The sequence below is a fragment of the Pedobacter jejuensis genome, assembly GCF_003725795.1.
Classification (GTDB): Bacteria; Bacteroidota; Bacteroidia; order Sphingobacteriales; family Sphingobacteriaceae; genus Pedobacter; species Pedobacter jejuensis.
Genome location: NZ_RBEE01000044.1, coordinates 173015 through 230685 on the forward strand (window position 1 = coordinate 173015; position 57671 = coordinate 230685).

A 57671-nucleotide genomic window follows, 5' to 3' on the forward strand; every position below is an offset into this window, starting at 1 on the left:
AATTTTAGTAAGAGAAATTAACGAAGAAGACCCACAAAGGAAGAAAGAGCAACCTTTTTTTGAAAAAATCATTAAAATTGGCGAGATAAAAAATCCATATGCCAGAGAAAAAGGCACTGCTGTATTTCTTCTACAAGGTGCTAACATAGATATTAATAGCAGATTACAGGCAGAAATTAAAGAAAGAAAACATGACCATTAGCGAAGCACAGCAAACTGTAGATAACTGGATTAAAACCACCGGAATTAGATACTTCAACGAACTTACCAATACCGCAATCTTGATGGAGGAAGTTGGCGAAGTCGCCAGAATTATGGCTAGAAAGTATGGAGAACAATCATTTAAAAAAAGTGATGAGGAGGTGAATTTGGCGGATGAAATGGCAGACGTACTATTTGTATTAATTTGCCTTGCTAACCAAACCGGAATTGATTTGACAGATGCCTTAAAGAAAAACCTGCAAAAGAAAAACATCCGTGATGCTGACAGACACAAAAACAATGAAAAAATAAATCCTTCTAAACCGTAACAATTGAAGTAGAAGGTAACCTTCTATAATTTTAGAGGTTATACAAATTCCATTAATGTTCTGTAGGCAACAAATCGATTTTTAAACTTTTCGTTTAAATCGGCTTGTAAAGTAGGCGCAAAATTATCTACATAATTATTGTAGTTTTCTAAGCTCTCTGCAACATATTGTGCGCAATAAGTTACGCCTTCGTTGGGCGAATCTAAAACCTTTAACAATCGATTAGAAACAAACATACCTGTTGCCATTACTTCGGGTATATGAATATCTTGCATCCATTGTAACCACTCGTTTGCGGCAGCATCATCTAAAATTAAAGTAACATTGTATAATAACATGGTGTAAAGATAAAAAATAAGCTATCCGAAATTATAATTACAAGTCATTTTGTTGTAGATGTTCATTTAAAATATCTTTTATTGTTTAGATAATCATAAATTTTTCGAACTTAGAGGACTAAGTAAAAAATATCTTTTCATCCCTCAATGGAAAACTTTCGTCTCTACAGATTTTTTAAAGCTTTTGTTATAATTGGCTTTTTAACAATGGTTTGTTTTTTTGCTTTTGCATCAGAAGACAGGCATGTTTTTGCTAGTAATTTATTTTTACGTACGCTAGCCGATTTATACTCATTTTTCCAGTTCCCAACCCATACTTTCTTATTTAATTTTTTGGGTTCACACCTAGGATTGTACTTCTTCGGTTTGGTAATAAATTCGGCTTTTTATGCCTTTATCATAGAAAGTGGAATTGCAATTGAGACCTCTTATCGAGATAAAAAGAAAAAACAACAAGTTTAAACACCATCGCCTCGTAAATTTCTAAACCTTTTTCGTGCTTCGGCACTAAACATACTGCCTGGATAATCGGTTATCAATTTTTGGAAATAGATTTTCGCCTCGGCAATATTATTTAATTTCTTTTCATACAAATCGGCAAGTGTAAATAAAGCATCATCTGTCCAAATGCCATCTTTAAAATCATCCGTTACCTTTTTTAATATTACTGCTGCTTCTGCATAATCATCGGCTTTAATTAAAATTTTAGCTTTGCTCATTAAAATTGCATCGCCTAAACCATTTTGAGGATATTTTACTGAAATACTATCCAGCTTTTTTATTGCCTGCAGAGGTAAATTTCTAAAAATGAGCATCTCTGCATCGGCGTACATTTTAAGTGCATTGCTATCGGTAGGTGTTTGAATATTATCCGAAATCAGCAAGCTTAAGTTTAATGCATCATTAGCAATGAGTTGTGAGGTGGCTGCCTTTAAAACCAAACATTGGCCGTTGCTATATTCAAAATTACCTTGATAAAAAGATAGCTTAGCACTTCTATATCTAGCCTCATTGCCTATCGCCTGCCCTTCAAATTGTTTGCTTACTTGTTCATAAACTAAAAAGGCTTCCCAAGGTTGGTTTGTTAAAATGTAAATATCGCCTAAATCTAATTTTAGCTGCCCAATATCAACAGCACTTATGCCGGGAAGTTTAATGGCATCTTCAAGGGCTAATTCGGCTTTTTCGGGTTGTTTTAAATAATATGCCTGTAATGTTGCCAGCTTTTTTATTGCAAACAATGTGTTTTTATTTTTGCCACTTTCATCTAACAAAATTTGATAATCTTTAGCCAGCAAATCTAAATTAGCTATGTCGTACTTCCCTTTAGTTTGAATGCTGTATTTTGTATTAAGCATTTCAATTTTGGCGGGCAAATAATATTGATTTTCCTTCCCCTTGGTTAGTAAATATTCGTACGCCTTTATTGCAGTTTCGTATGCACCATTATCTACAAAAGTGTAAATCGCATTAAACAGTGTCCCTCCATCTGCTTTAGTTCTCTTATCAAAAGCAATTAATTGGCGTAGCGCCATGTCGTATTCCTGCTGTTGAATGTAATTCCATGTTAATAGCTGGATATAAATTTCGGCATCAGGTTCTTTCTGGACTTTCTTTAAAATACCAGCCTGAAAGGCTTGATAATCAGATTTATCCTCAAAAAGCATAGCCAATACTGCTTCTGCTTGTGGCAAAAGTTGCGGATTTGTAGGCAGAATATCCAGATATTCTTGCATCAACATTGGTTTATCTTTTTTAAACCTGTAAATATTTAACAGCTCATAGGCAAAAGCTTTTTCATCGTTTATTAATTTTCTACCTTGTTTAAAGGTTTGAATCGCGTAATCATAATTTTCAAAACGATAAAAACTATTGGCCAGCATCCTAATCTTAAATTCATCTTTAGGCATTTTGGTAATTACATCGGTAAAAATTTTATTTGCAGCAGAAGCATCGCCTTTTTCTTGATATAACTTGCCCAAAGCGATAGAATACATTTCTGATTGAGGCGATTGTTTAATTTGCCTTTTTACAATTTTTTCGGCAACATCATACTTCTTGAGCTTTAGCAAAGTGTTAAAATAAATATCGAAGTAACCCTCATTGTTAGGGTTTTGAAAAAGTTTTTCAAAAATTACAGCAGCCTTTTCGTAATCGCCTTCCTGGTAATATTGTATGGCTAAAGAACTTTCATCAGGAATTATTTGCCTGTTCTGACGAAGATTTTGTGCATTCGCCGAGATACAGAAAAATAGAATAATGATGAAGATGTTGCGTTTCATATCCACAAGTTAAAAGATTAAATGTAACATTTTAATACCTATTTACTTAAAGCATTGGCAGGTATAAAACGTATTTTAAATGTTACCTGTATTTTATTTTGTGTGTTTATTTTAAATACTAAATTGTAACCAATCGTTGTTTAAGGCAATGAACAATAAGTAACATTGTTACTGTATTTTATGGTTAAGCTGTAAGGTTGTTATATTTTTGGTATCCCGAAGGAATTGTTTATGTGGAATAGAATTTTATTATTGGTATTAATTGCTTTTAGTTGGGCTTGTAAAGGCACCAATGAGGAGAATACTATACCTGTAGATAATTTTTTTAGAACACAAGATAAAGCTTACTACCACGTTTCGCCTGACGGTAAAAGCTTATCATACCTAAAGTTACAAGACAAAAAACTCGATTTATTTGTCGAAAATATTGAAACCGGAGCGATAAATCAGCTTACACATTTAAATGAAAAAAGCATAAGCTTTTACTTTTGGACCAGCAACGACGAACTAATTTATTATACAGAAGACGAATCTAAAGAGCGCAAATCAGATTTATTTGTGGTAAGCAGAGATGGAAAAACGCAAAAGCAACTAAGCGCTAACGAAAAAACACGGGTAAGAGTTATTGAAGATCAGCTTATTGATGACAAATACATAATCGTAGCCTCAAACAAACGAGATTCTACTGTTTTTGATGTTTACCGTTTAAATGTCCGCACTGGCAAAATGGATATTGCTGCAAAAAACCCTGGCAATGTTACCGAATGGGTTACCGACAATAAAGGCATTTTGAAAATTGCCGTGGCCAGCGATGGTGTTAATGAAACTTTGTTATATCGCGAAAATGAAAGTTTGCCATTTAAGCCAGTTATAAGCAATAATTTTGAAACTACATTACAACCTGTTGCGTTTTCGGAAAACGAAAAGGATGTGCTTTTTGCCATTTCGAACGTTAATCGAGATAAAAATGCTTTGGTTGCTTTAGATTTAAAATCTGGCAAGGAGAAAAAAGTGCTTTTTGCGAATGATTCTTTGAACGTTGTTGACGCAAAATACTCCAAAGCAAAAAAGAAAATGATTTTTGTGACTTGCGAAAGCTGGAAGAAGGAAAAATATTATCTTGACGATAGTACACAGGTAAAATATGCTGCGATAGATAAACTTTTGCCAGGCACTGAATGGCGGATAATGGATAAGGATAAAAACGATAATGTTTTTGTGATAAGAACTTATACCGATAAAAATCCTGGGTCGTATTATCTTTACGCTGCTACACAAAATAAATTAAAAAAACTTGCCGATATTAATCCCTCTATCAACGAAAAAGATATGAGTGCAATGAAACCCATTAGCTACAAAAGTAGTGATGGGTTAACAATTAACGGATATTTAACTTTGCCTAATGGCAAAAAACCCACCAATTTGCCTGTAGTGGTACTGCCACACAGTGGGCCGGGCGGAAGAAATACCTGGGGCTATAATGCCGATGTTCAGTTTTTAGCCAACAGAGGTTATGCCGTTTTGCAGGTAAACTATCGGGGTTCAACTGGTTATGGCAAATCTTTTTATGCTGCTGGTTTTAAACAATGGAGCGATAAAATACAAGAAGATGTTAATGATGGCGTTAAATGGTTAATTCAGCAGAAAATTGCTAACCCTAAAAAAGTTGCCATTTATGGTAATGGTTTAGGAGGGTTTATAGCATTAAATTGTTTGTATAAAAATCCGGATATTTACAGCTGTGGCGGCTCAAACTCAGGCGTTATCAGTTTATTTAGTTATTTAACTACGATACCTCCATTTTTAAAATCGAACCTGCAAATGTACTATGAGATTTTTGGTAACCCAGAAACCGATACCGATTACACCCGTTTTGCATCGCCGGTTTTTCATGCTGATAGATTTAAAGCGCCAGTTTTTATTGCCCAAAACCCGAAAGACCCGCGTGTAAATGTTGCGCAAGGTGTGCAATTTGTTAAGGAGCTTAAAAAACGAAATGTACCGGTAACCTACATCGAAAAAGAAGAAGGTCCAAACCCTGTACTTCGGCAACAAGGTAGAACTGCATTATACAAAGCCCTTGAAGGTTTTTTACAGGAAAACCTGAATAAGAAGTAAGTTATGTCTTTGGAAAAAAAGAATGGGTATCGTAAAAATTTTTCGCTGAGTGTAACCTTTATTGTACTCATCTCCATCCTGTTTATATTATCATTATTCCTAGCTTTTAATTACAGTAAAAAATCTATAGAGAATGAATTTGTATCAGAAAAAGTTAATGTTTTAGAAGAAAGCATAAAATCGTATAGTGAGTTTTTTCAAAATAAAATGCCTGAGGTTTCTTATTACAATGGTTTTTTAGATTCTGCTACGGCATCGAAATTTGTAGATACCGTAATGGTAAAATTTCCCTTTGTAGATAAAGTGATGTTTTACGATTCGGAGGTTAAAAATGTGCCCGTAAGAGATGGTGTAAATGTTGGTCAGCTTTCTATTGGTCCGAAATCTATATTTCAATTTGGCAAAAACGTAAATCCCGATTCCGTAAAATTATTCTCTGAGCAAGAGCGGCGTTCTTTTAGGGTTGATGACGATTTTAACAGCATGGCTCTGAAGTTGGTCCGGTTTATCGACCAATTGGATACCGCTTCGGTGCCCACTCAAGAAGAATTATTCACCAACTTCTCCGTAGTTCTATCCAACAAAATTACATACCTGAATATCCCCAGACGAGAAGATCTAAAAGTGTATAAGCAGATGTTGCAAAGCAAATTGAACCCTGCTCCTGTATATCAGCAGGATATGCTTGTTTTTCATCTCAATCCAAAAAAAATCAAAATCATAAATACGCGTCCGTTGCTTTATCAAATTATTAGAGTAGAGCCTTTAACCTATGATCCTATTGATACCTCTGATGAAAATATAAATACCGAAATTGCTTTACCTGGTGCGTTTTCTGATTTCAAACTATATTTCACTTCATCAAAATCATACATTAAAAAGGAGATTTTTATCTATTTTATGCCTATCGCTTTAGTTTTATTGCTGGTTTACGGTGTGCTGTTGCTGGTGGCATTTTTAATCTACAGAAATTTAAATGTGAATAGTAAAATGTTTAAACTTCAATACGATTTCGTTAATAATCTTACCCACGAATTTAAAACGCCTGTTAGCGTTATAAAAATTGCAGGAAACAATATTAAAAGTGCTGCTGTTTTAAGTTTAAAAGAGCAGCAGTTGTATAGTAAAATACTAGATGAAGAAGCCGATAAACTAAACGGCTTGATGAATAAATTGCTAGCCTTTACACAAATAGAAAATAAGGCAATTATTTTAAATCAAGAGGAAGTTAATATCGAAGATTTTATTGAAAGCACAATTGAGTCGCACACGTTAAAACATCCTGATTTTGTTATGACTTATGAGGTGGTGGGCTTTAAAACATTTATTACAGACCCAGTTTTATTAGGCAGTTTGTTTGATAACCTTGCAGAAAATGCATACAAATACTCAAACCCGGGCAATAAGCGACTTAATATTAGCGCAAAGCTGATTAAAGGGGTTTTGGTGTTTCGTTTTGCTGATAAAGGAATCGGTATTCCTTCTTCAGAATTAAATAATATCTTTAAGAAGTTTTTCAGAATACAAAACGAATATAACCAAATGGGCAGCGTTGGATTAGGTTTGGCATTCTGCAAAGAACTGGTTAATTTTATGCAAGGCGAAATTACGGTTAAAAGTAAAGTTGGCCTTGGCACCGAATTTAAAATAGTACTGCCATTTAATAATTAAAAAATAAAAATATTGAAATGTTGTAACGTTAAATGTTAAACGATGAATTTTGTAATTAACATTAAAACCTTTTAGCTTTCCAACTTTCTAACCCTATAATAAAACACAAATGTCTAAAGAAGTAAAAATATTAATCGTAGAGGATGATGAGAATCTTCGTTTTTTGGTAGCACACCGTTTAAAAACTGAAGGCTATAATGTGCTGGAAGCGAATGATGGCGAAGCAGGCGAAAGAATGATTATGGCAGATCAGCCCGATATTGTTTTATTGGATTGGATGATGCCCGAAAAACAAGGCGCTGAAGTTTGCGAAAGCGTTCGTAAACAGGGTTTTGAGAATTTAATTATCATGATGACAGCCAAAGCTCAGGATGTAGATAAAATCGATGCCTACAATTTCGGTGCATCTGATTATATCACTAAACCATTTAACATGGATGTTTTAGTTGCGATGCTAGAAAGCAAAGTAAAATTCATTGTAAATAAAGATATGGCCGAAATTCATCGTTTTGGCAATATGGAACACCATCCTAATATTCATACTTTATTTAGAGAAGGCAAAAAAATAGAACTTACAATTTTAGAAAACCGTATTCTGCTTTATTTCTTACGTAACCCAGGCAAAGTAATTAATCGCGATGAATTAATGTTGGTGGTTTGGGGTTATAACTCTGATGTAAACACACGTACATTGGATATGCACATTGTACGTTTGCGTAAAAAAATAGAAATGAACCCTGATAATCCACAATTGTTGCAAACAGTAAGAGGTGTTGGCTATCGCTTTAATGCGGGGTAGAAATTGATTGAATGAGAGAATTATTGGATGAGTGAATTTTGACTGAGTGAGTTTTGAATGAGTGAATTGTTCTAAGTAGATTGCAATATTCGCTTATTTATAATAATTTAACACATCAATTTTATTAAATTTGATTATGTCAATAAATTCAGAGTTATCTAGCCGTTTAAACGATCAACAAGTTATGATGTTAAGGTTGTTAAAAAATCCGTTGCCAAACGATGATTTTTTGCAGATGCGAAAACTTGCGGTAAAACTTTTATCGAAACAATTAGATTCCATTGTAGAAAACTTTGAGATAGAAAATGATATTCAACCTGATTATTATAATAATTTGAGAGATAGTCATTTCCGTTCTAAATCTAAATGAAAGTCGTTCTTGATTCTAACGTATTAATATCTTCACTTGGTTTAAGAAGTAGTTTACGCCCAATTTGGAATTCTTTTATCAATGGTAATTATCAAATTTGTGTTTCTGAAGACATCCTCAAAGAATACGAGGAAATAATGTATTTACATTCGGCAGTAGGCGTAGCAGAAGTTGTTATGGAAATTTTTATTGAATCTACTGATGTTCATTTACAAAAAGTATTCTATAATTGGAATGCTATTTCAATTGATGTAGATGATAATAAATTTTTTGATGTTGCGGTTGCAGCAGATGTTGATTTTCTAGTAACAGATGATAGACATTTTGATGCAGTAAAAAACATAGATTTTCCAAGAGTTGAAGTAATAAGCTCAGAAGAATTTTTAAGAATTCTATCAAAATTATAACCGAAGTATTTCTGCTTTCTCTAACATAAAAGCCCATTTACCAGATTTTAAATTCCCCCATACAATTTCTATTTGGTTAAACCTAGGAACGAATTAATGTAAAAAATTAAAGTGTTAGAGTTTAATGTCCAAATGTGAATCTATCCGCAGTTAAATTGGGAAATGTTTAAAATTTATGTTTACCATTCTATTTTATTTTAAAAATAAGCTAAACATTCTCTAATTCAAAATTCTTTTATTTCTGCTTAAGCCCTTTTCAACGTAAAAACTGTTATCTCAGGCAATACGCCAACTCTGCCGGGATATCCTAAAAATCCGTAACCAACATTAACATAAAGCTGTTGTTTTTGTTCTTGATACAAGCCTGCCCATTCTTTATAAATATACTGCACCGGGCTCCATTGGTATTCTTTTAAACGAACACCGAATTGCATTCCATGTGTGTGACCGCTAAACATAGCATCTATTTGCGGGTATTTCTTTAAAACTTCTCCACGCCAGTGAGATGGATCATGACTTAGCAAAAGTTTAACTGGCAAATCATCTGTATTTTTAACAGCCAATTCCATTTTTCCATATTTTGGAAAGCGACCCATTCCCCAATTTTCTATACCTAAAATTCCGATTTCCTCACCATCAACTTTTAACCTGCGGTTTTCATTCATTAATAAATCGTAGCCCATTACCTTATGTACATCGATAATATCTTTAAGGTTTTTAACTTTAGCAGGCGATGATTCTTTACCGAAATAATAATCGCCATAATCGTGGTTACCCAGCGTAGAATAAACACCGAGTGGTGCTTTTACTTTCGAAAAAATATCCTGGTATTCCCTTACCTCATTGGTTAAGTTATTAACTAAATCGCCAGTGAAAAACACAAAATCCGGCTTCTCAGACATTAGCAAATCTACCCCACCTTTAACAGCTGTTTTATTGTAGAAACTACCAGAATGTATATCAGAAATTTGCGCCATTCTAATACCATCAAATGCCTTTGGTAAATTCGGAAGAATAAGGTTAACACGTCTTACCTGGTAATCATAGGCGCCAGAAATAATGCCCCAGCTTAGTGAAGTAAGCGGAACAGCTGCGGCAACCAAACCTGCTTTAACTAAAAATTCAGATCTCGAAATTGGTTCTGTTTCGCTAACAGGCTGGTCTTCGATAACTTGTTTCTTTTTAAAAATCCTGACAAATAATCTTCGCAAATCATCCAAAACTAAAAAAGGCAACATTGCCATTTTACAGGCAACCGTTAGGAAAAATGCCACTAAAATTATTGCTCTTAATGTTAAGAATAGATTTAAATATATCCCCGCAAAAACTCCAATAATTAATAAAATGCTAAGGCTCCAATATACTATCGAGAAGATTTTTTTTGTTGATGGTTTCCACTTTTTAAATACAGCGATAATTGCCTTGAAGCAGTAAATATCAAAAGCGATGATGAATATGCATGCAGCGATGATGAAAGGTAATCTTCCCATTTGAAAGGATAGTTTATGAATAAAAAAAGCTTTGACAAATTTATTTCCTCTTAGAAAGAAAATTTGTCAAAGCTAAAATAATTTATATAATTATTTGAAACTGCGATAATTAATAAATGAACTATCTAAAATCGTCTTCATCTTCTTCCTCATCAAATTCAGCATTAAATAAGCTGCCAAACATATCCGAGAATCCGAAGCCTCCGTTTAAAAAGTTTTTACTCAATTGAGAATATTCTGCCAATCCATGAAGCACAAATTCCATTAATAGTAAAGTTTGGTTTTCGCTCAATTTTGGGTGGAATTTCTTAACCAAATCGTAAAGACTCGGAACCGACATTAAAGCCTTTTTATACTGGGCATTTGTTAAAGTATCAGTTACATCTAAATTATTTCCCTCAGTAAACCATTCAGTAATTTCGGTATATGGATTTGCCGTTTTTGATTTTTTTGCCTTTTCTGGGTCTGGAAAATAACGGGCAAAAAGTGTTTTAACTGCTTTGCCGATTAAAGTTGTAGCAACGTGGGCTGGCCCTTCTAATTCACCTTCATAAACCAATTCAATCTTTCCAGTAATCGCAGGCACAATTCCAGCCAAATCAGCCAAACGAACTACAGTATTTTTCTCACCAGAAATTAACATTCTACGTTCAGCTGTACTAATCAAATTTTCATAAGCTGATATAGTTAATCTGGCAGACACTCCTGATTTTTGGTCGATATACTCACTCTTACGAGCTTCAAAAGCAATTTGCTCTATTAAATCTTTCACTAAGCCATCCGCTTCAATATTTTCTCTTTGCTCTTTAGTAAGTTTAGCTTCCTGAAAAGTTATTTTACGAGAAACTTCGATGCTTTTTGGATAGTGCGTTAAAATCTGACTTTCAATTCTATCTTTCAACGGCGTTACAATGCTTCCACGATTGGTGTAATCTTCCGGATTGGCGGTAAATACAAACTGAATATCAAGCGGTAAACGCAATTTGAAACCTCTGATTTGAATATCCTTTTCTTGTAACATATTAAATAATGCCACTTGAATACGAGCTTGCAAATCGGGTAATTCGTTAATCACGAAAATGCTTCGATGTGCCCGAGGAATTAAACCAAAATGAATAACACGTTCATCGTTATAGGTTAACTTTAAAGTAGCAGCCTTTATTGGGTCAACATCACCAATTAAATCGGCAACTGTAACATCAGGCGTTGCTAACTTTTCGGTATAACGCTCGCTACGGTGTAACCATGCAATTTCCGTAGCATCACCTTTTGTAGCAATTTCATTTTTTGCATACCATGAAATTGGATTCAATGGATCATCGAAAATCTCACTTCCTGCAACATAAGGTACATACTCATCCAACAAGTTCACCATCAAACGGGCAATACGGGTTTTCGCCTGGCCGCGTAAACCCAAAAGTAAAATATTATGTCGTGATAATATTGCCGTTTGCAATTCCGGAATTACGGTCTCATCATAACCAATAATGCCTTCAAACTCTGCTTTATTTCCTTTTAGTTGTTTAATTAAATTCTCTCTTAGCTCTTCCTTAACCGACCTTGATTTATATCCTGTGGTTTTTAATTCGCCTAATGTAGTATTTTGCATATTGAAGTTTATGGTGTAAAGTTTAGGATTAGGGTTTTGCAATGCGCCCAACCATAAGCTAAATCTATCTTTTGTTTTTAATTTATTTATCTAGATATCAATTTTGAGTTTTGTCTGCTATGGGTTCTATCTTAAACCTTTCGCCTTTATACCTTAAATTTTTTACCTGCTTTTCAACTTTTTCATAAACGCACCAATTGCTGGTTGAAGTTCTTTAAAAAGTTCATTTTCTCTGTTTTTAAGTAGCACTTCCGTAAACATTTTTAAACCTATGGCAAACTCTGTGCTTTGGTTTTCATCCTCGAAAATACCTTTGCTTTTAACTGCATTTATAATATTGAAAAGATTATCGTGATTATCGAATTCCAATGTTAAAGGACCATTCGTCAAATCGTTCTCATTTGCTAAAGCTAATTCTTCTAGTGTTAACTTATATTTATTTGTACGCTTCGCCATTATCTTTGTTCGTATTCTCCTAACTAAACTTCCGACTATTTCACTGTTTTTCTTCTGTTCTTAATGTAATCTTCAAAAATGTATTCGCCTAATCCATTTAAAGAGCTGTAGAAAGCCCTGCCCCCATTTATTTCAGTAAACTGACGAACAAATTGTTGCAGATATGGGTCTTTAGCAATCATAAATGTAGTAATCGGAATCTTCAATCGCTTGCATTGAGCAGCCATGTTTAAAGTTTTGTTTATCACTTTTCTATCCAAACCCATACTATTTTTGTAGTACTTTCCATTCTCTTTTAAACAGGTTGGTTTTCCATCTGTAATCATGAAAATTTGTTTGTTATGGGTTTTCCTTCGGCGAAGTAAATCGGCTGCCAATTCCAAACCTGCGTAAGTATTGGTATGATACGGACCAACCTGCAAATAAGGCAAATCCTTTACCGAAATTGGCCAGGCATCATTCCCAAACACAACAATATCTAATGTATCTTTAGGGTATTTGGTTTTAATTAATTCGGCTAAAGCCATGGCAACTTTTTTGGCTGGTGTAATTCTGTCTTCACCATACAAAATCATCGAGTGCGAAATATCAATCATCAACACCGTAGAAGTTAGGGTTTTAAAATCCTTTTCTTCCACTTCTAAATCTCTATCTGTTAAAGTGAAATCGCCAATACCATGGTTAATTTGCGCATTTTGAATCGAGGCAGTCATGTCAATTTGGTCTAAACTATCACCAAAACTATACTCCCTTCTATCGGCATTTTTTTCTTCGCCAACACCCGATTGATTGCTATTGTGATTACCACGACCAGATTTTTTTAGTTTCCCAAAAATTTCATCCAAAGCCGATTTACGAATGGTTTGTTCAGTTTTGGCTGTAATTTTAAATTCACCAGATTTGTTATCTTCTGTTAAGTAACCTTTATCCTTTAAATCATCTATAAAATTTCCAATACCATAATCATTATTGGTTAATTTATATTGTTTGTCGAGTTCATTTAGCCAGCTTAAAGCCTCTGCTGCATCACCTGCTGTATAATTTAGCAATTCGCTAAATAATTTAAGCAACTCATCGAACCCACCTTTTGGCGTATCGCCAGGCTTATAATCAGAAAAACGGAAACCTCTCATGTGTTTTTAATAACGAATTACTAAAGATAAAAGTTTCGATTTGGATTAATTTAAGCGGGATGTCATTTTTGGAAGATGAGCATTGATGGATAATGGAAGATGGACGATGGATGATGTAAGAAGGATGATGGATTAATGATGAAAGACTGGGATCAGGAACGAGAGACGAGAAACCAAAAACGAAAATCAAACTACCCCGCTGTTTGCATCCCCACAAAACGAAATAAGATAATCTAGTTATCTGCGAACCCCACATAGGTAAGCAAATTTAAAAGATGTCACAAAATCCAAAAATTTTTTTTGAAGAGCAATAACTGTAGCAACTATTAATGTTCGTCCCGCTATCGCTTTAAGTCCTCATCCTCGTTCCTCGTCTTCCGGGCTTTGCGCTCTATCGGGTCTAGTTAAATTCAGTTTCTGCAAAAATTTGAGGTTGCAGGCAAATAAGCTATCGTCATTTCGAGCGAAGCCGAGAAATCTTTGTACATAGAATTCTTACTCCTCGGTCTGTGTTCCCACAGACCGAAAACAAATAGTTTAATGGTCGCTTTGACAACTTTTAAAAAGTTGTCAAAGCTAATACCTATACTCCCCTTATGTCCTACATATGCAAATAGACATTCCTCGGTCTATGTCCGTAAAGACCGAAATAAAATTATTTAATGGTCTGTGAAGACACAGACCTTGGAAGAAAACCCACCGTCATTTCGAGCGAAGCCTAGAAATCTTTGAACATAGGTTTCACTCCACAGTCTGTGTTCCCACACCTAAAAGAAAAGCTAATGTCATAGCCCATTGGTTAGGATATTAAACAAAGACCACAAAAATTAATAACTTTTTGAATAGCAATAACTGTAGCGTCTATTAATGCTCGTCCCGCTATCGCTTCAAGTCCTCATCCTCGTTGCTCGTCTTCCGGGCTTTGCGCTCTATCGGGTCTAGTTAAATTTGCTTCTGCAAGTATTCAAGGTTGCATCAAACCCACCATTATTTCCCGCGAAGACCTTGGATCTTGACAGTTCGTCCAAATCAGTTTCCGGTTCAAAAAATACCTTCATTAAATCTATTTAAACGTTTTAGTAAAATATTTTTAAATAAATTTTAATATTGTTTGCAATTAAGAAAAATAATCTGCTTCTTTACGGTGTAGATAATACACCAAGACAAATGAATTTTAACACTTCGATTATTACAACGATTATTATTACCACCGGGATAAACCAGCGGGGCTAATTTGTTGTAAATTGATTTGAAAACATAAAAACACAAAAAGCGTCCCGACACAAATCGGGGCGCTTTTTTTTTAAACCCAAAAAAAATGAAAGTATTAAAATTCGGTGGCACATCCGTAGGTTCGGCCGAGAACATTAAAACGCTGCTAAACATAGTGGCCAAAGAAAAATTACAAAGCAATCCGGTAGTTGTATTATCGGCAATGAGTGGCGTAACCAATTTGCTAACCGATATGGCCGAAAGCGCCGAACGGGGCGAAGATTACGATACTTCTTTAAAAGAAATTGAAGCAAAACATTTCGCAGTTATCCGTTCGCTTTTACCAGCAGCGGCACAAAACCCAGTATTTACGCGTTTAAAAATCTTCTTTAACGAACTGGAAGATTTATTGCAAGCCGTAACCAATCTTCGCGAGTTGAGTTTGCAAACCAAAGACCAGATTTTAAGTTATGGCGAACGCTGCTCATCTTTCATGATTGCACACATCGCATCGCAACAATTCGAAGAAGCACTTTATGTTAACGGTTCAGAACTCATTAAAACCGATAGCAATTTCGGACAAGCAAGGGTTGATACCGAACTGACTGAAATCTTAATCAATGATTTCTACCAGGCCAATAAAAGCAAAGTTTTATTTGTTACAGGTTTTATTGCCAGTAACGCAGCAGGTAGGGTAACAACTTTAGGTCGCGGTGGTTCTGATTATACTGCAGCAGTTTGGGGTGCGGCTTTAAATGCCGAAGAAATTGAAATATGGACGGATGTTAACGGAATGATGACGGCCGACCCACGCATCGTAAAAAAGGCCTTTTCTTTACCAGAATTGAGTTACACAGAAGCGATGGAATTGAGTTATTTCGGTGCGAAGGTAATTTATCCGCCAACCATGATTCCGGCATTTATGAAGAAAATCCCAATTGTAATTAAAAACACTTTTGAGCCTGATTTTGCCGGAACTTATATAAAAAGTGATGTAAAAGCATCGAGTTTGCCAATAAAAGGCATTTCTTCTATCGACCACATCAGCATTATTAACTTAACCGGAAGTGGCATGGTTGGTAAAGCTGGTTTTAGTGGGCGGTTATTCTCTTTACTTTCACGAGAACAAATTAATGTAGTTTTAATCACCCAGTCTTCATCAGAACATAGCATTACTTTTGCCGTTAAACCAACTGATGCCGGACGAGCAATTGCCCTAATTAAAAAGGAATTTGAACTGGAATTGGATGCCAACAAACTGGCTTTACCAGAAGTTGAAAATAACCTGGCGGTTTTGGCAATCGTTGGTGAGAATATGAAGCGCACACCGGGTATGAGTGGCAGATTATTTAATGCCTTGGGACGCAACGGTATCAATGTTCGGGCAATTGCGCAAGGTTCTTCGGAGTACAACATTTCGGTAATTATTAGCGCAGCAGATTTATCGAAAGCCGTAAATGCCGTTCACGATGCATTCTTTACCAATTTGAAACGTACACTAAATATTTTCTGTTTAGGCACCGGAAATATTGGCAAAACCTTGTTTAAACAACTAAAAGAACAAATGCCTTTCCTATCTGCCAACAACGATTTACAAGTTAAAGTTGCGGGCATCAGCAATACCAGGAAAATGATTTTTAGTGCAGAGGGTTTATCGCTTGAAGATTGGGAAAGCAATTTAAATACCAATGGCGAACAAGCTGATTTAGCTGGTTTTGTGGAACGAATGAAAGCGCTAAACCTACCAAACTGTGTTTTTGTAGATAATACCGCAGCAGAAACACCTATTGAATTTTATCAGGGCATTTTCGAAAGTAGTATTTCGGTAGTTACCTGTAATAAAAAAGGAAATTCTGCAGATTTTGCTCAATACAAATCGTTTAAAGATACTGCCCGTAAATTTGGTGTTGATTTTTACTACGAAACCAACGTTGGTGCAGGTTTGCCAATTATTCGTACGTTAAGAGAGTTGATGATGAGTGGCGATAAAGTGGCCCGCATTGAAGCCATTTTATCGGGTACAATTTCTTACATTTTTAACAACTTTAAGGGCGATGCCGGTTTTTACGAAACCGTTAAGGAAGCACAGGAATTGGGCTACACCGAACCAGACCCTCGCGATGATTTAAATGGAAAAGATTTTATGCGTAAAATGCTAATTTTGGCTCGCGATGCAGGTTATCCCTTAGAAGCTGCTGATGTAAAAATTGACAATATTCTGCCTGAGGCTTGTTTAAATGCAACTTCTGTTGAAGATTTCTACTCAGAATTACAGAAAAACGCAGCGTATTTTGAAGATTTAAAAACCAGAGCGGCTAATGATAAAAAAGTTCTGCGCTATATTGGTAAGCTGGAAAATGGCAATGTAGAAATCAGCTTGCAAATGGTTGATGACAGTCACCCGTTCTACATGCTTTCGGGAAGTGATAACATCATCTCGTTTACAACGGATAGGTATCATGCTCGTCCGTTAGTAGTAAAAGGACCTGGTGCTGGTGCAGAGGTTACAGCCGCTGGGGTTTTTGCAGATATTATTAATGTGGGTCAAACCCCCTAGCCACCTAAAGCGGAACCAAACACTAGCATAAAAGCTAAGTTTTTAAAACAAATTAGTAGCATAGCCCAGGATTTCAATCCTGGGAAAAAATGAAAAGATATACAATGCCAAATAACAATTTAAGCTCCGCCGAAACATTAGATATAACCGACGGAAAGGCAAAAGCCCCTTTTGAAGGTTTGGGGATGATTCGCGTTTTTGCCCCTGCAACCGTTGCTAACGTAGTTTGCGGTTTTGATGTGCTTGGTTTCGCTGTAAACGAACCTGGAGATGAGGTTGAAATGCGTTTAACCGATACACCTGGCGTAATTATAAAAAGAATTACTGGTGATGATGGAAAATTGCCATTAGATGCAGCAAAAAATACAGTTAGTGCAAGTGTTCAGCATTATTTGCAACACATTAATCGGTTAGATGTTGGTGTTGAAATTGAACTGCATAAAAAAATGCCAATCGGAAGCGGATTAGGCTCGAGTTCGGCCAGTACTGTTGCGGGCTTATTTGCCATCAACAAATTGATGGGCGATTTATTAACCGCAAAAGAATTGGTTCCTTTCGCCATGAAAGGTGAAGAACTGGCTTGCGGTTATGGGCATGCCGATAATGTTGCCCCTGCCATTATGGGTGGCTTTGTTTTGGTTAGAAGTTACGAACCACTAGATGTAATTTCTCTACCAACTCCTGCTGGTATGTTTGCTGCGATTGTGTATCCTCAGGTTGATGTACCTACAAAAGATGCCCGCCAAATGATTCGTAGTAAAGTTTTTTTAAAAGACGCTGTAACCCAATGGGGAAATGTTGCCGGCTTGGTAAGTGGTTTATTCATGAATGATTTCGATTTAATCGGCAGAAGTATGAAAGATGTTCTGGTAGAACCAACCCGCTCCATTTTAATTCCGGGTTTTGAAGAAATGAGAAACCTGGCCATGGAAAACGGTGCTATCGGTTTCGGAATTTCTGGCTCTGGTCCATCTGTTTTTGCCTTAACCAAAGATGAAGAAACAGCTAAAAAAATAACTAAAGCACAACAACAACATTTACATAAACTTAATATTAATAGCAAAGCTTTTGTTTCTTCGGTTAACGCTGAAGGACCGAGAGTAATGTAAATATGTAAAATGGGAGAAGGGAAAATGGATGATGGGAAAGTAAATATTCGATTATCCATTTTCCATCATCCATCACCCATCTTACCTCTTCCATACAAATAATGAAACTATATTCAACCAACAATAAAGATTTACGCGTTTCTTTTAAAGAAGCTGTTTTTAATAGCATGCCGCAGGATAAAGGCTTGTACATGCCTGTAGAAATTCCACAGCTGGATGCTGATTTTATTGAAAACATAGCACAATATTCCTTACCAGAAATCGCTTATAAAGTAGCCTCAGCATTATTAAAAGATGAAATTCCAGCTGAAGATTTAAAAGCTTTAATTGAAGATGCCATAAACTTCGAAGCACCTGCTGTACAGCTTGATGAGGATACCTACGTGCTGGAACTCTTCCACGGACCATCATTAGCTTTTAAAGATTTTGGGGCTCGCTTCATGAGCCGTGTGATGGCTTATTTCTTAAAAGATGGCGAACAGTTATTAGATGTTTTAGTAGCCACCTCAGGCGATACCGGTGGTGCAGTTGCACTGGGTTTTTTAGGTGTTCCGAATACAAGGGTTACCATTTTGTATCCAAAGGGAAAGGTTAGTCCGATACAGGAATTACAGTTAACCACCAACGGACAAAACATAAGAGCTATTGAAGTTAAAGGTACTTTTGATGATTGCCAGGCTTTGGTTAAACAAGCTTTTGCAGATGAAGAATTAAACTCAAAATTTAGGTTAACTTCTGCTAATTCCATTAATATTTCGAGATTAATTCCACAAACATTTTATTATTTCAACACTTATGCACAGTTGAAAAAACAGGGGTTTAATGACGTGATTTTTTCTGTTCCAAGTGGAAACTTTGGTAATATTGGTGCGGGTTTATTGGCTTATAAATTAGGCTTGCCAGTTAAACAATTTATTGCTGCTACAAACATCAACGATACCGTTCCACGTTTTCTTGAAAGTGGCATTTATGAAACGAAACCATCAACCCAAACCTACTCCAATGCAATGGATGTGGGTGCTCCAAGCAACTGGATACGAATTATGGATTTGTTTAATCAGGATATAGAAGCTTTGAAAAAAGTGGTAACTTCTTACCGTTTCAATGATGAAGAAACACTGGATGGTATTATAGATATTGATGCTAAATTTGATTATGTTGCTTGTCCGCATACTGCAATTGCCTACCTAGCAATAGAAAAATATAGAAAAGAAAACCCCGAAGATAAAAGTGCCGCAGTATTTTTATCAACTGCACATGCTTGTAAGTTTCCAGATATTTTTCCGTCAGATATTGCTGCTAAAATTGAAATTCCAGAACAAGTAAAAGCTTTAGAAAGCAAATCACACCATGCTGATAAGTTAGGTGTAGATTTTGAAGGCTTTAAAAATTATTTATTGAGTAATATTAGTTAGCAATTCTCCCATCGATTTCAGCAAGGAACTGAGTAAACTGAAGTTGTTGTTTATCTTTTAACTCAAAAAAGCTGAAATAAACTCAGGTTTGAAATTGCTTATATCCTTCAAATTAAAAGCAGGCATCCTTTTTAATTGATAAAAAGAATGCCTGCTTTTATTTATTTAGTGAATAATAATTGTTGCTAAATAAAACTTGCTTCGATTATTTTTTATACTTCTCTGTTCGTGCATCTTTAATAATGCCTTTCCAGTTTAAGCCATAGCCAAAATCGTAGCTGTTACCTTCAGTATCTTTATGTGTAATTAAATCAAAAGGAACATCTTCTTTCTGCTCTTCTACAGTTTTCATGTTTGCAGGCATTTGCAATGGCAGCAAGCCAGATGGTTCTGTTCTGCCCGAAATAATATCTAAAACTGCCTGAGTGGAAACACCAAAATTTAATACAATACCGTTAACGTTTTTCTCAAATTCATTAAAAACCATTGGTTTTGATGCCGTAACTGAAACAATTACCGGTTTGCCATTCATCATTTCTTTAGTATCTAAAATGGTTCTTAAATCCATTGTGTTTGATACTGTAACCGTTTTGCCTTTATATCCTCTATCTTTTATCGTTGGGTCGATTACCGGGTCGCCAGCTGCAATACTTTTTGCTCTGGCATGTTCAGCTGTGTAAGTTCCATATTGCAAAGAAATTGGCACATAACCATTACTTCCCGCTGTTCTGTCGTTGATATCGTAACCACCTTCTGCACTTTGCGGACTTGATACAAAAACGATTGCAAAATCTGCCTTTTCTGGGGCATCGGTAACGTTATAATATTTTTTAACCAAATCGATATTTACCGGATAATCCAACTTTGCAGCTGTATAAAAACCCCACCAATCTTTTGTAGGTGCAGAATAAATTTTAGGTACATAAACGGTTTGCTTTTCTTTCAGCGGAAGAACATTTCCCTTGTTTTTTAATAACACGATCGATTTTAACTGCGCATCATATCCCGCTTTCATAAATTCGGCATTACCAACAATAGCTTTGGTTTCTTCTACATTTAAATACGGATTTTCGAAAAGACCAACACGGAAAATATTTTTAAGTAAACGAACGGCAGAACGCTCGAAACGTTCACGCATAAACTTTTCGCCATATTCTTTTACGCCCATTTGATAGGCTTCCAAAACAGGTTTTTTATCATTATTTCCGCCAAATTGATCCACTCCTGCCATTAAAACTTTGTAATGTCTTTCGGCAATAGTTAAAGCCTCGGCTCCCCATGGCTTACCGGCAAAAATGTTTGGTGTTTTACCTTCATCTCCAGTAACAGACCAATCAGTACAAACCACACCATCGTAACCATATTTATCGCGAAGTAAATCGGTAATTATGTATTTGCTATAGCCGTTGGCTACATTTTCTTTATACTTTTTATCTTGGTCGAATGTAATGGTATAATAAGGCATTACCGCTGAAGCTTTACTAGTTTTGCCTTTCAATTTGAAAGCTCCATTCACAAACGGATCGATGTGCTGTTGTAAATTATTGCCAGGATAAACCGTGAATTTCCCAAAAGCCCAATGCCCATCTCTACCACCTTCTTCTGCGCCACCACTTGGCCAATGTTTTACCATTGCATTTACGCTTTTATAACCCCAGCCATCTTTAATTTCATCCTTCCCGTATGATGTTTGAAAACCATCAATGTAAGCTCTGGCCATATCCGTAGTTAACAGCGGACTTTCGCCAAATGTCATTGAAATACGGTACCAACGCGGTTCGCTACCTAAATCTATTTGAGGCGATAAAGCCGTTGAAATACCCAATGCTCTATATTCTTTTGCGGCAATTTGCCCAAACTGCTCAACAATTTTCGGGTCGAATGTTGCGGCCATTCCCAAACCATCTGGCCACATCGAAATTTTACCACCTGCACCTGCATTAAATTCGCTGGTTGCCATGGCGGTATGGCGTGGGTCGGTACTGTTATTTGCCGGAATGCCTAAGCCAATACCCTCTACAAAAGCTTGCGCATTGTTATTCCAAATGGCTGCAATTTCTGGTGTTTGTACACTTGTTAATAAAACATGCCGAAGGTTATCATCTTTAAAAAAGTCTTTTTGCTGATCGCTTAAATCGTATGCTTTTGCCTTACTTTCAGGAAAAACCTTTCCATCATACGTGCCCATATTGTAACCAAAAAGACCTGCAGGCAAAGCCTGATGTTTGCTGTAAAGCATTAAACCTGCAATTTGCTCAACTGTCATTTTCGAAGCTAAATCTTTAGCTCTTTCATCAGCCGTTAAGCGCCAATCCTCATATTTATCGAGCTTGCCGTTTTTATTTAAATCTTTAAATTTTAAACCGCCGACTGTTAGAATTTTTACGCCGGAGGCTGATGAATAGCCAATTGTTGCACCGTTGTTATTTTTTACCGTAGTGAATTGCTGTGCACTAAGGCTTAAACCGCCAAGGAGGCTAATGATTAATGTTGATGTAATTTTTTGCATTTGGTTAGAATTTAATATAGTCTCAGCCATAAATGTGAGACTCTTAATTGTCGAATCATAAAAGCTTTTTAGCAAGATAATTTGATTAGAAAAGTCTGGCTAAATTTCATTGCTTCATAAAGAAGCAATGTATTAACTTTAGTTTAAAAAAACAAATCATTAATTTAGAAGTCTTTAAACTTTACCTTTTGTAAATGATCGTTCCTGATATATTAGATGCAAGTGCAGAATTTTGGAAAAAATCATTACCACATATTTCGATAGATTGTGTGGTTTTTCGTTTTCATGCCAACAGCTTAAATGTTTTAATGCTAAAACTTAAAAGCGCAGATAACTGGATGTTGCCCGGTGGCTACGTAAATAAGAATGAAGCAATAAATGATGCTGCAAAAAGAGTTTTATTTGAACGAAGTGGAGCAGATAAAATTTTCTTAAATGTTTTTGGCGTTTTTGGTACGCTTAACCGTTCTGAGGATTTTTTCAAAGATTATCCTGATGATTTATGGCACAAGCAACGCTTTGTAACTGTGGGTTATTATGCGCTTGTAGATCATACACAGGTAACGCCTGTTACCGATTCATATTCTGATAAATGTGAATGGATGCCGATTGATAATTTACCAAAGACGGTGATGGACCATCAAGAAATACTAAACAAAGCACTTGCAACCCTAAGAGAGCAATTAAGCTATAAACCAATTGGCTACAATCTGCTTCCAGAAACGTTTACAATGCCCGAACTGCAAAGTTTGTATGAAACAATTTTAGGTCAGAAATTAAATAGAGGCAACTTTTATCGTAAAATAATGCGCTATAATATTTTGGTAAAACTTGATGAGCCAAGAAAAGGTGGTGCACACAAAGCGCCAAATTTATATCGTTTTGATGAAGAAAATTACAAGAAAGCCCTAAACGATTTTAATTGGTAGAACTTCTATCATCAACATTTATAATTTCTACAGCACTTTCATTACCAGTTCTATCTATAGCCGTTACTGCAATGCTTTGCAAAGGTTGTTGAATCAATTTTGCTGCATCAGCATAGCTAACTTTAGGCACTAACAAAAACCTACTCTTATAATTTAGAATGGTGTAAGACCACTTTCCTCCATAATTAGTGTAAACGATGTATTTGAAATCATCTCGCTTATCGGCTGGTTTCCAATCGATGTAAACATCTGTATTTCTATCTGCTAGAGTTACTTTAGGCTGTAGTGGTTTTTCATCATCCAACCAAGGCGATGCAGGAACTAAAGCTTCCGTTCTATAAGGACCTTTGAGTAAATCATTACGAAGCATTTCATTTTTGGTTAATGCAGCAATACTCCAATGTGCAACACCTGGGGATTTTGGTAACATACCACGGCTTATCATAATTTGATTTATGATTTCATCGCTATTTTTTTCTCCACCACCAATACCGCTATTCAAACCCGGCCATAAATGCCGTTGTTTAGTGTTTTCATTTTGCCACCAACCTAATAAAACAGGGAAACTTTGTGGTATGTTATTAACCTGCCAGTACAATTGAGGCATAAAATAATCAATCCAACCTTCGTTTAACCATAGTTTTGCATCGGCATATAGCTTATCATATTGATCAAAACCTTTAATAGATTCAGGAAAGCCTGGCCTCCATATACCAAACGGACTGATACCAAATTTGACATACTTCTTTTCATCTTTTATGATCTTGTAAACCCTTTGAATAAAAACATTTACCTGTTCCCGGCGCCAATCGCCACGAGCAAGCTGACCTCCATTTTTCTGGTACGCTGCGTAGCTTTCCGCATCGGGAAAATCTTCCCCGCCGTTATATTCGGCATATGGATAAAAATAATCATCGAAATGAACTCCATCGATATCGTATCGTTTTACAATGTCTTTAACCACCTCAGCAGATAAATCTTGAGTTCCCTTTTTTGATGGATCTAGCCACCAATAGCCTTGTTTTAATTTATAAACCAATTCTGGATGTTTCTTAACAACTGAAGATTCAGAAGGTTGACCGCCAGATATATGATGTGCCCGGTAAGGATTTAACCAAACGTGCAATTCTAAGCCTCGCTCATGTGCTGCTTCAATCCAGAATTCTAACGGATCGTAATATGGTTTTGGCGCCTCGCCTTGAACTCCAGTTAAAAAATACGACCATGGTTCTAAGTTACTTTTATACAAAGCGTCAGCCTGCGGACGAACCTGAAAAATTACTGCATTAAAGTTGTTTTTCTTTAACATGTCTAATAAAGCAATTGCTTCATCCTGTTGTTGTTGAGTCGATAAACCTGGCTTGCTTGGCCAGTTAATGTTTGCTACCGTTGCAATCCAAGCTGCCCTAAATTCGCGTTGTGGTTTTGGTAATTCCGCTAAATTTGTTTGCTGAGCATTAACATTAAACGCAACCCAAAAAAGTATAATTAAGACCGTTAATTTATTTCTCATAATATTGAATGAATTATAAACATAAGCCATTTAAGCTGCAACAAAGCTAATATTTTAAAATTTTTACACACTTAGAAATAAAAAAAGCCGAGGTAATAAAACCCCGGCCAAACCACATAATACAATAAAAATCTACTTTGTATTTTTTGATTTCAAGGAATCCACCTCGGCTCGTAATTGCTCAATTTGTTGTTGCTGCTCTTTAATACTACCAACTAAAAGCGGTATTAGGCTTTCATAATCTACTGTAGAAACGGTTGCTGTTTTAAAAGCATTTTTTCCTGAAGGATAATCTTTAGCTTGCCTTCTTACTAGAGCGGGTAGAATTTTCTGAACATCGCTAGCCACAAATCCCATTTGAGATTTATCTGATAACTTTAATTTCTCTGCCCATTTTGAGTCATAATTGAAGCTAACCGGCTGCAGTTGAGCAACAATAGAAACAGAATTATTTAGTGGTTGAATATTGGTTTGCCCAATTTCTTGTGCGCTAATTTTTAAAGATGCTGATAGTAAAAATACAGCAAAAGATAATGAAATTGCTCGTTTCATAAGTTTATATAAATTATTAAAATGTGAATAGAAATACCTATCGGGATAATTTACCGATATAGGAATGTTTTTGAATAGATGCTAGGAAATACGAGATGGTGGAGGTGTTAAAACCTCTGGGAAATAAGATAAAAGAGTGTTATTGGTTTGATAATCCTTTTTAACTTTTAATATTACAGGTATTTTGATATGCTGAACAGAAAACAATTGGTTATCGAAATATTCTGATTCAATTTTCTTCTCCTCTTTCTCTGCGCTATCCTGATTAGCAATATTACATTCCGTATTTTTAATGGAGTCAATAAAAGCAGATGCTACGCCAGTTGTTTTAAGCAGCAGCATTGCTACAAAAAAACATATTAGAACATATTTTAAAGCATCTGATTTCATTACAACAAATATAACATCAACTTCTTGTTAGCAAAAAAATATTCGTTAAAGTTGTGTCAGGTTTTTAATTGCAAAAGCTAAAATATAGCTTTTGCAATTTGTTTGGTTTGTTCTGGTCGGCCCATAGTGTAAAAATGCAGTACCGGAACGCCAAAATCCATAAGTTCTTTACATTGCTTTATCATGGCTTCGGTACCGATTTCTTTCGCTTCGTTATTGTTTTTTGCATGAGATAATGCATCACATAATGGCTCAGGTAAATCGATATGGAAAATTTTTGGCAATACGTTTAATTGAGAAAGTGTACTTATTGGTTTTAAACCTGGAATAATAGGCACATTGATATCATTCTCCCTACATTTTTTTACGAAATCGAAATACTTCTGATTATCAAAAAACATTTGCGTTACAATAAATTCGGCACCCATTTCAACCTTTTTCTTCAAGAATTTGAAGTCTGTATTTAGATTTGGTGCTTCGAAATGTTTTTCAGGATATCCGGCAACGCCGATACAGAAATCGCTTTTGAAAGTTTCTATATCTTCATGCAGAAACTTACCTTCATTATGATTTTTTATATGTTCAATTAAATCGGTAGCATAACAATGACCGCCTTTAGTTGGCACAAAAGAATTGTCGGCGGCACGGGCATCTCCACGCAAAGCTAAAACGTTATCAATACCTAGAAACTGCAAATCAATTAAAGCATTTTCAGTTTCTTCTTTGGTAAAACCTCCACAAATTAAATGCGGAACGGCATCGATTTTGTATTTATGAATAATTGCGGCGCAAATGGCAATGGTTCCCGGGCGTTTTCGGTAAGAAACTTTTTGCAGTAAGCCGTTTTCCTGTTCTTTATAAATGTAATCTTCTCTTAATGATGTTACATCAATAAATGGTGGTTCAAATTCCAAAAGCGGATCAATAGCATCATATATCCATTGAATGCTTTGCCCTTTAATTGGTGGTAATAACTCGAAAGAGAATAAGGTTTTACCCTTTGCGTTTTTTATATGGTCGGTGATTTTCATTCTGTTGTGGGTTGCCAGTTTTTAGTTACCTGTCTGGATGCTAATTTAATCTGTTGCGGGTTACCAGTTTTTAGTTGCCTGTCTGGATGCTTTGTTACACTGTTATGGATTTTTGTTTCTTTATAGATGCTAGTAAAAAAAGTTATTTAGCAAGATTTTGATAATATTTGATGAAGCCACTCAATAATTTTCTTGTAATTTCTACTTTCGATAGCAAAGCTTTCCCCAATGTTTCATTTATATAATTCTGGTCAGATGCGATATAAATCTGAGTTTCCAATTCATATAAAGAACCTCTGGAAACAAAAAAGAATTGAATGCTATCTTTAGAGTGGTTTCTTCCACAGCCCTCTGCAATATTCGATGCGATGGATACGGCACATCTTCTCATTTGACTTATTAAGCCGAACATTTCTTCTTTAGGAAATAATTTTGTGGCATTATAAACTTCATTGGCTAAAACCCTCGCTTCTTTCCAAACGTCTAAATCTGTATATGCTTTCTTTTCTTTTTCCATTATTTTAATTTCATAGCATCTAACTATGTTTTGGTCATTTATGCAGTCTTAAAAATTCAACAATCATAGGCAATAAACTAATATGCATTGCTAAACTTCCGAACCGCTAACTGACAACAGAAAACCGCCAACAAACTAATACACCTTACTAAACTTCCAAACCGGTAACTGACAACAGAAAACCGACAACAAACTAATACGCCAAATTCGGACTAAGCCATCTTTCCGCTTCTTCTATTGTCATTCCTTTTCTGGCTGCATAATCATCAATCTGGTCTTTTGTGATTTTTCCTAAACCAAAGTATCTTGATTCGGGATGGGCAAAATAAAACCCGCTAACTGCAGCGGTTGGATACATCGCATAACTTTCGGTTAAGCGTAAGCCAATTTGATTTTCAGCATCGAGTAAATTAAATAAAGTGCCTTTTTCAGTATGTTCCGGACAAGCGGGATAACCTGGTGCCGGACGAATACCTGCATATTCTTCCTTTATCAACTCTTGATTGCTCAAATTTTCTTCTTTGGCGTATCCCCAAAACTCTTTTCGTACACGCTCATGCATTCGTTCGGCGAAGGCTTCTGCTAACCTATCTGCTAAAGCTTTAGCCATAATGCTATTGTAATCATCGTGATTTGCTTCAAACTCATTTACCAAATCATCAATACCAATACCTGTTGTTACTGCAAATCCACCAAAATAATCCTGAATTCCGCTTTCTTTCGGTGCAATAAAATCAGACAAAGCATAATATGGCTGACCATCTACTTTCTCTGCCTGTTGGCGAAGGGTGTGAATGGTGATGGAAGATGGATGATGTAAAAGGGATGATCGGTCTTCAGTTCCATCTTCCATCTTACTTTTTCCATCCAAAACTTGTGAATTGGATGATGGGTTTGCAGTTCCATTTTCAATCTTACTTTTTCCATCCAAAACTTGTGAATTGGATGATAGGTTTGCAGTTCCATTTTCCATTATACCTTTTAGATCAAGAACGATATCATCTCCAACTGCATTTGCAGGCCAAAAACCGATTACGCCTCTTGCTGTTAATAATTTTTCATCTAAAATGCGTTGCAATAAAGTTTGCGCATCGGCAAAAAGTTTTTTTGCTTCATCACCAACATTTTTATCATCAAATATTTTAGGGTAGCTTCCGCGAAGTTCCCAAGTGTGGAAAAAAGGCGTCCAATCGATGTATGGAACCAATTCTTCCAATGGATAGTTATCAAAAACACGAGTTCCTGTAAATAGTGGAGCAGGTAGGTTTTGTTGGAAATCTATTTTAAATTTATTTGCTCTTGCTTCTTCTATGGTTTTAAAACGTTTATCAGAGCGCTTATTTAAATGTGCTTCACGGGCTTTATCGTACTCGGCTCTTATGCCTGCAACATAATCATCTTTAGTTTCAGGATTCATCAAGGTGCTGCAAACGGTTACACTTCGCGAAGCATCCAAAACATGAATTGCTGGTCCTGAATAATTTGGAGCAACTTTAACCGCAGCATGAATTCTGGATGTTGTTGCACCACCAATAATTAATGGTATGGTAAAGCCTTCGCGTTCCATTTCTTTGGCAAAATGAACCATTTCATCCAAAGAAGGGGTAATTAATCCACTTAAACCAATAATATCAGCATTAATTTCTTTGGCTTTTTTGATGATTTCCTGAGCAGGAACCATCACGCCCATATCAACAATTTCGAAGTTATTACAAGCTAAAACTACACCCACAATGTTTTTTCCAATATCGTGTACATCGCCTTTTACAGTTGCCATTAAAACACGCCCTGCCGATGAACTTTGATTTTGGTCTGGGTTATCTAATTTTTCCTGTTCGATGAAAGGCAATAAGTAGGCAACAGCCTTTTTCATAACCCTTGCCGATTTTACAACCTGAGGAAGGAACATTTTTCCGGCACCAAATAAATCGCCTACAATGTTCATTCCATCCATCAACGGACCTTCGATAACTTGAATCGGACGAGCATATTTCTGTCGAGCTTCTTCAACATCATCATCCAAATACTCAACAATTCCCTTTACTAGGGAGTGAGAGAGCCTTTCCTCAACAGTTCCTTTTCTCCATTCCTCATCCCGAACAATTTCTTTGCCTTTACTTTTTATGGTATCAGCATATTCTACCAAACGTTCGGTAGCATCATCTCTTCGATTAAGCAAAACATCTTCAACCCTTTCCAAAAGCTCGGGTGGAATTTCCTGATAAACCTCCAACATACCAGCGTTTACAATGCCCATATCTAAACCAGCCTGAATGGCATGGTACAAGAATGCAGAGTGCATGGCCTCACGTACGGTATTATTTCCTCTAAATGAGAATGATATATTTGAAACACCACCACTTACTTTTGCATAAGGAAGGTTTTCTTTTATCCACCTTGTGGCATTTATAAAATCTACAGCGTAGTTATTATGCTCTTCTAAACCGGTTGCAACCGTTAAAATATTAGGGTCGAAAATGATATCTTCTGCCGGGAAGCCAATTTCGTTTACTAAAATATCATAGCTTCTTTTGCAAATCTCTTTTCTACGTTCGTAATTATCGGCTTGCCCTTGTTCATCAAAAGCCATAACCACAACCGCAGCACCGTATTGCATAATTTTGCGAGCGCTTTCTCTAAATTTATCTTCGCCTTCTTTAAGAGAAATTGAGTTGACAATTCCTTTCCCCTGCAAACATTTCAAGCCGTTTTCTATCACCGACCATTTAGATGAATCGACCATGATGGGCAATTTTGCAATATCCGGTTCTGAAGCAATTAGATTCAAAAATTTAGTCATTGCAGCTTCCGAATCCAACATTCCTTCATCCATGTTCACATCAATAACCTGCGCACCACCCTCAACTTGCTGTAAGGCAACTGCAAGTGCGGCTTCATAATCGCCACCCAGTATTAATTTAGAAAACTTTGGAGAACCTGTGATGTTAGTCCGTTCGCCAATATTTACAAAAATACTTTCAGGCGTAATGGTAACAGGTTCTAATCCGCTCAAGCGCATAAATGGCTCAATTTTAGGGATTTTTCTTGGTGATGTTTTTCTGGCGTTTTTGGCGATACAGTTGATGTGTTCTGGCGTTGTACCACAGCAACCACCTACAATATTTACAAAACCAGATTCAAGAAAATCATCTACCAGGTGAGCAGTTTCATGCGGTTGTTCATCATAAGCACCAAACTCATTTGGCAAACCCGCATTTGGATAGGCCGATACATAACAACCCGCTTTTGCAGCCAACTCTTCGATATGAGGACGCATTTCTTTAGCACCTAAAGCACAGTTAAAACCAATGCTCAAAGGTTTGGCATGCATAACAGAATTTAAGAAAGCCTCAGCAGTTTGTCCGGATAATGTTCTTCCTGAAGCATCGGTAATGGTACCAGAAATCATAATTTCTAATTTCCGCCCGATTACTTCTTCATATTTTTTTATGGCAACAATGGCAACCTTAGCATTTAGCGTATCGAAAATTGTTTCGATTAAAAGTACATCAGAGCCACCATCTACCAAGCCACGAACCTGTTCATAATAAGCTGCTTCCAGTTCATCAAAATAAACCGCCCGGTAACCAGGGTCGTTTACATTTGGCGACATAGATAAGGTACGATTTGTAGGACCAATTGCTCCTGCAACAAAGCATTTCCTATCCGGATTTGCTGCCATAAATTTGGTTACAGCTTCTTTGGCAACACGGGCTCCTTCAAAACTCATTTCATACGAAAGATCTTCCATCTGATAATCAGCCATAGAAATTCTTTGCGTATTGAAGGTATTGGTTTCGATAATATCGGCACCTGCTTGCAAATACTCCAAGTGTATTGCTTTTATAATATCGGGGCGTGTAATGTTTAGCAAATCATTATTGCCTTTCACATCGCAGGGATGATTTTTAAATCGTTCGCCTCTAAAATCCTCTTCGGTTAAAGTATAACGCTGAATCATGGTACCCATCGCACCATCAATCACCAAAACACGTTTTTCTAATTCTTCTCTAATGCTCATTCTGTTTTTAGATGTGAGATTGGAGATGTGAGATATGAGAATTTATAAAACATTTATTATGTCTGTAATCTCAAATCTAATTTCTCAAATCTCTAAAATGGCTTATTAAAAAGTTGGAAAATGATTTTAATCCTAAACTTATCTTTTCCCGATAAATCGGGATAGAATTTAGCACCTTGTTGGCACAGGTTGCTAAGACATCGTTGGGTCTAATCCCTCCGTCTTTCTTTATAAGCGGTACAAAAATGCAACAAAGCATCATCAATTCCAAAATTTATCGCTTTGGTACCAAATAAAATTACAAAGGCCACGCAAAATTGCATGGCCTTTAGAATATTGTTTTGTTATTGATTACTTTCTGCTTCCGAAAATACGCAACAAGAAAAGGAAAATGTTTAAGAAATCTAAGTATAAAGATAATGCTGCAACAATAGCCATTTTTTTAGATTCTACAGCTAGAACTTGCTCGCCACTTGCTTCAATACCTTCACCAATGCGTTTGATTTTTTGCACATCATAAGCAGTTAATGCAGTAAAAATTGCAATACCAATGTATGCCATAAATAAACTGAAACCTTCACTTTGGATGAACATATTGATAACCGTAGCAATAACCAAACCGATTACGCCAACCATTAAAATTGGTCCGAATTTACTTAAATCGACATTTGTGGTATAACCCATTACGGCCATAATTCCAAATATACCCGCCGCACCAGCAAAACAACTTACAACAGAACCTGATGTATAGGCCAGAAGTATAAAGCTTAAACTGATTCCCGTTAATACGGAATAAAGCACGAAAACACCAATTAAGGCTGGTAATGATAACCTGCTTAAGCCAAATCCCATCAATAAAACCAAACCTAGCGGTGCAAACATGGCTATGTAGCCGAAAATCGACATACCAACTTTTCCTGTGTTTGGATTAATCGTCATTAAATATTGCATTAACTGCTCGTTTGTTCCGAATAAATATGCCGCAACCGTTGATAAACATAATGCTACAAACATCCACAAGAAAACATTTGCAAAGAATTTTTTAGATACAGAGCCTTCTTGTACAAAAACACTGTTATCCTGATATTGATAATTTTGTTGTTCCATTTTATTTTGTCTATTTTATATTATTTGGTAAATGATGTGAAGCCTTCAAAACTTAAATCTTCATCTAATTTTTCCCAGTGTATGCCAAAAGGGGATATTTGGTAATCTTGTCTTTCATCATCACTTGCATTTAGAAGTTTTGGAAACCAAGTTAATGGATGACTTTTGTTTTCTCCTGATAAAGTTTTAATGAAGATATGATTATTTTGAAACCAAACTTTTATGTTACTTTCCATGATACTCAATCCATTTTGCAATAATAATTTCCTTGTTTTCCTCTATCAAAGATTGTGCAAGGTTTACATCTTTATTTTTCAGCCCCTTATTACTGACAAGTTTAACATCTTCTACTTCAAATTTAGCTTCTCCATCTGAATTTCTGACATGCACATGAATTGGCAGATGCTCATTGGAATAAAAGAAAAAACGAAGTCCAAAAACTATGAATAACGTAGGCATCAGTTAAACATACTTATTTAATTTAATCTTTTTGTCAGCTGCTCTTCAACTTTTTTAAAGAACTGCAGCGGTTTTAGGGTTCGCCAAGGCAGGTTATCAAAAGCCCCTCCGAAATTAATGTAATAGTCAATGCTATTATCTTTAAATTCCCGAATTACATGTTCCTGAAAATTAATACCAACTATCCACCCATCTTCAACTTCCTGAAACCATTCCTCGTAATAACTATCATCAGATGCATGGAAGTTTAACACATTTTCACCTATCAAGATAAATTTATTTAAACCTTCATCCATCATCAGTTCTAAAATATCCCGCTTCATAAGCATAATATCATTATTTATCGCGTCATTCCATTCACCAATAAATTCTATAATTGCATAACTTCTGTCGTAATCAGCATATAACACTTTCATATAGAGCGTATTAGAGCCAAATTCATCCCATTGGGGATGTAACAAAAAGTTATAAATCTGCTTATCAAAATATATTTCCGAATATTCGGTATTATAAAAAGGAGAACGCTCATCTTCTGCCGAAATATAATCATCTCTCCACTGGTAATAAGGCTCTATTTCGTGCATGTAACTTTAATTTTGAATGAATGATTTATTGAATGTTGAATGTTTTCGAGCGATTCCGACATTCAAAATCCTCTTAATCAATCATTTTTCTAATGAATTTGTTTTGCCTCTACGGCTCTGCGTACACTTCCGTGAGTTGTCAAAAGTTCTGCAGCTTCCTCGTAACCAATATTCAATTCATCAGCTACCATTTGTATTCCTCTGTCAACCAATTTATTATTGGTTAGCTGCATATCAACCATTTTATTACCAACAACTCGCCCAAGTTGAACCATTACCGTTGTACTTAGCATATTTAAAACAAGCTTTTGTGCTGTTCCTGATTTCATTCTGGTAGAACCTGTAATAAATTCTGGCCCTACAACAACTTCAACCGGAAAATCAGATTCTGCAGCAATTGGACCGCCAGTATTGCAAACAATACAACCTGTTAAAACACCAATTTTACGAGCAGTATTTAATCCTCCAATAACATAAGGAGTTGTGCCAGATGCTGCCAACCCAACTAAACAATCATTTTCATTGATGTTAAATTCCTGCAAATCTTTCCAGGCTTGCTCGGCATCGTCTTCAGCAAATTCCACAGCTTTTCTAATCGCGGTATCGCCGCCGGCAATTATACCTACAACCCAATCGAAAGGTACGCCATAAGTTGGCGGGCATTCCGATGCATCTACAACACCTAATCTGCCGCTGGTACCTGCGCCAATATAAAAAAGACGACCGCCTTTTTTCATTCTTTCGGCAACGGCCGAGGTTAATTTTTCTATTTGAGGCAATGATTTTTCTACTGCAAATGCAACAGTTTTATCTTCGTTATTAATGCCCTGCAAAACTTCCAATACCGACATTTTTTCGATGTGGTTATAATTGGATTCGTGCTCGGTAACTCTATCCATAAATTTAATTTTGATAAAATTCGGTAAATTCTTTTTAAAAACTGTGCAAAAAAACCAAAAAATAAGTGTGTTTAATTTACTGAAAAGTTTTTGCCAGTTAATTATTGTTAAATATTAGAAACAAAAGACTATAAAACACAGTTAAAATTTAATCAACTCGCTAATTTTGATAAATTTGCATAACGCCAATGAAAAAGAATACCCGAAACAACATCCTTATCGCTTTAAGCTATTCAGTAATTTTAATAGTTGGTATGTATTTGGGTATAAAATTTATTAAAGATCAGGGTTACGGCGTACAGAAACCCGCAAGACTTGCAGAAAACTCTGATAAGCTTGATGAAATTCTACACATCATTAACGGTAATTACGTAGATGATATCAATACAGATTCTTTACAAAACCTACCAATAGATAGCGTTTTACATCAGCTGGATCCGCACAGTGTTTACCTTCCTCCTTCTAATGCAGAAGATATGCAAAATGATTTGGAAGGAAATTTTGAGGGTGTTGGCATAGAATATTATATGCTAAACGATACCATGATGGTTACTGGTGTTATAAAAGACGGGCCAGCATACCAAGCCGGTATTAAACTTGGCGATAAAATTTTAAGTATAGATACAACTATAGTAAGTGGAAGAAATTTACCTAAAGATAAATTAAGCGGTCGTTTTAGAGGTAAGGCTGGAAGTGGTGTTAATGTACTTTTGATGCATAATGGTAGTCAGTTGCCAAACCGCGTTATGGTAACCAGAGGCAAGGTTAATGTGAGCAGTATTGATGCAGCTTACATGATTAACCCTGAAACCGGCTATGTTCGTATTAGTAAATTTGGCGCAAATACAGATAGCGATTTCGTTACCGCAGCTTCAAACCTAAAATCGAAAGGGATGAAAAAACTGATTTTAGATTTACGCGATAATGGTGGTGGTTATTTTAGTGCTGCTACCGGATTGGCCGATCAGTTTTTGCCAGAAAATAAATTGATTGTTTACACACAAGGTAAACACGAACCGCGTACAGATTATTTTTCTACCGGAACAGGAACCTTTCAGCAAGGCAAACTTGCAGTTCTAATAAATGAAAATACAGCATCAGCAAGTGAAATTGTTGCAGGTGCCATTCAGGATTTAGGCAGAGGTATAATTATTGGCCGCCGTTCTTTTGGAAAAGGATTGGTACAAGAACAGTTTTCTTTCAATGATGGATCTGCACTAAATTTAACCATTGCCAGATATTATACACCATCGGGCCGAAGCATTCAAAAATCTTATAAAAAAGGTTATGATGCTTACAAGCATGAACTTGATGAACGTATGAACGATGGTGAATTAACCGGCGATTTAACTTCCTTTAAAGATTCTATCGAAAAGAATGACGGTGTAAATATTTCTCAAATAAAGAAACCGAAAACCAGCGGCGGTATTCTTCCAGATATTTTTGTTAAACTGGATACAACGGGTTATAATAAATTCTATGGCAGTTTGGTGAGCAAAAAAGTGCTGTCAGATTATGTTTTCAATATCCTTACCAATAAATATAGTTCTACCTATGTAGAACAGAATATTAATGTATTTAACTTAAATGATTTAGATTTTAAAGATTTTATTGGCTTTTTACAACGCAGAAATGTCCAGATAGATAGGTTTCAACTGTACAATTCGAAGGCTGTAATTCTTAATGACTTAAAAGCATTACTTTGCCGTTACTACCTTGGAGATGTTGGTTATTATAAAGCTGCAAATCAAAACGACAATGCGATAAAGCAAGCTTTAAATAATCTATAAGAGATTCATTCTTTTGTAAAAGCATGTCTGCCGCCAATTATAAAGTTAAGTACCTTTCATACTTAAACACCTTAGCAAATAATAATTTGTGCGAACCTCGAAAATAGTATGTTAGCATAATAATATTTTCTATAATTAGAAATTTTATTCTGTAAAATTTGTATATACATTAAAGATTTTATAAATTTAGTGTTCCGAGACAGGAGAGAAAACATAAAACCCCGGCAATTTGTCGGGGCTTTGTGTTTTCTATAAATAGATGATATTTAGCTTTGTTTAAAGTTAACATTCATATTATATTTTACGCGGACAGGCTTTCCTTTAACAATTCCTGCATTCCATTTAGGCGATTGTTGAAACACTCTTACTGCTTCTGCATCGGTTTCCTTAGTTAATCCTCTTGTTACAGTAATATCAGTTAATTTGCCAGAGTTCTCTACAACAAACGATAACCAAACCTTCCCTTGTACATTATCCTTTTTCGCCTTTGCCGGAAATTTAATATTCTTTCCTAAGTAATCATAAAAATCTTTCATACCACCAGGAAATTCAGGTACTTTATCTACAGAAACAAAATCGTACACTTTTTGTGCTTTACTTTCAAGGCTGCATATCATCATAGTGATAAGCAGAGCCGGTAAAATCAATAATTTTTTCATTTTCTTTTTAAATTTAGCTATGTATTATTTTTGGCAATTTTTATTTTTTTAGCAAAAGAATTTCCAAACCCAGCATTTTAGCTGAATTACTTTGTTTAATTCAATAAATTTATTGGTCTTTTGAGATTAGTTTTTCTCTACCGGTTTTTCTATGGCTTTAAGAATTGGTTTGGGTTTTGTGGTTATAAGAATTACACCATTACTCGCTAGCGGACCATAAAGTTCAATTGAAGCTTTATCTTTTAATACGGTTATGTCTTTGATATTTTTGGTATCAAGAGCATCCATTTCCCACTTATCTATTCTATTCCCATCTAAAATATACATAGGCTCATTATAATTTAATGGGCGATTAATACCTCGAAAAGCGAGACCGAAATCTTTGTTAGATTTTATAGAAGCAGTTGTATCTGTTTTTGGAGTAAAGGATAGATTACTCAATTTACTTATATTATTTAGAAGTGCAATTTTGCTTTCAAGTACCTTATTCGCCGCTGTTCCTTTGCCTGAAATTGTGCTTATAACTACGGCACCAAAAGTAGCGTCAGATCCAAATAAAGCGACAGCGTTTTCACCTTTTACAATTATAATTTCTGATATGGTTTCCGGATTTAAACTTGCAATGGAGAAATCTATATTTGGATTTTGCACTATTCCATTAACAGCATAAATTGGCTTTTTAGTAGCGTTTGAACTTGCTGCTTTTGTTAATTCAGAAGTTTGCTGAGCAAAATTATTGCTAACCATCAACAACATTAAGGCAACTGTAATAAATATATTTTTCATACCTAAAACTTTAATTTTAATTCATTTTGTGAAGTCTTGTCAACTAACAATTCATGAGCGTTTAAATTTCTAAAAATCTGACCTGCAGCAGCTTTTGTGGTAACAATTAAAACGCCATTTTTGCCTTTAGCTCCATAAGAAATTGTAGCAGCACGATCTTTCAATACAGAAATAGATGCTATAGATTCTGACTTTATATTTGTTATCGCATCATTACCTTGAATGACGCCATCCAATACAATTAGCGGATTTTTTGTGCCATCAAAATTGTTTACACCACTAAACGTTAATTTGGTAACCTTTCCCTGATTGCTAACCGCGTTATCAATAGCTTTGGTAGGCTCGGTTAAGTCGTTTAATGTGAAATTGATGTTGATGTTGTATTTAACACGAACAGGCTTACTGTTTTGAATGCCCGGTAACCATTTAGGAGATTCCGCCAAAACCCTTTGAGCTTCTTCATCTGTTCCACTTCCTAACCCTCTTGTTATTTGGATGTTAGATAAACTTCCGTCCTTTTCTACTGTGAAAGAAAGCCAAACTTTTCCTTGCACATTGTTTTGCTGAGCTAAGGTTGGATATTTAATACTTCTACCCAAATACTCATAAAATTTCTTCATGCCGCCTACATATTCAGGCTGCTTTTCTATCGATACAAAATCATAAATTTTCTTATCATCTGTATTTGAAGGAGCTAAACTTTGACCAGTAATATTTAATTGAGATAATTCCTTGTAACCGTTTGCAATTGGAATATTTTGATTGCTAATTGTGGTTTCTAACTCCGGCAAACGGAATCCTACTTTTATTGCATATTTTCCATTATCCACATTTTTAAAGCCGCTATACGAAACAATTGCTTTCATTACTTCCTCATCGCAGCCGCCACCTAAATCAACATTGTTAATTAAATTGTTTACACGACCGTTTTTGATGGTGAATTTAATCTGACTATTACCTTGCAAACCATTTTCCTGTGCTTCTTTAGGATATTTAATTTCTTTACTTATGAATTCGTAAAACGCTTTCCAGTCCTTTTCTACCGGAACGTTTTTAGCAATTTCCTTTATTTCGGGTTTTGTATCATTGGTAACTTCAAGTGGTTTGGTTACAATTTCCTGAACCAAATCAATTGGTTTTTCCAATGGAATTTGTTCTGAAATGGATAGCAATTTTTCATTCTTACGTATTGTTGCCGAAGAGAAAACTATGAGTAGCGCAAATAACGGGATAAAAATTCCATACTTCATTACCGCAATCTTCTTAGAACGCTCTTTATGAAGCATGTAAATCCGTTTTTTTACTAGTGATTTTTCGAAGAAATTACTGGTAAGTGCATTCGGGCTTATGCCGAACGACTTACTCAAAATTAACATTGCATATTCAGTTTTATCACCTTGAAACTCTGCCGCATGCTCATCAGCCAAAAATTCATGAATATTTTTTATGGCCTTCTTATAGAAATAAATTACCGGATTAAGCCATGTTATGATGCCAATGATCTCGAAAAATAGGATATCCAAAGTATGCCATTGCTTAATGTGCGCTTCTTCATGAATATCGATCACATTGCTTTGAGGTAATTCTGCATCGATTATTTTTTTGCCAAAAAAAGAAAATGCCGAACCTTCTTTTGCATTTCTAATCAATTTATTAACAGCAAATAAATTATATATAAGTCTGCAGGTAAAGAACAAAATACCGCCACAGTAAATATAAACCAATAAATTTGCCCAATTAATACCTTCTTGTGCTTCTGTAACAATTGTAGCTTGCTGCAATACGGCATCCCATTTTACGGTTGTGTAAACTTGCTGTGCAGCCTTTTGCTCCATTAGCCATTCCAGGCGGATAAAAGGTATGCAAAGCGATAAGATACCAGCAGCAACCAGGTACACACGATTTAGCGTAAAATAGGTTTCTTTATCCAATAGCAATTTATAGCAGCCATAAAAAACAATCAGATATAAGTTTACCTGCAGAAGGTAATGGGCAAAACTCATCTTGGTCTGTGTTTAATTTTATTAATCATTTTCAAAATTTCATCCACATCACTTAAATCCAACTTTTCTTCCTTAACGAAAAAGGAGAACATGCTTTCTACCGAGTTTTCAAAATAATTACCTAGTAATTTTTCGGTAACATGGCGCTTATACTCTTCTTTACTTACCAAAGGATGGTACTGATGCGCTTTACCAAAAGCCTCATGACCGATAAATCCTTTCGTTTCTAAAATTCTAATGATTGTTGAAACCGTGTTGTATGCCGGTTTCGGAAGCGGCAACTCGTCAATTACCTCTTTAACGAATGCTTTTTCCAACTGCCACAGAACTTGCATAATTTGTTCTTCGGCTTTGGTTAAATCTTTAATATCCATTGTTTGTATTAATTATAGGAACAGCCGAACAACGACTGTACATTAAAGTTAAAACTAATTAATTAGTTGTGCAAGTTTTTTAGAATTTATTTTTTGAGAAAAAATTGAAGGTTTAGTTTTTGAAAGATCGTTTTGTAAAACTTATAACCTCACCCTTTGAAAGGTAAGGGTTATTGAACGGTAAGTGCATCCTGAGCCCGTCGAAGGATTTGCGAAAATTGCCTTTTGGCGTTTCGACAAGCTCAACGTGACAAGATTCAAGGATAAATTGATTTAGGATACAGCCTCGTGCTCAACACTACCCAAAGCAAAACCTTTGATAGGGTGAAGTAACGTACAAATGGAAAATATTCTCGAATTGTCTTCTATGAATTCTGCTCTTAAATGGCAGATTAGATTTTTATCAAATCGTGCTTAATACCATATACTACTAAACCTGTTCTGGTTTTAATGTTAAGCTTTGCGAATAGCGATTCTCTGTAATTATCAACAGTCCGCGGACTTATATTCATTAAATCAGCAATTTCTTTATAGGTGAGCTCAGTGCTGCAATGTTGTAGAAATGTGTGCTCTTTTTCGGTAATAAGCGGTTTGGGTTCGCCTTGTTTTAAAGATAAAAGCAGTCTGCCAGAAACCATATCGTTAATATAAAAGCCTTTTTCTACCACAGCTTTAATTGCGATAACCAAATCATGTGGTGTAGATTCTTTAAGCATGTAACCACCGGCACCGGCTTTTAACATCCCGATGATGGCTTTTTCATCCTCAAACATACTTAAGGCCAATACATTAACTTTGGGACATTCCTTTTTGATGTACTGTGTGGCGGCATATCCATCCATAAGCGGCATGCTAATATCCATAAGAATTACCTGAACATTGGGATGCGATTTTAGGTGCTTTTGCATATCTAAACCATTTGTAGCCTGAAATACCACATTTATTTCTTCAAATTCGGACAATAAATTAGCCAAGCCTGAACGAAAAAGTGTGTGATCATCAACAATACCGATAGATAAAGATTCTGTTTCCATAACTTAAGGATATGGGATTTCTATAAAAATAGATGTACCCTTTTCAAAAGTTGAATTTACATCAATTTTACCTTTTATCATTTCAATTCTTTTGTGAATAGAAGCTAAACCCATTCCTGCCTTTTTATTTTTAGCTTCTTCATAGTTAAAACCAATGCCATTTTCTTTTACTATTAATAAAAGAATTTCATTTTTTATGAATGCATCTATCTGAATTGAAGTTGCCTGCGCATGTTTTATAATGTTATTGATAATTTCTTGCAACAGCCTTAAAATGATTAAATCTTTATCTGGCGATGAGACTTTTAAATCAAGTAAATCGTTATTTATTTTAAGTTCATAACCCCCTACTCTCTTCAGCCAGTTAATTTCCTGGTCGATTGCATTGCCAATACCAGATTCTACAATCTGTTCGCCGTGTAGTATCTTGGCCAGTTCTCTAATTTCTTTTATCGATTTGTTTAGCAAAGAAAGCGAGTTGCCAATTTTTGCTGACACCTTTTCGTTTTCAGGAATATGAATTGAATTTAATGTTAAGGTAGTTAAACTCAATATCTGACCAATGTTATCGTGTAATTCAGTAGCGATAGTTTGCATGGTTTGTTCCTGAACTTCGATATGAGTTTTCAAAATTTCAGATTCGAACCTTTGCTGCATATGCTGTTTCTCAACAATATGGTTCTTTTTATGCTTGTTGTAAGATCGAATATATATCAACAGAAAGAATGGCATCAGTAGAAAAACTAATGAAGCCAATAAAATCAAGGACATATTTTCCGTTGGCGAGCTCTGCATGTAAAGGAATAAGACCAAAAACCGTATAGAAATAAATTTAATGTAAAGTAGATAATCACGCGGGTGTTGTATTTGCCTAAAAACTTTTGTTGGATAATCTCGTCGAAAATGTTTGCAATCGTTCCTCCGAAATAGAAAATTAAAACCCCACCAATCCACCAAAATGCAGGATGGAATTTTAAATCTACGTAATTCTCATCCTTTAACAATAGGTAAAAATACAAAAGCGTATAAATAACGAAGATAACAGACATGATACTCACTGTTACGGCGTTGTATGCTAAAATGCCATATCTAAATGTAAAGTATGAAAATATGGCAATGATTAAAATGTAAGTAGCTATTAAGAATTTCTTTAGGTTAATGTAATCGTTTATAAAATAATATAGCCCATAACAAATGTAGCCGGCTTCAAATATTGTATATATGTTATAAACCCATAAATTATTGTGGTAAGTTCTACCACAATATTTTGCAAAAAGCTCTGTAATAACTACAACTACCAAATATGCGATCGTGATAAGCCAAAATCTTGATTTGTCTTTAGTCAAGAAAATTAAAGAAAAAATCAGGCAAATGACTTCTAGTGTATTGGCATCTAACATAAGTATTCCTAAAGTATTTGCTCTTTATCAGATATAAAAAAATCAGTCATTGAGAAAATTAATTCATCAATTCGCTACCGTCATCGCATTCATCCGGGCAAAGTTTTGCTCTATTATCAGGGTCAGTTGAGCTTGGTGCATCTCCAACTTTTTTTGTTATTGCGAAATGGCTATCGTCCGATAGCTTATCTATAAAATAATCTGTTCTTGGTTTGCCATCAATATCTTTTGTAACAACAAAAAGTAAAGTGTTCATCTCCGCGTAAGATGAAGGAATTTCATCGCCATAACCAAGTTTGTTTATGCAATCAATAATATCCTGCGTATACCTGCCGAAATAAATCCTAACGCCGTCACCTCCAAATTTGGCAACCTTTTCTGCTAATGAGGTGATTTGACTTGCCGGAAACCATGCTGCTTTTGTATATTTTGTACTATCTGATTTTTCACTTGCTCTGAAAGCGGCCGTCATTTTTTTTGCTATATCTACGGGGATTGTATTATCTGCACTCTCATTAGTGGGAGGATTTTTTATCATCATTAAGTTTGGTTATTAAGACATTAAAAATGGTGATAAATACCCGAATAAACAACCGTTAAATAGCCTTGCTTAATACCGTAAAATTACCCTGCTAAAAAAGGTATTTCGAGCCTGAAACGTATTGTATCATACATCTAAATTTGGTGCAAGCAAACCAATAATAACTGACGAATATAGGAACTGCTTTAAAAAGCAAATTTTCGCTTAACAATAAAAGATCATAATTAAATAAAAATATTGCTTACTCAGCACACTCTCAAACACCTTAACTAAAACAGCCACTCAGATCATCATTAAAATGATGATTCTGATATTGCTGGAAAGCGTATATCAACAATAGTGTTTGAAAACTGTGATGAAAAAAGGTAAATTAAAATAGCGTATAATATTAAAGAGAGATTTGAGTTTGATTCAACGTTATTTATAATTACTGCAAATTTAATTTTAAATAACTCTCTAAATAAAGTTGTTGCTTGGATGACAACAAGCTCGACCATTCGTACTATTTAGCTGTAGTTAGGATTTATGAAAAACAATCCCGAAAAAAGGCCTGCCATTTTATAATGGAGGCCTTTTTCGATTTTAAAAATAGCTACAATTAATTGCGTACTGGCGCTGTAGTTCCTGCCGCTGCAGCAGCTGGTGCCGCTGGTAATTCTTTTCTTGGAATTTGAGCATCACGTTGTGAAGTATTGTAAACAAATGAAGCCACAATGGTAGCCGCTTGTTTCAAATCATCTTCAACTAATCTATCGTATGTATCCATGTTGCTATGGTGCGTACGGGTATTGTAATCCATTGGGTCTTGTATAAACTGGAAACCCGGAATACCAACAGCATCAAATGCCTGATGATCTGTTCCGCCGGTATTGCTAGCGGTAATTGTGGTAGCGCCTAAATCTGCAAATGGCGTTAACCAGCCTTGAAAAATTGGTCCAGCGGCTACATTTCCTTGCAAATAAACGCCACGAATTTTACCTGTACCATTATCTAAATTGTAGTAAGCCGATATTTTTTTCTGATCGGGTGTTAAAACCATCGTTTTTGGATCACCAAAATGTTTTGCCACATAACCTCTCGAACCGAACAAACCTTGCTCTTCAGAACTCCAAAGGGCAATACGGATGGTACGTTTTGGTTTAAAATCTAATGTTTTTAAAATGCGCATGGCTTCCATCATCACCGCAGAACCTGCTGCATTATCTGTTGCACCAGTGCCTGCATGCCAAGAATCGAAGTGACCACCAATCATAACCAACTCATCTTTAAGCTTTTTATCCGTACCAGGAATTTCTGCAATTACATTATATCCTTGGGGATCTTGATCATAGAATGAAGTTTTAACATCAGCTTCAATTTCTACAGGTTTACCTGCACGTAACAAACGTAAAATGTGCAAATAATCTTCTGCAGCAACTTCTAATTCAGGTGATACAGGTTTTGCATCCATAGCGTAAGAAGCACCATTGCTGGTAAAGAAAGTTCCTTGTCCGCCACGTGCATACGTTAAAATTAAGCCAACCTTTTCTTCAACAAGCATTGCACCCATTGCTGCACGAACTTCACGCATCTTCATCATTTGCGCCATTGCATTATTTGCTCCGCCCGGGCGTGGACCTCTCGGACCAGCAGCTGCAGGTTTCGCCTCAGCCATTTTGGCTAGCGTGCTATCCGCGTAGCGCATAAAATCAGGTTTGATTCCACTCGTAAGTGGCGCACCAGCATCCATCATTACAATTTTACCTGCTAGTTTGCCTTTATATTTAGCCAAATCGGCAACACTATCTGCTTTAATTAATACTACGTTTGATTTTATTGGCCCGTTGGTTCCTGGTGTCCAGGCCTTTGGCGATGCAATAATGGCGTGATAATACGGTAATGTTGTTGCCGCATAATATTTATCTACCTGCCAACCTTTGCCAAAATTACCCCAAGCTTCTAAGTGCGCATTTTTTAAACCCCATTCTGTTAATTGTTTCATTGCCCAATCTTGTGCTCTTTTTAATCCGGGTGAGTTTGATAAGCGTGGACCGTTGGCATCAGTTAGGTTGAAAGAAATCTCCATTACTTTTGAGTTTTCCAGCCCCTCTTTTCTGATTTTTGACACGATTGCTGCATCAGGTGCCTCTTGCGCAAACGCATACAGACATAAGCCTAAGGCAAATGCGGTAGTAGTAAATCTTTTTATCATTTCTTTTTAGTTAGGTTTGATTATTAGAATCTAAAAATACACTTTATACAGCTTTTAATAGCTTTACAATGAGATTTTTACACAACCAATAAGTTGAATTCTGAGCGGAAGAAATTGAGTATTTACCAATATACCTGTGTAAGCTAAACCTTATTGAAACGAAAAGCCCGCAATGCCGATTTTTCATCGGCAGCGGACTTGTAGTGTAAAGAAGGACTGACCTTAATTGGAAAACTGAAATTGCTTTCCAAAAAAATCTATTACATATTTACTTGATACTCTTTTTAGAAACGATGAAATAGCCAATGATGAAAAGCACAATGGCGTAAATTAAACTGGTAATTATCTCTTGTGTGAAAATTGGAAAATCGCTAATATTTACTGATTTTTTAGATGCAGTACTGCTGTTTAAAACGATTGAAGGATGGCTATAAGGAATTAAATAAGCGTATTTCCAGCCAACATTTCCGGCTATAATGCCCATAATTGTACCAATAAAGCCGATACCCATTGGTTTTAAGAAATCAGACCAGATAAGACTTAATATAAACTGTATAGAGAGAATACCAAGCGAGGCTAAAAAAAGTTTAGAATAAAATTTTACCAAAAGCATGGATGGATCGTAGCCTGAAAAATTATATTCTGGAACTAGAAATTGTAATAAGTGACCAAACAAAAAAGTAAACAATGCAAATAACAGCAAGCAGATAAATATTAGTACAACTGCATAAATATATTTGGCCGCATAAATAGAAAGCTTATTTAGTGGCTGTGCAAAAAGTGTTTTCCAGGTATCGTTTTTATGCTCGATGTTGTTTACCGAGAAAGCCATAAAAATAACATAGAACGGCATAATCAAAACGCCCATAACACCTAAAGCAGCGCCGATATATCTAATCCAAAGCATTAATGCTGGATACTGCATTTTCAAAATCTTTTCAGAACCGCTATAAAAACCGAAAGATATTAAGCCACAAATAACCAATGGGAGTAAAATTGCAGCCCAAAATGCAAGTGTTTTTCTTGATTTGTAAAATTCGGAGACTAAAGAAATGTATAAAGAGCGCATGTTAATTGTTTTTAGTGATATCAAGAAACAGATTTTCTAAGTCTTTTCTTTTTTGATAAAGGCTGGAAACCGTGAACCCGCATTGAACTAATAATGTATTTAAATCACCACTTTCTTTTGCGTTTTTAAAGGGGATGATAATTTTAGTATTGGTTTGTTCTGCAATTTCATAACCAGATTGTAGCAGAAAAGCAGATGCTTGTTCAACATTATTTACATCAATTTCTAACATGGGTTTGCTTAACTGATGAAGCTCGTCTATTGTACCTTGAAACAATAATTGCCCTTTATTTATAATGCCAACATGGGTTGCCGTTCGCTCTATTTCGGCTAATAAATGACTTGAAACCAGTATGGTTTTATTGTGCTTAGTTGCAAGATCTATCATCAAATTTCGAACTTCAATAATTCCGTTTGGGTCTAAACCATTAGTTGGTTCATCTAACAATAGCAATTCTGGGTCGGAAACCAATGCCAAAGCGATGCCCAATCTTTGTTTCATTCCTAATGAATATTTGCTCGATTTTTTATTAGCAGCGTCTGTTAAACCCACCAAAGCAAGCATTTCATCAGCTTTGCTTTTTTTAATACCCATAATATGCAACGGTTTATTAGATTTTCTTTGCCACTTAAATGCCCATAAATAGCAGGCTGTTCTACCAAAGCACCAACACGTTTTAAAGTTGCAATTCGGTTTCGGTTAATTTCTTTACCAAAAACAAAAACCTGATCAGCAGGTGACTGGAGCAGGTTTAGTAAGATTTTTATTGTAGTGGTTTTACCGGCGCCATTCGGACCTAAAAATCCATAAATACTTCCGTAAGGTACTTGTAAAGATAAATCTTTAACTACGGTTTGGCTACCGAAATTATAATTTAACCCTACCGTTTCGATTGCAAAATTGCTCATACTATTTAAAAATAGCAGTAGCTTGTTTTACAATTGAAGTTGATGCTTTGGCAGGTTTCACTACCATCTCACCATTTTTATTTTGGTTCGTATTTACGGTAAGCGTTAATACAATCATCATAAATACAGGTAATAATAAAAGTAAAAATGGCGAAGTGTTTGCTAATTTTTTCATGATTGGTTGAGTTAGGTTAATTGCTATAGAACTATCAGCGGTAAGTGAAAAGTTATTATTTGATGTATTTACTGCTGACGTGTTCATATCGTTTTGTTTTGATAGTTCAAAGAAACAGAAGAAAACAATCGTGCTAAAATCTATTATACCAAGCGTTAAAGATTATAGATAAACAGGCAGATTTGGCGTTCGTCGATAAATTTTGCCCGATAAACCGTTCGTAGAAAAAAAATGCCCGTTGGTAGATTGTGTGATTAAATACAACTTTCTTTATTTATTTTGGTTGCATGATTTGTTGTAGGGTTAAAACCTACATTCCTATAATTTTAAATATGAAAAAAAGTAAAGGACCTTTAATATTACATACCGTTTTTTGGTTTTTAGTTTTGTTGATTATTGGTATGGTATTATTCTTCGATTCAGAGCCACGTACGTTGAAAGATTATCTTTTATCTTTTGGAGTTATGGGAGTAATTAATGTTTCCATTTTCTATATTAACTATATCATTCTGATACCAGAATTTATAAAGAAAAGTAAAAAATATCGGTTGTTTATTATCTCATTCATATTATTAATAGCAGCAGCTACATTAATTAAAACAGTTATAGCAGTACTTAATCCTGAAGAACTATTAAAGTATAAAATGGATGGTAAAGTTGGTGAATTCTCAGTTAATATGTATGCAGTAAATACTGTTTTTTCGAACGGATTTTTCTTGGTCAGCAGTTCCATTATTAGCTTTGTCATTGACTGGTTCGCCACAGAACGTATTCAGCGTAACCTGGAAAGTGAACGCCGGGAAATGGAACTTCAGTTTTTAAAATCGCAATTAAACCCTCATTTTTTATTCAATTCTTTAAACAACATTTACTCTTTGGCTTATCAGAAATCTGATAAAACTGCCGATGCGATAATGAAACTTTCGGAAATTATGCGCTACATGATTTATGAAAGTAATACGCCAACAGTATCATTAAGCAAGGAAGTAGATTATTTGAAAAGTTATATTGAGCTACAAAAAATTAGGTTTAAAGATGGCGCATACGTCGAAATGACTTTAAGCGGCGAAATTGATGACCAGAAAATTGTGCCTTTAATGTTAATCTCCTTTGTAGAAAATGCTTTTAAACATGGTGTGGTTACAGACCCATCCGAACCTGTAAAAATCGATATTATTGCCAACCAAAAGATTCTGCATTTTAGTGTAATCAATAAAAAGAATAATCAGAATAAAGATGCACAAGGCGGTGTTGGTTTACCTAATGTTGAGCGCCGTTTGCAACTTATCTATCCTGATAGATATAAATTAAATGTTGTAAATTCGGCTACGCATTACAATTGCGAGTTAATGATAGATATTTAAATTTATCCTAAAACCGGATATCCCATTGTATTAAATTATAGCGAATAAAATGAATTTGAACTGTATTGTTGTTGATGATGAGCCTTTAGCGCTTGATATTTTGGAAGATTACATATCTAAAGTACCCTTTTTAACAATGGTTAAAAGATGCGAAAATCCGATAGAAGCTTTACAAATTGTTCAGGGTGGCGGTATCGATTTGGTGTTTTTAGATATACAGATGCCAGAATTAACCGGAATACAGTTTTTAAAAATTGCAGGGAACAAATGCAATTATATTTTAACCACGGCTTATCCTCAATATGCCCTGGAAAGTTATGATTTAAATGTATCTGACTATTTGTTAAAACCCATTGCATTCGACCGTTTTTACAAAGCTGTGGAGAAAGTTCACAACCAAACTAAACCAGCCGATGCAGCTCCACCACAAATACAGCCTTTAGTTACCGCTGCCCCATTTTCTGGTTCTCCAAACCCCATTCAGGATTTTATTTTTGTTAAAACAGAGCATAAGATTCAAAAAATATACCTTCATGATGTTTTGTATATAGAAGGATTGAAAGATTACATTTCTATTTTTACTAAGGATGAGCGCATAATTACGCTTCAAAGTATGAAGAAAATGGAAGAAGCTTTACCTCAAAGTCAATTCATCAGAGTGCACAAATCTTACATTGTTGCGGTTGATAAAATTGAAAGCATAGAAAGAAGTCGAATCACAATAAACAAAAAAATTATACCAGTTGGTGATACCTATCGCGATGAATTTTTTAAAGTAATTGGCAATAAAAATATCTAGGGATGGTGTTTCGCTGCGCTCCAGTCGAGATGGTGGAAAGTGCCCGAAAAGCAACTCACCTTTATTAAATAAACGTGATTGAAATGGAAAGCCCCAATTTTTCATTGGGCTTGTAATGGAAAGCAGGACTGAAAAATCAAAAGGATTACTGAACCTACGTTTTCAGAGAAAAATAAAATTGCCACAGAAACACGGAAATCACAGAAGAAATGTGATTGTAACTCCGAAAATGGCCGAGAAATCTTTGCAATAAAAAACTATTGGCCAAAGATCTCTCTATTCCGCTGCGCTCCAATCGAGATGACGGGAATATATAACGTCATTTCGAGCGTAGCCGAGAAATCTTTGTAATTAGCCGTAAGTAAAGATTTTTATTCCGCTACGTTCCAATAGAGATGGTGGGAAGCGCCCGAAAAGCAACTTACCTTTGTTAAATAAACGTGATTGAAATGGAAAGCCCCAATTTTTCATTGGGCTTGCAATGGAAAGCAGGACTGAAACATCAAAAGGATTACTGAACCAACGTTTTCAAGGAAAAATAAAATTGCCACAGAAACACAGAAATCACAGAAGAAGTGTGATTGTAGCTCCGAAAATCGCCGAGAAATCTTTGTAATAAAAAACTATTGGTCAAAGATCTCTCTATTCCGCTGCGCTCCAATCGAGATGACGGGAATATATGACGTCATTTCGAGCGTAGCCGAGAAATCATTGTAATTGGCCATATTGAAGATTGTTGTACCGCTGCGCTCCAATCGATATGTTGGGAAGCGCCCGAAAAGCAACTTACCTTTGTTAAATAAACGTGATTGAAATGGAAAGCCCCAATTTTTCATTGGGCTTGTAATGGAAAGCAGGACTGAAAAATCAAAAGGATTACTGAACCTACGTTTTCAGAGAAAAATAAAATTGCCACAGAAACACGGAAATCACAGAAGAAATGTGATTGTAACTCCGAAAATGGCCGAGAAATCTTTGCAATAAAAAACTATTGGTCAAAGATCTCTCTATTCCGCTGCGCTCCAATCGAGATGACGGGAGTATATGACGTCATTTCGAGCGTAGCCGAGAAATCTTTGTAATTAGGCGTAAGTAAAGATTGTAGTATCGCTGCGCTCCAGTCGAGATGGTGGAAAGTGCCCGAAAAGCAACTTACCTTTGTTAAATAAACGTGATTGAAATGGAAAGCCCCAATTTTTCATTGGGCTTGCAATGGAAAGCAGGACTGAAACATCAAAAGGATTACTGAACCTACGTTTTCAGAGAAAAATAAAATTGCCATAGAAACACAGAAATCACAGAAGAAATTTATTAAAACAGGCTAAACTAATATGATAAAAAAAATGGTCTGTGGAGACACAGACCATGGCTTACCGACTATTCTGCGTCGTAAATAATTACTTTCTCAAATAATTCTCTAAATTCATCAAGAAATGCTTTATGTAAATCATGAACCTGATATAGATCATGTGCGGCTAAATCCTCAAAAAAGATAATTAAACTGAAAGTATAAGTAACATCAACAACAGCACGCTCAATTGGTGCAGGTTTACCAATGTGAAAAGTTTTAACAACTTCTATGTTTTCAAGGCTTTGTAAACCTTTATGAAATGCGCTTTTTTGTTCTTCGGTGGTATCAGCTTTTAGCCAAAATAAAACGTGGTGTGCTATCATTAATTTAATTTTTTTCCAAATATACTAAATGCAACGATCCACCTGTTTCTAATTGTAAAACTTAATGAATTAAAGTTTAGAAGGAGTGATGCCATAAGCTTTTTTAAAAGCGAAAGAAAAGTGCGAAAAATCTTTAAAACCAACTTCCATATATACGTCTGATGATTTCCATCCTTTCTCCTTTAAAAGGTAATGTGCATCTTCCAATCTTTTTTGCTGTATCCACCGATTGGGTGAAGTTCCATAAATCTTTTCGAAATCTCTTTTAAAGGTTGCCAAGCTCCTTCCTGTGAGGTATGCAAAACGATTTATATCTACATTAAATTTGTAATGCTCATTCATGTAAGCTTCCAAATCAATTTTCCCTGGCTCCGTAAAATCGAATAAAATATTTTTTAGCTCAGGGTTGGTTTGCAACAAAATCAAAATTGCCTCTTTAACTTTTAAATTGGTAAGAGATTTATCGTTTGCATTATCTAAGTAAGGTTTAAGCGATTCAATATAATTAAGCAACAACCTTTTAGGTTCTAACTTTAAACCTAAAATGTTACCATCAGGTTTTAGTGAATGTAAATCGTATTCCGCACTTACCGACTTCAAAGTATCTTGATCAAAAATTATTGAAATGGATTTGTATTCACCACCTTGCGGAGGATATTTTGTGTACTTCGCCAATTGATTTCTCCTAAAAAACCGGAACTCACCATCACCAAAAATAAATTTTTGCCCACCGATAAATGTTTCTGATGAACCAGAAATAACGTAGCCAAAAGTATGGTTAGGAATAAAATGTTCGCCCTCACTACTTTTTTTATGATAACATGAATACAGTATTCCGGTTTTATTTTTAAGGCTTGCCATAGTATAAATTTAGCGTAAAGATTTTAGTGATTGAAAAATAAAATGAATTAGAGGCGAATGTTTATCAACCTCTAATTCAAAATAATATCTATTTTTTAGTGAAGCTTTTTCCTAATTCTGTATCCAGGAAATTAGTAGATTCATCATGATCGGTAGATAAGCTTACCTCCATCCATTTTTCCATTTCAGTGGCTCTTGCCTCATCTGCAAATTTTAACATACCAATTGCTTCGCTACCTAAAACCAAATGCATTGGCGGCTGTGGATGTTTGGCTAAATCCACAATAACTTTTGCAGCCTTTTCAGGATCGCCGGTTGGAACAAAATTTCCATTCTGAAAGAAGTCGCTTCGAAGATCTACCAATTTATAACCTTCAACTTTTGGCGCATAGGTCATAGATTCTCCTGCCCAATCGGTACGAAAACCACCTGGTTCTACGCTGGTTACTAAAATACCTAAGTCGGCTACTTCTTTTGCTTAAGATTCGGTGAAGCCGCTTAAGCCGAATTTTGCTGCCTGATAAATACTTACCGCAGCATTACCAACGCGACCACCGACTGATGAAATTTGTAAAATACGACCAGAGCGTTGTTTGCGCATGTAAGGTAACACGGCACGAGTAATTTCTATTGGCGCATACAAATTTGTTTCTAGTTGACTGCGAACTTGCTCATCTGTAAATGCTTCTGCAGCGCCAACAATCCCGAAGCCGGCGTTATTTACTAAAACATCAATTTTGCCGAAATGGGCTACCGCAGTTTTAACGGCTGAATGAACCTGTGGGTAGTCTGTAACATCAAGCTGAATTGGCAAAACCTGATTTGGATATTTTTCTTCCAAATCTTTTAGTGCATTAATATTTCTTGCTGTAGCGGCAACTTTGTCTCCTTTTGCTAAAACCGCCTCTGTAATGTTTCTTCCCAAACCGCGGGAACTTCCTGTAATAAACCAAACTTTTTCCATTTTCTTTATTTTTTTGTTAGGTCAAAGTTATGGTGAAGATGAAGCAGCAGTTTTGTTATAAAGCTCAATTTAATGTGTTAAAAAGCTCATGCATCCAGCCGAACTATTTCCTTATTTAAATGTTAATTACATATAAAATTAATGTTATGGCTAAGGAAAAGAAAAAAGATAAGAAGAAAAAAGGTAAAAAAAAGGGCGGCAAAAAAAATAAACTAGGTGTAAAAAACTCGCTTGTAAATAATATTAATGCCAGAAAGAAGAAGGGAAAATCGAGATCGAAAAAGAAATCGAAAATTAGCAAAAAGGCTTATAAGAAAATGAAAGAAGGTTGGAAAAAGTAGGCGATTTAGTCTAAATCAAACCATCTAAAATCATAAGCTTGGTTTTTAAGATGGCAGCTACACTCATTGAATCGGTAATTTCACCTTTTAAAACCATTTGATAGGCTTCTTCAAACGGTAATTTTTTTACAACAAGTTGTTCTGTTTCTTCGGGCATTGCAATACCCTGAATTAAGTTTGTTGCAATGTAAATGATGCTCAGTTCATCGCTAACAGAATTTGATAAATGCATGCGCTGAATCTCTAATCAATTTTCAGCGCTCAAACCGGTTTCTTCCAGAAGTTCTCGTCTTGCACTATCTAATGGATCGGAACCTAAAGGACCTCCACCCTCAGGAATTTCCCAGCTATAAGCTTTTAGTGGGTAACGATATTGCCCAACCAACCAGGTGTTGTAATTTTCATCCAGAGGCAAAATCCCAATCGCTAAATTTTTAAAATGAACTTCACCATATATCCCATCTCCCCCAGATGGATTTATAACCTGATGCTCAGTTAATTGAATCCAATTGTTATCGTATTTAATTTCGCTATGAAGCGTTTGCCAGGGATTGGTTTCTTCCATAACGCAAGTTAGAAAATTAGCTATTAGAATGAAGCATTTATCGATTACGAAAACGAAATGCCTTTTGTGATTTTAATTACCACAAAAGACATAAAGTTGTTAGATTATATGGATAATTTAGAAAGAACCTTCATCTGGTCTGTTTTCCTGTTGTTGATCTTCTTTCTTCGCTTTCTTAACGTTATTGAATAATGTTTTACCAAAACGATAAGAAAAGGTTAGGTTACCCATTGTGCCTTGCATACGGCGTTGAAAATCAATATAAGTATTCGAACCTTCGGTAGTCATGCTCCAGGCACGGGTGTTGAAAATATCTCTAATGTTTAAGCTTAATGAAGCCTTTTTATTCGGGAAATCATATTTTGCACCACCGTCAATACCGTACATGGAGTTGCGTCTTCCTTGTGCCATAACTTCAGCAGCACGGTAATCGCCACGGAACTGGAATGATAAGTTTTTGATGGCAGAAATATTAGCCGTTAAATTTCCATTCCAACTGAAACCACTATTATCAACAATACCAAAAGCCGGTACACCATCAATTTTACTTTGATACAAGTTAACGTTTGTAGTAAAGTTTAAAGCCTTTATTAAATCGAAACGACCAATTAACTCTACACCACTATTTATGGATCTGGTTAAGTTTTGAGGCGTAGTTGTAATAATACCAGCTGCATCAGGTTCTGTTCTCACCCTTTGAATTACATCATTGGTTTGACGGAAATATATACTTGATGTTAAGGTTACCTTTTTGAAATATTTACTATAACCCAATTCGAATGAATGTACATCTTCTGGCAATAAATTAGGATTACCAGCTCTATAATTTAGCGGATCTGATACATCTAAAAATGGATTGGTATCCCAAGGTCTTGGGCGGTTAACGCGACGAGTATAACTTAAATTTACCTGTTGTTCGCCTGATAATTTCTGCGTTAAAAATATACTTGGATATAATCTATTGTATTTAATTCTACCTAGTGTTGTATAAAGCACGTTTCCATTAAAACCCTGCAATTCTGTACTTAATTGTGCATTTTCTGCCCTTAAACCAATCTGATAACCAAAATCTTTAATTTGATTTTGATAGTTAAGGTATAAAGCGTGAACCTGATCTTTACTTTCAAAGTTATTGTTTAAGCGATTGTTGCTAATGAAGATGTTAGAATTTCCAACCACCGAATCGGCCACCTGATTGTTATCACCTAAACGAATTTGGCTGCGGTAACCAGCCTCAATTTTACCCGCTTTACCAACTGGCAAGGCATAATCGGCCTGTACATTATAATTTGTATTGTTACCTAAATTATTGGTGTGCTGAATCGAAGGACTGAGGTTAACCGCGTTTCCATTTTGGTTGTAAACCTGTGTATTGTAGGTTTGAAAGTTATTATTATCACCTTCAGAATAGCCAAAATTAAAAGTCAATTCTTCTTTTGGTTTTTTAAACTTTAAACTATAATCTAAATTCAAATCGAAACTGCTTCCATCGCCATTGTTGGTGTTATTTCTATTGCTTAAAGAAACTGGGTTTAATGCACTGTTTAATTGGTTAATGTTAATAAACTCGTCTCTATCATTTAAACGGCTATTAAAACCACCTGAAAGACTAATTACACTCCTATCAGATAAGTAATAATCTAATCCTGCTTTCACATTGTGTCCTTTATCTAAAGAAGTAGAATTTGTATTCTGATTTGCAAAAGCAATAGAACTTAAGCTATTTAAATAGGTAATATCCTGATAACCGCCACCTAAGCGATTGCCGTAACGATAGCTATAATTTCCGTAAAGATTAATTTTACTATTCTGGAAACTTAAATTGGTGTTTCCATTATAATTATCTCTATTACCAGCAGTTAGAGCAACAGAGCCATTAAAACCTAACTTGGTATTTTTTTTAAGTACAATATTAATTATACCCGATTGGCCTTCAGCATCATATTTAGCCGATGGGTTGGTGATTAACTCAACGCTTTCTATCGAACTTGCAGGTATTGAAGCCAGAATTTGAGCAACATTACCACCAGCGATTAAAGAAGGTTTTCCATCGATTAAAACTCTAACACCAGATGAACCGCGTAAACTAACGTTTCCATCAATATCGGTTTGTACAGAAGGTACATTGGCCAATAAATCTGTAGCCGAGCCACCTTCACTTACCAAACTTTGGTCAACCGAGAAAACCTTTTTATCAATGCCCATTTGCATAGCTGCTTTTTGGGCCGTTACTGTAACATCTTTTAGTACGTTACCAGCTGCGGTGTTCATTTTAATTTCGCCAAAGGCTAAAGTTCCGGTAGTTGCAGTAATTACAACATTATCTCTCACCATGGTTTGATAGCCAACGAAACTAATTTTAAAAGTAAATGTTCCGGCAGGCAAATCGCTCATGGTAAAAGCGCCGTTCATATCCGTTTGAGCTATTTTTACATTGGCTTTGGTAGCCTTATCAAGTAAAACGGCTGTTGCGAAGGGAATAGTTTCCTGGGTTTTGGCATCTTTTAATATACCAGTTATTTTGGCTTTACCGCCAGTTTGTGCAAATAAACCTAAAGAAAGAAAAAGTAAGAACGTAGTGATTTGTATTGTTTTTGATTGTAAAAGTCTCATTAAATTTAAAAAGTTTTATAGTTTTCGTAAAGAGTGACAAAGAAACGGCAACTAAGTTTAATGTAAGTGCCGTAACTATTTTATTACAGCGGTTTAACAGTAATATTTTTGTGGTTTTTCTAGCTCAATTTTGCCTGTTTTAGGTGGAAGGTTTTTTAATAAGAATCAAACAATATTACAATTGAACAATTATGAAAATGCTACTTTTGCCTTACCATGATTAAGAAAATATTAATTGTTGATGATTTGCATCCTGCTTTTAAAGAAGAAGCAATAAAATTGGGCTACCATGTAGATGATGAACCAAGAATTACACGCGAAGAAACTTTAAACCGAATTGCAGATTATGAAGGAATTGCGGTTAGAACAAAGTTTAAAATTGACGCTGAAATTTTCGCCGCAGCAAGTAATTTGAAATTTGTTGCTCGTGCAGGTGCAGGCTTAGATAACATTGATGAGAAAATTGCCTTAGAGCGAAACATTAAACTCCTTAATGCACCAGAAGGGAATTGCGATGCCGTTGGCGAACATGCAACTGGCTTACTTTTATCTTTGATGAATAATTTCCGCAGGGCGGATATAGAAATTAGAAACGGTATTTGGGATAGGGAAGGCAGCCGTGGTTACGAGCTAAAAGGTAAAAAAGTTGGTATAATCGGCTATGGTTTCATGGGACAAAGTTTCGCCAGAAAGCTTGCAGGTTTTGAGGTTGATGTGATGGCTTACGATAAATATAAAACTGGTTTTAGTGATGCCTTTGCCCGGGAAGTAAGCATGGAAGAAATTGTGAAGCACAGCGATGTGTTGAGTTTACACATTCCCTTAACTACAGAAACTAAACAGATGGTTGATGATGAATATTTCTTTCATTTTAAAAAACCATTATTCTTTGTCAATACAGCGAGAGGTGAAATTGTGAATACGAGAGCGGTGCTGAACAATTTAAAATCAGGTAAAATTTTGGGTGCAGGTTTAGATGTTCTGGAAACTGAAAAATTCCCTGCCTTAAGCGAACAAAGCTGGTATGAGGAATTAAAGGCAAACGATAAAGTTATATTAACCCCACATGTTGGCGGCTGGACATTGGATTCTTACCGAAAAATTTCGGAAGTGTTGGCTGAAAAACTGAAGGCTTTGTAAGCGTTATTTCTTCCAGATAATTTTCACGGCCGACATTTTTTCGTTTTTCAACCTAATTTCAGGGTAAACCAGGAAACCATTTTTCAAATAAAACTTTAAGGGAGATTTATAGATTTCACCGTTTTGCTTTATAGCATCTTCTTTATCGATAACCCAGGCATTTAAAACGGTTTCACTTTCTTTTAGTGCATTTAATAGCGCTGTTCCTTTACCTTGCTCATGGATTTTTTCATCCAGAATTATGGCAAACCATTTTTCGTTATCTCTAATAAATTTGCAAGCCCAAGCTAATATTTCGCCATTTTCATTTTCTAGTAGATAATGAATTGGTTGTGATAAAGTTGCCAAATAATCGTCAAAACCTTGTGCATCAGAAAAGTTTAATGGTTTTGGATATTCATTATTCCAAATC

The 57671-nt window shown here is 35.5% G+C and carries 56 protein-coding genes and 1 riboswitch (2 of these 57 running past the window's edge); of the genes, 17 read left to right on the plus strand and 39 right to left on the minus strand.

The features are described from left to right. Both D7004_RS18755 and D7004_RS18760 read left to right on the plus strand, forming a co-directional pair. Positions 1-202, plus strand: partial view of a glycosyltransferase family 39 protein gene (locus D7004_RS18755; RefSeq protein WP_123207357.1) — the end only. Its footprint begins 1337 nt before the window's first position; only the last 202 of its 1539 coding nucleotides appear in the window; the start codon falls outside the window, past its left edge; the stop codon is at positions 200-202. Continuing rightward, on the plus strand, positions 192-530 hold the full coding sequence (locus tag D7004_RS18760; protein WP_123207358.1) for a nucleotide pyrophosphohydrolase: 339 nt from the start codon (positions 192-194) through the stop codon (positions 528-530). Before D7004_RS18755 ends, D7004_RS18760 begins: the two co-directional genes overlap by 11 nt. 38 nt (positions 531-568) lie before the next feature. Here D7004_RS18760 and D7004_RS18765 read toward each other — a convergent pair whose 3' ends face one another. After that, positions 569-868: a DUF4286 family protein gene (locus D7004_RS18765; RefSeq protein WP_123207359.1), complete on the minus strand. Its 300-nt coding sequence runs from the start codon at positions 866-868 to the stop codon at positions 569-571. A 147-nt stretch (positions 869-1015) separates the two neighbouring features. Here D7004_RS18765 and D7004_RS18770 point away from each other — a divergent pair, with 147 nt between their 5' ends. After that, positions 1016-1330 (plus strand): hypothetical protein, encoded by a 315-nt coding sequence (locus tag D7004_RS18770; RefSeq protein WP_123207360.1) that lies wholly within the window; start codon positions 1016-1018, stop codon positions 1328-1330. On the opposite strand, the gene D7004_RS18775 is transcribed toward D7004_RS18770, so the two are convergent. Further along, entirely contained in the window at positions 1327-3150 is a 1824-nt protein-coding gene (locus tag D7004_RS18775) for a tetratricopeptide repeat protein (protein ID WP_123207361.1), read from the minus strand. The genes D7004_RS18770 and D7004_RS18775 overlap by 4 nt on opposite strands. Before the next feature lie 231 nt (positions 3151-3381). Here D7004_RS18775 and D7004_RS18780 point away from each other — a divergent pair, with 231 nt between their 5' ends. The 5 genes from D7004_RS18780 (at position 3382) to D7004_RS18800 (ending at position 8515) form a co-directional block, all read left to right on the plus strand. Then, positions 3382-5268, plus strand: coding sequence for a S9 family peptidase (locus D7004_RS18780; RefSeq protein WP_123207362.1), 1887 nt, complete (start codon positions 3382-3384; stop codon positions 5266-5268). Positions 5269-5271: 3 nt separating this feature from the next. After that, on the plus strand, positions 5272-6939 hold the full coding sequence (locus tag D7004_RS18785) for a sensor histidine kinase (protein ID WP_123207363.1): 1668 nt from the start codon (positions 5272-5274) through the stop codon (positions 6937-6939). 109 nt (positions 6940-7048) lie between these two features. Then, a complete protein-coding gene (locus D7004_RS18790; RefSeq protein WP_123207364.1) occupies positions 7049-7738 on the plus strand; it encodes a response regulator transcription factor in 690 nt (229 codons plus the stop codon). A gap of 136 nt (positions 7739-7874) precedes the next feature. Next, positions 7875-8108, plus strand: coding sequence for a hypothetical protein (locus tag D7004_RS18795; protein ID WP_123207365.1), 234 nt, complete (start codon positions 7875-7877; stop codon positions 8106-8108). Further along, the gene (locus D7004_RS18800) at positions 8105-8515 is read left to right on the plus strand and encodes a putative toxin-antitoxin system toxin component, PIN family (protein ID WP_123207366.1); all 411 of its coding nucleotides are present in this window, start codon (positions 8105-8107) and stop codon (positions 8513-8515) included. Before D7004_RS18795 ends, D7004_RS18800 begins: the two co-directional genes overlap by 4 nt. A gap of 245 nt (positions 8516-8760) precedes the next feature. On the opposite strand, the gene D7004_RS18805 is transcribed toward D7004_RS18800, so the two are convergent. The 4 genes from D7004_RS18805 to D7004_RS18820 form a co-directional block, all read right to left on the minus strand. Continuing rightward, the gene (locus D7004_RS18805) at positions 8761-10005 is read right to left on the minus strand and encodes a metallophosphoesterase (RefSeq protein ID WP_123207367.1); all 1245 of its coding nucleotides are present in this window, start codon (positions 10003-10005) and stop codon (positions 8761-8763) included. 121 nt (positions 10006-10126) lie between these two features. After that, the gene (locus D7004_RS18810) at positions 10127-11614 is read right to left on the minus strand and encodes a MoxR family ATPase (protein WP_123207368.1); all 1488 of its coding nucleotides are present in this window, start codon (positions 11612-11614) and stop codon (positions 10127-10129) included. Between the two features lie 162 nt (positions 11615-11776). Further along, positions 11777-12070 carry a DUF3861 domain-containing protein gene (locus D7004_RS18815; protein WP_123207369.1) on the minus strand — a complete coding sequence of 98 codons (294 nt, stop codon included), beginning with the start codon at positions 12068-12070 and terminating at the stop codon, positions 11777-11779. Between the two features lie 35 nt (positions 12071-12105). Further along, positions 12106-13203, minus strand: coding sequence for a vWA domain-containing protein (locus tag D7004_RS18820; protein WP_123207370.1), 1098 nt, complete (start codon positions 13201-13203; stop codon positions 12106-12108). 1318 nt (positions 13204-14521) lie between these two features. Here D7004_RS18820 and thrA point away from each other — a divergent pair. The 3 genes from thrA to thrC all read left to right on the plus strand — a co-directional run bounded on the left by thrA (position 14522) and on the right by thrC (position 19496). Beyond that, positions 14522-16972 (plus strand): bifunctional aspartate kinase/homoserine dehydrogenase I, encoded by a 2451-nt coding sequence (gene thrA, locus D7004_RS18825; RefSeq protein ID WP_123207371.1) that lies wholly within the window; start codon positions 14522-14524, stop codon positions 16970-16972. 185 nt (positions 16973-17157) lie between these two features. Further along, on the plus strand, positions 17158-18081 hold the full coding sequence (locus tag D7004_RS18830; protein ID WP_167459540.1) for a homoserine kinase: 924 nt from the start codon (positions 17158-17160) through the stop codon (positions 18079-18081). A 101-nt stretch (positions 18082-18182) separates the two neighbouring features. Continuing rightward, entirely contained in the window at positions 18183-19496 is a 1314-nt protein-coding gene (thrC, locus tag D7004_RS18835) for a threonine synthase (protein WP_123207373.1), read from the plus strand. A 205-nt stretch (positions 19497-19701) separates the two neighbouring features. On the opposite strand, the gene D7004_RS18840 is transcribed toward thrC, so the two are convergent. Continuing rightward, complete coding sequence (locus D7004_RS18840; RefSeq protein ID WP_123207450.1) at positions 19702-22005, minus strand: glycoside hydrolase family 3 protein; 2304 nt, start codon at positions 22003-22005, stop codon at positions 19702-19704. Positions 22006-22199: 194 nt separating this feature from the next. On the opposite strand from D7004_RS18840, the gene D7004_RS18845 reads away from it, so the two are divergent. Continuing rightward, a complete protein-coding gene (locus tag D7004_RS18845; RefSeq protein ID WP_123207374.1) occupies positions 22200-22934 on the plus strand; it encodes an NUDIX hydrolase in 735 nt (244 codons plus the stop codon). On the opposite strand, the gene D7004_RS18850 is transcribed toward D7004_RS18845, so the two are convergent. The 11 genes from D7004_RS18850 to murQ all read right to left on the minus strand — a co-directional run bounded on the left by D7004_RS18850 (position 22924) and on the right by murQ (position 34007). Next, on the minus strand, positions 22924-24447 hold the full coding sequence (locus D7004_RS18850; protein ID WP_123207451.1) for a glycoside hydrolase family 10 protein: 1524 nt from the start codon (positions 24445-24447) through the stop codon (positions 22924-22926). The two genes, D7004_RS18845 and D7004_RS18850, sit on opposite strands and share 11 nt — an antisense overlap. Before the next feature lie 132 nt (positions 24448-24579). Then, positions 24580-24999, minus strand: coding sequence for a tail fiber domain-containing protein (locus D7004_RS18855; RefSeq protein WP_123207375.1), 420 nt, complete (start codon positions 24997-24999; stop codon positions 24580-24582). A gap of 81 nt (positions 25000-25080) precedes the next feature. Beyond that, complete coding sequence (locus tag D7004_RS18860; protein WP_123207376.1) at positions 25081-25389, minus strand: hypothetical protein; 309 nt, start codon at positions 25387-25389, stop codon at positions 25081-25083. 77 nt (positions 25390-25466) lie between these two features. Further along, on the minus strand, positions 25467-26420 hold the full coding sequence (gene metF, locus D7004_RS18865; protein WP_123207377.1) for a methylenetetrahydrofolate reductase [NAD(P)H]: 954 nt from the start codon (positions 26418-26420) through the stop codon (positions 25467-25469). A gap of 142 nt (positions 26421-26562) precedes the next feature. After that, on the minus strand, positions 26563-26937 hold the full coding sequence (locus D7004_RS18870; protein WP_123207378.1) for a four helix bundle protein: 375 nt from the start codon (positions 26935-26937) through the stop codon (positions 26563-26565). 193 nt (positions 26938-27130) lie between these two features. Further along, positions 27131-30958, minus strand: coding sequence for a methionine synthase (metH, locus tag D7004_RS18875; protein WP_123207379.1), 3828 nt, complete (start codon positions 30956-30958; stop codon positions 27131-27133). A 135-nt stretch (positions 30959-31093) separates the two neighbouring features. Then, a riboswitch (SAM riboswitch) is annotated at positions 31094-31195 on the minus strand. Between the two features lie 114 nt (positions 31196-31309). Next, positions 31310-32065 carry a Bax inhibitor-1/YccA family protein gene (locus D7004_RS18880; RefSeq protein WP_123207380.1) on the minus strand — a complete coding sequence of 252 codons (756 nt, stop codon included), beginning with the start codon at positions 32063-32065 and terminating at the stop codon, positions 31310-31312. A gap of 20 nt (positions 32066-32085) precedes the next feature. Further along, positions 32086-32301 carry a DUF2442 domain-containing protein gene (locus D7004_RS18885; protein ID WP_123207381.1) on the minus strand — a complete coding sequence of 72 codons (216 nt, stop codon included), beginning with the start codon at positions 32299-32301 and terminating at the stop codon, positions 32086-32088. Further along, positions 32291-32524 carry a DUF4160 domain-containing protein gene (locus D7004_RS18890; RefSeq protein WP_123207382.1) on the minus strand — a complete coding sequence of 78 codons (234 nt, stop codon included), beginning with the start codon at positions 32522-32524 and terminating at the stop codon, positions 32291-32293. Before D7004_RS18890 ends, D7004_RS18885 begins: the two co-directional genes overlap by 11 nt. A 17-nt stretch (positions 32525-32541) precedes the next feature. Continuing rightward, on the minus strand, positions 32542-33108 hold the full coding sequence (locus tag D7004_RS18895) for a hypothetical protein (RefSeq protein ID WP_123207383.1): 567 nt from the start codon (positions 33106-33108) through the stop codon (positions 32542-32544). An 89-nt stretch (positions 33109-33197) separates the two neighbouring features. Beyond that, positions 33198-34007 (minus strand): N-acetylmuramic acid 6-phosphate etherase, encoded by an 810-nt coding sequence (gene murQ, locus D7004_RS18900; protein ID WP_123207384.1) that lies wholly within the window; start codon positions 34005-34007, stop codon positions 33198-33200. 188 nt (positions 34008-34195) lie between these two features. Here murQ and D7004_RS18905 point away from each other — a divergent pair, with 188 nt between their 5' ends. Beyond that, positions 34196-35797: a S41 family peptidase gene (locus D7004_RS18905; RefSeq protein ID WP_123207385.1), complete on the plus strand. Its 1602-nt coding sequence runs from the start codon at positions 34196-34198 to the stop codon at positions 35795-35797. Between the two features lie 266 nt (positions 35798-36063). Here D7004_RS18905 and D7004_RS18910 read toward each other — a convergent pair whose 3' ends face one another. From D7004_RS18910 to D7004_RS18965, 13 genes are all read right to left on the minus strand, one after another. Then, positions 36064-36456 carry an energy transducer TonB gene (locus tag D7004_RS18910; protein ID WP_123207386.1) on the minus strand — a complete coding sequence of 131 codons (393 nt, stop codon included), beginning with the start codon at positions 36454-36456 and terminating at the stop codon, positions 36064-36066. 126 nt (positions 36457-36582) lie between these two features. Next, complete coding sequence (locus D7004_RS18915) at positions 36583-37242, minus strand: TonB-dependent receptor plug domain-containing protein (RefSeq protein ID WP_123207387.1); 660 nt, start codon at positions 37240-37242, stop codon at positions 36583-36585. A 2-nt stretch (positions 37243-37244) separates the two neighbouring features. Then, a complete protein-coding gene (locus tag D7004_RS18920) occupies positions 37245-39245 on the minus strand; it encodes a M56 family metallopeptidase (protein ID WP_123207388.1) in 2001 nt (666 codons plus the stop codon). Then, positions 39242-39619 (minus strand): BlaI/MecI/CopY family transcriptional regulator, encoded by a 378-nt coding sequence (locus tag D7004_RS18925; RefSeq protein ID WP_123207389.1) that lies wholly within the window; start codon positions 39617-39619, stop codon positions 39242-39244. The genes D7004_RS18920 and D7004_RS18925 overlap by 4 nt, the downstream gene beginning before the upstream one ends. Positions 39620-40011: 392 nt before the next feature. Then, complete coding sequence (locus D7004_RS18930) at positions 40012-40653, minus strand: response regulator transcription factor (RefSeq protein ID WP_123207390.1); 642 nt, start codon at positions 40651-40653, stop codon at positions 40012-40014. Between the two features lie 3 nt (positions 40654-40656). Continuing rightward, the gene (locus D7004_RS18935) at positions 40657-41283 is read right to left on the minus strand and encodes a sensor histidine kinase (protein ID WP_167459537.1); all 627 of its coding nucleotides are present in this window, start codon (positions 41281-41283) and stop codon (positions 40657-40659) included. A 131-nt stretch (positions 41284-41414) separates the two neighbouring features. After that, positions 41415-42053 (minus strand): hypothetical protein, encoded by a 639-nt coding sequence (locus D7004_RS18940; protein ID WP_123207392.1) that lies wholly within the window; start codon positions 42051-42053, stop codon positions 41415-41417. 58 nt (positions 42054-42111) lie between these two features. After that, entirely contained in the window at positions 42112-42594 is a 483-nt protein-coding gene (locus tag D7004_RS18945) for a hypothetical protein (RefSeq protein ID WP_148042840.1), read from the minus strand. Between the two features lie 598 nt (positions 42595-43192). Further along, positions 43193-44785: a M28 family metallopeptidase gene (locus tag D7004_RS18950; protein WP_167459538.1), complete on the minus strand. Its 1593-nt coding sequence runs from the start codon at positions 44783-44785 to the stop codon at positions 43193-43195. Between the two features lie 268 nt (positions 44786-45053). Continuing rightward, positions 45054-45854, minus strand: a complete 801-nt coding sequence (locus tag D7004_RS18955) for an ABC transporter permease (RefSeq protein ID WP_123207394.1) — start codon at positions 45852-45854, stop codon at positions 45054-45056. Position 45855: 1 nt separating this feature from the next. Then, a complete protein-coding gene (locus D7004_RS18960; protein ID WP_208646884.1) occupies positions 45856-46449 on the minus strand; it encodes an ATP-binding cassette domain-containing protein in 594 nt (197 codons plus the stop codon). After that, a complete protein-coding gene (locus D7004_RS20885) occupies positions 46398-46763 on the minus strand; it encodes an ATP-binding cassette domain-containing protein (RefSeq protein WP_208646885.1) in 366 nt (121 codons plus the stop codon). The genes D7004_RS18960 and D7004_RS20885 overlap by 52 nt, the downstream gene beginning before the upstream one ends. A 1-nt stretch (position 46764) precedes the next feature. Then, positions 46765-47025 carry a hypothetical protein gene (locus tag D7004_RS18965; RefSeq protein WP_123207395.1) on the minus strand — a complete coding sequence of 87 codons (261 nt, stop codon included), beginning with the start codon at positions 47023-47025 and terminating at the stop codon, positions 46765-46767. Between the two features lie 245 nt (positions 47026-47270). Here D7004_RS18965 and D7004_RS18970 point away from each other — a divergent pair, with 245 nt between their 5' ends. Together D7004_RS18970 and D7004_RS18975 are read left to right on the plus strand one after the other, a co-directional pair. After that, complete coding sequence (locus tag D7004_RS18970; RefSeq protein WP_167459539.1) at positions 47271-48302, plus strand: sensor histidine kinase; 1032 nt, start codon at positions 47271-47273, stop codon at positions 48300-48302. A 49-nt stretch (positions 48303-48351) separates the two neighbouring features. Further along, the gene (locus tag D7004_RS18975; protein ID WP_123207396.1) at positions 48352-49101 is read left to right on the plus strand and encodes a LytR/AlgR family response regulator transcription factor; all 750 of its coding nucleotides are present in this window, start codon (positions 48352-48354) and stop codon (positions 49099-49101) included. A 1377-nt stretch (positions 49102-50478) separates the two neighbouring features. Here the strand turns inward: D7004_RS18975 and D7004_RS18980 are convergent. From D7004_RS18980 to D7004_RS21095, 4 genes are all read right to left on the minus strand, one after another. Beyond that, the gene (locus tag D7004_RS18980; RefSeq protein WP_123207397.1) at positions 50479-50775 is read right to left on the minus strand and encodes a Dabb family protein; all 297 of its coding nucleotides are present in this window, start codon (positions 50773-50775) and stop codon (positions 50479-50481) included. A 69-nt stretch (positions 50776-50844) separates the two neighbouring features. Next, complete coding sequence (locus D7004_RS18985; protein ID WP_123207398.1) at positions 50845-51636, minus strand: helix-turn-helix domain-containing protein; 792 nt, start codon at positions 51634-51636, stop codon at positions 50845-50847. A gap of 88 nt (positions 51637-51724) precedes the next feature. Next, positions 51725-52033, minus strand: a complete 309-nt coding sequence (locus tag D7004_RS21090) for a Rossmann-fold NAD(P)-binding domain-containing protein (protein ID WP_244214379.1) — start codon at positions 52031-52033, stop codon at positions 51725-51727. 81 nt (positions 52034-52114) lie between these two features. Next, positions 52115-52600 carry an SDR family NAD(P)-dependent oxidoreductase gene (locus D7004_RS21095; RefSeq protein ID WP_244214380.1) on the minus strand — a complete coding sequence of 162 codons (486 nt, stop codon included), beginning with the start codon at positions 52598-52600 and terminating at the stop codon, positions 52115-52117. A 146-nt stretch (positions 52601-52746) separates the two neighbouring features. Here D7004_RS21095 and D7004_RS18995 point away from each other — a divergent pair, with 146 nt between their 5' ends. Continuing rightward, positions 52747-52941, plus strand: coding sequence for a hypothetical protein (locus D7004_RS18995; RefSeq protein ID WP_123207454.1), 195 nt, complete (start codon positions 52747-52749; stop codon positions 52939-52941). Between the two features lie 10 nt (positions 52942-52951). Here D7004_RS18995 and D7004_RS21195 read toward each other — a convergent pair whose 3' ends face one another. The 3 genes from D7004_RS21195 to D7004_RS19005 all read right to left on the minus strand — a co-directional run bounded on the left by D7004_RS21195 (position 52952) and on the right by D7004_RS19005 (position 56119). Beyond that, positions 52952-53173: an NUDIX hydrolase gene (locus D7004_RS21195; RefSeq protein WP_341867691.1), complete on the minus strand. Its 222-nt coding sequence runs from the start codon at positions 53171-53173 to the stop codon at positions 52952-52954. A gap of 15 nt (positions 53174-53188) precedes the next feature. Next, a complete protein-coding gene (locus tag D7004_RS21200; RefSeq protein WP_341867692.1) occupies positions 53189-53506 on the minus strand; it encodes an NUDIX hydrolase in 318 nt (105 codons plus the stop codon). A gap of 117 nt (positions 53507-53623) precedes the next feature. After that, positions 53624-56119, minus strand: a complete 2496-nt coding sequence (locus tag D7004_RS19005) for an outer membrane beta-barrel family protein (protein WP_123207399.1) — start codon at positions 56117-56119, stop codon at positions 53624-53626. Positions 56120-56335: 216 nt separating this feature from the next. Between D7004_RS19005 and D7004_RS19010 the strand changes: the two genes are divergently transcribed. Beyond that, positions 56336-57259: an NAD(P)-dependent oxidoreductase gene (locus tag D7004_RS19010; RefSeq protein WP_123207400.1), complete on the plus strand. Its 924-nt coding sequence runs from the start codon at positions 56336-56338 to the stop codon at positions 57257-57259. A gap of 3 nt (positions 57260-57262) precedes the next feature. Here the strand turns inward: D7004_RS19010 and D7004_RS19015 are convergent, their stop codons facing one another. Continuing rightward, on the minus strand, positions 57263-57671 hold the 3' portion of the coding sequence (locus D7004_RS19015) for a GNAT family N-acetyltransferase (protein WP_123207401.1). It continues 53 nt past the right edge of the window; the window shows 409 of its 462 coding nt (coding positions 54-462); its start codon lies off the right edge, out of view; it ends in the stop codon at positions 57263-57265.

Bases quoted from the DNA above. Each gene is read 5' to 3' on its own strand.
- D7004_RS18940 (WP_123207392.1), bottom strand. From the start codon at position 42,053: ATGTTAGATGCCAATACACTAGAAGTCATTTGCCTGATTTTTTCTTTA.
- D7004_RS19005 (WP_123207399.1), bottom strand. From the start codon at position 56,119: ATGAGACTTTTACAATCAAAAACAATACAAATCACTACGTTCTTACTT.
- D7004_RS18970 (WP_167459539.1), top strand. From the start codon at position 47,271: ATGAAAAAAAGTAAAGGACCTTTAATATTACATACCGTTTTTTGGTTT.
- D7004_RS18915 (WP_123207387.1), bottom strand. From the start codon at position 37,242: ATGAAAAATATATTTATTACAGTTGCCTTAATGTTGTTGATGGTTAGC.
- D7004_RS18775 (WP_123207361.1), bottom strand. From the start codon at position 3,150: ATGAAACGCAACATCTTCATCATTATTCTATTTTTCTGTATCTCGGCG.
- D7004_RS18895 (WP_123207383.1), bottom strand. From the start codon at position 33,108: ATGCACGAAATAGAGCCTTATTACCAGTGGAGAGATGATTATATTTCG.
- D7004_RS18890 (WP_123207382.1), bottom strand. From the start codon at position 32,524: ATGCCTACGTTATTCATAGTTTTTGGACTTCGTTTTTTCTTTTATTCC.
- D7004_RS19010 (WP_123207400.1), top strand. From the start codon at position 56,336: ATGATTAAGAAAATATTAATTGTTGATGATTTGCATCCTGCTTTTAAA.
- D7004_RS18855 (WP_123207375.1), bottom strand. From the start codon at position 24,999: ATGAAACGAGCAATTTCATTATCTTTTGCTGTATTTTTACTATCAGCA.
- D7004_RS18790 (WP_123207364.1), top strand. From the start codon at position 7,049: ATGTCTAAAGAAGTAAAAATATTAATCGTAGAGGATGATGAGAATCTT.
- D7004_RS18870 (WP_123207378.1), bottom strand. From the start codon at position 26,937: ATGGAAAAAGAAAAGAAAGCATATACAGATTTAGACGTTTGGAAAGAA.
- D7004_RS18820 (WP_123207370.1), bottom strand. From the start codon at position 13,203: ATGAGAGGTTTCCGTTTTTCTGATTATAAGCCTGGCGATACGCCAAAA.
- D7004_RS21200 (WP_341867692.1), bottom strand. From the start codon at position 53,506: ATGGAAGAAACCAATCCCTGGCAAACGCTTCATAGCGAAATTAAATAC.
- D7004_RS18995 (WP_123207454.1), top strand. From the start codon at position 52,747: ATGGCTAAGGAAAAGAAAAAAGATAAGAAGAAAAAAGGTAAAAAAAAG.
- D7004_RS18810 (WP_123207368.1), bottom strand. From the start codon at position 11,614: ATGCAAAATACTACATTAGGCGAATTAAAAACCACAGGATATAAATCA.
- D7004_RS18830 (WP_167459540.1), top strand. From the start codon at position 17,158: ATGATTCGCGTTTTTGCCCCTGCAACCGTTGCTAACGTAGTTTGCGGT.
- D7004_RS18975 (WP_123207396.1), top strand. From the start codon at position 48,352: ATGAATTTGAACTGTATTGTTGTTGATGATGAGCCTTTAGCGCTTGAT.
- D7004_RS18945 (WP_148042840.1), bottom strand. From the start codon at position 42,594: ATGATGATAAAAAATCCTCCCACTAATGAGAGTGCAGATAATACAATC.
- thrA (WP_123207371.1), top strand. From the start codon at position 14,522: ATGAAAGTATTAAAATTCGGTGGCACATCCGTAGGTTCGGCCGAGAAC.
- D7004_RS21095 (WP_244214380.1), bottom strand. From the start codon at position 52,600: ATGGAAAAAGTTTGGTTTATTACAGGAAGTTCCCGCGGTTTGGGAAGA.
- D7004_RS18880 (WP_123207380.1), bottom strand. From the start codon at position 32,065: ATGGAACAACAAAATTATCAATATCAGGATAACAGTGTTTTTGTACAA.
- D7004_RS21090 (WP_244214379.1), bottom strand. From the start codon at position 52,033: ATGACCTATGCGCCAAAAGTTGAAGGTTATAAATTGGTAGATCTTCGA.
- D7004_RS18955 (WP_123207394.1), bottom strand. From the start codon at position 45,854: ATGCGCTCTTTATACATTTCTTTAGTCTCCGAATTTTACAAATCAAGA.
- D7004_RS18850 (WP_123207451.1), bottom strand. From the start codon at position 24,447: ATGAGAAATAAATTAACGGTCTTAATTATACTTTTTTGGGTTGCGTTT.
- D7004_RS18805 (WP_123207367.1), bottom strand. From the start codon at position 10,005: ATGGGAAGATTACCTTTCATCATCGCTGCATGCATATTCATCATCGCT.
- D7004_RS18965 (WP_123207395.1), bottom strand. From the start codon at position 47,025: ATGAACACGTCAGCAGTAAATACATCAAATAATAACTTTTCACTTACC.
- D7004_RS18980 (WP_123207397.1), bottom strand. From the start codon at position 50,775: ATGATAGCACACCACGTTTTATTTTGGCTAAAAGCTGATACCACCGAA.
- D7004_RS18930 (WP_123207390.1), bottom strand. From the start codon at position 40,653: ATGGAAACAGAATCTTTATCTATCGGTATTGTTGATGATCACACACTT.
- D7004_RS18780 (WP_123207362.1), top strand. From the start codon at position 3,382: ATGTGGAATAGAATTTTATTATTGGTATTAATTGCTTTTAGTTGGGCT.
- D7004_RS18840 (WP_123207450.1), bottom strand. From the start codon at position 22,005: ATGCAAAAAATTACATCAACATTAATCATTAGCCTCCTTGGCGGTTTA.
- D7004_RS18925 (WP_123207389.1), bottom strand. From the start codon at position 39,619: ATGGATATTAAAGATTTAACCAAAGCCGAAGAACAAATTATGCAAGTT.
- D7004_RS21195 (WP_341867691.1), bottom strand. From the start codon at position 53,173: ATGCATTTATCAAATTCTGTTAGCGATGAACTGAGCATCATTTACATT.
- metF (WP_123207377.1), bottom strand. From the start codon at position 26,420: ATGAAAATCACCGACCATATAAAAAACGCAAAGGGTAAAACCTTATTC.
- D7004_RS18960 (WP_208646884.1), bottom strand. From the start codon at position 46,449: ATGGGTATTAAAAAAAGCAAAGCTGATGAAATGCTTGCTTTGGTGGGT.
- D7004_RS18905 (WP_123207385.1), top strand. From the start codon at position 34,196: ATGAAAAAGAATACCCGAAACAACATCCTTATCGCTTTAAGCTATTCA.
- murQ (WP_123207384.1), bottom strand. From the start codon at position 34,007: ATGGATAGAGTTACCGAGCACGAATCCAATTATAACCACATCGAAAAA.
- D7004_RS18770 (WP_123207360.1), top strand. From the start codon at position 1,016: ATGGAAAACTTTCGTCTCTACAGATTTTTTAAAGCTTTTGTTATAATT.
- D7004_RS18910 (WP_123207386.1), bottom strand. From the start codon at position 36,456: ATGAAAAAATTATTGATTTTACCGGCTCTGCTTATCACTATGATGATA.
- D7004_RS18815 (WP_123207369.1), bottom strand. From the start codon at position 12,070: ATGGCGAAGCGTACAAATAAATATAAGTTAACACTAGAAGAATTAGCT.
- D7004_RS18845 (WP_123207374.1), top strand. From the start codon at position 22,200: ATGATCGTTCCTGATATATTAGATGCAAGTGCAGAATTTTGGAAAAAA.
- D7004_RS18765 (WP_123207359.1), bottom strand. From the start codon at position 868: ATGTTATTATACAATGTTACTTTAATTTTAGATGATGCTGCCGCAAAC.
- D7004_RS20885 (WP_208646885.1), bottom strand. From the start codon at position 46,763: ATGAGCAATTTTGCAATCGAAACGGTAGGGTTAAATTATAATTTCGGT.
- D7004_RS18885 (WP_123207381.1), bottom strand. From the start codon at position 32,301: ATGGAAAGTAACATAAAAGTTTGGTTTCAAAATAATCATATCTTCATT.
- D7004_RS18760 (WP_123207358.1), top strand. From the start codon at position 192: ATGACCATTAGCGAAGCACAGCAAACTGTAGATAACTGGATTAAAACC.
- D7004_RS18860 (WP_123207376.1), bottom strand. From the start codon at position 25,389: ATGAAATCAGATGCTTTAAAATATGTTCTAATATGTTTTTTTGTAGCA.
- D7004_RS18950 (WP_167459538.1), bottom strand. From the start codon at position 44,785: ATGATAAAAAGATTTACTACTACCGCATTTGCCTTAGGCTTATGTCTG.
- thrC (WP_123207373.1), top strand. From the start codon at position 18,183: ATGAAACTATATTCAACCAACAATAAAGATTTACGCGTTTCTTTTAAA.
- D7004_RS18800 (WP_123207366.1), top strand. From the start codon at position 8,105: ATGAAAGTCGTTCTTGATTCTAACGTATTAATATCTTCACTTGGTTTA.
- D7004_RS18785 (WP_123207363.1), top strand. From the start codon at position 5,272: ATGTCTTTGGAAAAAAAGAATGGGTATCGTAAAAATTTTTCGCTGAGT.
- D7004_RS18920 (WP_123207388.1), bottom strand. From the start codon at position 39,245: ATGAGTTTTGCCCATTACCTTCTGCAGGTAAACTTATATCTGATTGTT.
- D7004_RS18985 (WP_123207398.1), bottom strand. From the start codon at position 51,636: ATGGCAAGCCTTAAAAATAAAACCGGAATACTGTATTCATGTTATCAT.
- metH (WP_123207379.1), bottom strand. From the start codon at position 30,958: ATGAGCATTAGAGAAGAATTAGAAAAACGTGTTTTGGTGATTGATGGT.
- D7004_RS18795 (WP_123207365.1), top strand. From the start codon at position 7,875: ATGTCAATAAATTCAGAGTTATCTAGCCGTTTAAACGATCAACAAGTT.